Raw genomic sequence first — 55,709 nt, 5'->3', positions numbered from 1 at the left:
CGGGGGAGGGGCGGTGTCGAGGAGCGCGGCGTCGAGGTACATCTCCACCCCGTGGACGGTCACCTGGGCCAGCGCGTCGCCGGCCACGGCGATGCCGCGTTTGGCGTCGGCCGCGGTCAGGCCGGTCCAGCCCGCGAAGTCGTGCCGGGTGGTCGGTCCGCGGCCGCGGAAGTAACGCAGGGCGACGGTGCCCAGCGCCTCGTCGCGCTCTGGCCGGTGCGGGTCGGGAACCCACTCGTCGAGCAGCACGAAGCTCTGCTCGTTGCCGATGTTGGGGGCGATGCACAGCAGGCCCCGCTGGCTGGCGTACCACAGCAGGTGGTAGCCGCGCTGGCCACCGGTGTCGATGCCCTTGTCGGCCAGCACGGCCAGGCACTCCGACCGGCTCAGCCGCCCGCCGCCGGCCAGGGCCGCGCCCAGCACCTCCATGGCCGCAGCGGCGGTCTCCTCCGAGAGGCCGAGTTGTTCGCGCCGCCTCGCCGCGCCGTTCAGCACCCGGACGCCCATCAGTTCGAGCATCCAGTGGGCGTCGCGGGACGGGACGAAATGGATGGTGCCGCGCATCGGCCAGGTGCGCAGCGCCTCACGCCGCTCCAGCGCGGCGGTGACGTCGGCGGCGGTGTATCCGGGCAGTCGCGCGCCGAACGACCACAGACCGCTGGCCAGGTCTTGCGCTTGCATCGCCCCGAGCCAGGTCACGACCTCGGCCACGCTCGTCGCCCGGCCGGCATCACCGGGCGACGCTCGTAGCAGCAGGCTGGACATCCGCAGGCCGAGCACCTGTTGGGGGGTGAGTTCCACTGATTACCGCCTCCTCGCGGTCACCGTAGCCTTCGTCGCCGACAATCCCGCCGATGGATCGCCTGCTGGTGATCCGGGGTGGGCCGGGGTGGGCCGGTCGCTGCGAACTCTCCTGACAAAAGAGCTCAGCGCGCGAGGCGACGCCGGCAGGTGATCGCGACCGCGCACATCCCCGAAGCCCTCATGACTCGATCGTCAGCGCGGGGCACGGCCGAGGTAGCGGAGCAGGTCGTCGACGACCGGGGTGGAGGAAGGGTCGCCGGCAGCCTCAGCCTCAACCACGGGAGCGTAGGCGCCCCACTGGCGCAGCGGTTCGACGATTCCCCGCGCGGCGGCGAGAAGGTGGCCTGCGAGCTCGTCGTCGAGCGGGGACGGCTGGCCCGTGGCGATCGCGATGTCCCATGCGTGCACGGCGGCGTCGAGCGCGCACATCACCGCGGCGACCGGAGCCGGCAGGTCACCGTGCGGCAGCGGCGTCGGAACGGTCTCGCTGTCGTCGGACACCGTCGCCCACGCCGCGCCGGTCTGCTCGATGGCGTCTTTCACCAGCTCTGCCGCAGTGCCGTCGACAGTTCCGGAAGGCGAGAAGGGGTCGTAGGCCGGACCGTTTCCGATGCCGAGCACCATCGCGTAGGCGAGCTGGTCGGCTGCGGCGTGCTGAATCACCTGGGTGACCGTCCATTCCGAGCACGGGGTGGCGTTGTCTCCCTGGCTGTCCCGCACACCCGCGACGCTGTTCTCCAGCGCCCGGTACGAGGCGGCCAGCACCTCACGCCAGACCGGCTGCAGGGAGGTGACGGTGGCGGTGTCGGTGGCGTTCATGATCTTGCCTTTCGATCTCTTCCTTGCTTGTGACATCAACCTATGGGCCTATTAGGCTACTTTCGTGCCTAATAATTCCCGGGGGTGAGAAATCGATGGCTTCGACGACAACTCGAGTGCTGCGCCTGCTGTCCCTGCTGCAGGACCGGTCCTACACGGGCCGCGAACTCGCCGAGCGCCTCGGTGTCGCCGAACGCACACTGCGGCAAGACATTCAGCGCCTCCGCGAACTCGGCTATCCGGTGCACGCCGAGCGCGGCGCGGTGGGCGGATACCGGCTCGGACAGGGTGCGAAGATGCCCCCGCTGCTGCTCGACGACGATGAGGCGGTGGCCGTGGCACTGGCCGTCGGCCTGGCCGAAGACGGCTTCACCGGGATCGCGGACATCGACGCCAGCCTCACCCGGGCGCTCGCCAAGCTCCAGCAGATCCTTCCGAAACGCCTGCAGCGCAAAGTGACCGCCCTGCGGTCGGCCACCGCGGTCGGGCCCGCCACAGTCGGCTCCCGCGAGCCGGACGCCCCGGTGCCCGCCGCCACCCTCACTGTTGTCGCGGGCGCGATCCGCGACGGCGCGACCCTCTTCGCGACCCGCGCCGACACCGAAACCGAAACCGAGGTGGAGCCCTACCGCCTGATCAGCTGGCGCCGCCGCTGGTTCCTGGTCGCCTACGACCTCGGCGCGCACGTCTGGCGGGCGCTGCCCGTCGCCGACCTGATCCGTGTCCGGTCCGCGTCCCGCCGCTTCGCCGCCCGCTCCCTACCCGACGACGACCTCGTCGCCTTCGTCCTGCGCGAAGTCGCGCAGACCGGTTGGAAGGTCCACGCCCGCGTCACCGTCCTCGCCCCCGCCGAAACCGTGATCGCCCGCATCAACCCCGCCGTCGGCATCGTCGAAGCCGTCGACTCCCACACCAGCGTCCTCGTCACCGGTGCCGACGCCCTGGAGACCATCGCCATCTACCTCAGCATGCTGATGATGGACTTCCGCGTCGACGGCCCACCCGAGCTGGTCGCCCACATCCGCACCCTCGCCCGCCGCTACACCGAAGCCCTCGACGGGTAGGTTGGCCGGCATGGCCGCCGATGATCTTCCGGTCGAGGCCGCTCGGTGGTCGATCAGCGCACCGAATTCGCCCGAGGAGGCGGTCTGTGCGCGCATCGGCATGAGCACGCGTTCTAACGGGATGAGATGTGGGCGGGGGCGGCTTCGTCGCTCACCGGTCACCGTGGTTGAAGCCCACGAACGCACCGGCGGTAGTCTCTGAACCGAAGAGATCGGCGGAGCGACGCTCGAGCTCAGCGGCCAGTGGGTCCCCCCAGCCCAGACAGCTCTGATCGACATGATCGAAGCTGGGCCGCGAGCCGTACGGCGGCCGACGCTATGACGACCCTGTTACCCGAGGCACACCGTGAACATCTGCAGGGCTGCCGTCGCCCCGTACTTCGGGCCCGAGGCGCTCGACCCTGTTGTCTCCTCCGAGAGCGACCAGGCGAGCGAGGGGCGGACGCGTCGGCGCACAGCTCCGCACCGCCGACACTCACAATCGGTGCCCGAACCGGCACCGGCTGAACCACTCCCGACAGGAGAACGACGATGAGCACCAGTCCCTCCTACCAGGTGACCGACCCGGCGACGGGCGAGGTCGTCGAGACCTTCGAGCCGGCGACCGACGCAGACGTCGAGGCCGCGCTGACGGCCGCCGCTGCGGCGTACACGACGTGGAAGGACGTCCCGATCACCCGACGTGCCGAGATCGTCAGCAAGGTCGGAGCACTGTTCGCCGAGCGTGCGGATGAGCTCGCCGCGATCGCGGCCCAGGAGATGGGCAAGCCGGTCTCGGAGGGAGTGGAAGAGGTCGAGTTCTGCCAGGCGATCTTCGACTACTTCGCGACCGAGGGCCCGACGCTCGCCGCGGACCAGCCGATCAAGACGTTCGCCGGCGGAAAGGCGGTCGTGCAGAAACTGCCGATCGGTGTTCTGCTCGGGATCATGCCGTGGAACTTCCCGTTCTACCAGATCGCCCGTTTCGCGGCGCCCAACCTGATGCTGGGCAACACGATCATCCTCAAGCACGCCGAGTCGGTGCCGAGGTCGGCGCTCGCAGTCGAACAGATCATGAAGGACGCCGGAGTGCCGGAGGGCGCGTACGTCAACGTGTTCGCGACCCACGGGCAGATCGAGACGATCATCGCTGACCCGCGGGTGCAGGGCGTCTCGCTGACCGGATCCGAGCGGGCCGGTGCGATCGTCGCGTCGCTCGCGGGGAAGCACCTGAAGAAGTGCGTACTCGAGCTGGGAGGCTCGGACCCTTACGTGATCCTCGACAGCGACGACGTCGCGGAGGCGGCGGAGACCGCGTGGGGCACCCGCCTGTACAACATGGGCCAGGCCTGCAACTCCAACAAGCGCATGATCGTGATGGATGAGATCTTCGATGACTTCGTCTCGGAGCTCACCCGGAAGGCGCTCGCGATCGAGCCGGGGTCATTCGCCCCGATGTCATCTCGCGCGGCCGCGGAGACGCTCGCGGCCCAGGTCGAGGACGCGGTCAGCAAGGGAGCGACGCTGCATGCCGGTGGTGTGCTCAGCGACGGCCCGGCGGCGTACTACTCGCCTGCTGTCCTCACGGGGATCACCCCGGACATGCGGGCCTATCGCGAAGAGCTGTTCGGGCCGGTCGCCGTGGTCTACAAGGTCGGCAGCGACGAGGAGGCCCTGGAGCTCGCGAACGACACGCAGTACGGACTGGGTGGCGCGGTGTTCAGCACCGACGTGGAGCGAGCCACATCCATGGCCTCACAGCTCGAGACCGGGATGGCGAACGTGAACACCCCCGCCGGTGAAGGCGCGGAAGTTCCGTTCGGCGGGGTGAAGCGCTCCGGGTTCGGCCGCGAGCTCGGCCCCCTCGGCATGGACGAGTTCGTCAACAAGCGGATGTTCTTCGTCGCAGACTGACCGCGCCGCCGCGTGATGGGGCCGACGGATCCAGGAGCCGTCGGCCCCATCACGCCCCCCGCTCGCGAAACTGAGCCCTCAGCCCACTCCTTTTGGTCTCCTGGGATGCCGGTGGGCCGGCGGTGCGTGCTCGCATGTGCCGAAACGCACCGTCAGACCCGTCACGGTCCGTTATCGAATCCGGATGGGTTGTGGACGAAGCGTCACGAATCGGCAGTCCAAAGTCTTGAACGCCCGCAGTCAGCACGCGAACGATCTTGCTTCTCATCCGACGGCCGGGGGTTCGAATCCCTCGGGGCGCGCTCATTGTCGTGGCCTCTGACCTGCGATTTCTCGATCGCGAGGGGCTCCAGTGTGAGCAGCGGGTCCCGGATGGTCGCTCGTTGTTCGCTCGCGTGCGCGGACCGGGCGCACGATAGATCGTTTAGGTCCGCTTCGTCAGACCAGGCCCCGCAGGCGATCAACGGAAGACCAAGCCCCGAAGCCTCCTCGGGGGCGAGGCCGAGCGGCGGTACGTCGGCGATCAAGGATTGATCTCTGCGCATTCTGTCGGGTGACCGCATCCAGCAGCTGCGGATGGACAGTCCGCAGGCTCGCTGATCCGCACCCAAGCACGCGAGCCCGCGGGGCTGCTGCCGCCTCGCCCATGGAACGGGCCGACGCCGCCGACCGCGAAGCGTACGGCTCCGAATCGGAGATCAAGAAGGCCGGGGATTTCTGGCAGAGGATCCGCTGCGTGCCATAGACTGAATGCCATTCAGATCTCCCGGGTTGCGCGGATCGGTTGGACCTGGTTGGGGGCACACATGGCGAAGTCCGGTACGTCGGCGAGAAAGCAGGAGGCATTGCCCCGAGTGGGTGAAGACGCCGAGACGGTCATCGATCTCGACGATCCGAGGTTGCAGACCGAGGCCGCACGCGGCCTGGCGGAAGCGGCCCGCGAGCTTTTCGCGAAAAAGGGATTCTCCGCGACCAGCGTGAGCGATATCACGGAGCGCGCGGGCATGAGCGTTGGGTCGCTTTATTACCACTACGGCAGTAAGACCAACGTATACGTGGCCATCTGGCTGCAGTATCAACGCAGCCAGGAGGCGCGGGCCAGGGAAACGGTCACCGCCGTGCGGGCCGCCGGGGTCACCAACGGGCTCCGGTTGTTCCTCGCAGGGACCCGCGCCTACCTGCTCGGGGCGTGGGAGCACCGTGACGTGGTGCGACTCGTCGCGGACGGGGACACCCCGCCGGGGTTCGGGCTACGCATGCGCCGCATCAACCAGGACTGGCTCCGGCAGAATTCCACACTGCTTCGCGACAGCGCGAATGGCCCGGGACACGACGACCCACTGGCCGTCCGCGCGATCGTCGCGATCGTCACCGATGCCATGGGCGGGATATGCCGGGAGGTGGCCGCCTGCGCCACCCGCGAGGAGGCCGAGGAATTGGTGGCCCGGGCCATCGACGTCTTCGCTCGGCTGGCAAATTCGCCGATGGAGAATCAATTCCGGCCCCAGATTCAGCAGCCTTCGGCGTACGGCGTTTCGGTCCGCGACGACGCCGGCTGGTGAGGGCCACCGGACCGGTACGGCCATTTGGTTCGCCGGAATAGCCGGGGCACTCACGCCGGGACTAACCGGATAAATTGGGATAATAGACCATAAGGTCGAGAATCGGATTCGAGAGCGCCCGTCAGACCGGCACCGAGCCGATGATCCGCAGGCTTCTCACCGGCCTGGAGCGGCGCGTGGCTCAGCCGGCGACCGGCTCGCCCTTGACGGACTTGATCAGAAGCTGGGCCACGTCGACGACTTCCAGCGTCTCCTTGGCCTCGCCGCTGTTCTTCTTCTCGTTGATCGCGTCACCCAGCATCACCAGGCAGAACGGGCACGCGGTGGAGACGGTGTCGGGATCGGTGGTCAGCGCCTCGTCCACCCGCTCGGTGTTGATCCGCTTGCCGAGCCGCTCCTCCATCCACATGCGGGCGCCGCCGGCGCCGCAGCAGAAACCACGGTCCTTACACCGGTGCATCTCCTGCGCCTGGACACCCGGCACCTTCGCCATGATGTCGCGGGGCTGCGCGTACACCTTGTTGTGGCGGCCCAGGAAGCACGGGTCGTGGTAGGTGATCTTCTCCTCGATCGGCGTGATCGGGGTGAGCCTGCCCTCCTCGACCAGGTGCGCCAGAAGCTGCGTGTGGTGCACGACCTCGTAGGTGCCGCCGAGCTGCGGGTACTCGTTGGCGAGCGTGTTGAAGCAGTGCGGGCAGGTCGCCACGATCTTCTTGACGCCGGCCTCGTTCAGCGTCTCGATGTTCTGCTGGGCCAGCATGTTGAAGAGGAACTCCATGCCCAGGCGGCGGGCCGGGTCACCCGTGCACGCCTCCATCGGGCCGAGCACGCCGAACTTCACGCCCGCGATGTGCAGCAGCTCGGCGACCGCCTTGGTGGTCTTCTTCGCCCGGTCCTCAAGCGCGCCCGCGCAGCCGACCCAGAACAGGTACTCGACGTCCTCGGGCATCTTCTCGTCGATGATCGGGACCTCGAAGTGTTGTCCGTCCACGGAGGTGGCAAGCTCCTCGATCCACTCGGCCCGCTTCATCTCCGACATGCCCCACGGATTGCCCTTGTTCTCGAGGTTCTTGAGCATGACGCCCGCCTCGGACGGGAACGAGGACTCGATCATGACCTGGTAGCGGCGCATGTCGAGGATGTGATCGATGTGCTCGATGTCCACCGGGCACTGCTCGACGCAGGCGCCGCAGTTGGTGCACGACCACAGCACGTCCGGGTGGATGACGCCGTCCTCGCCGACCAGCGGCTTGTCCAGCAGCGCGAGCACGTCCTCGGGGAAGGAGTCCCTCTTGTCCTCACCCGCCAGCAGGTACGGGGCCACCTTGAAGGCGTGGTCGCGCTGGTCGATGATCAGCATCTTGGGCGACAGCGGCTTGTCGGTGTTCCACGCGGGGCACTGCGACTGGCAACGGCCGCACTCGGTGCAGGTGTAGAAGTCCAGGAAGCCCTTCCAGGTGGTGTCCTGGATCTTGCCCCGGCCGAACACGTCGACCTCGGGGTCGGCCTCCTCGAAGTCGAGCACCTTGCCGCCGCTGCGCATCTCCTGCGCGGCGCCCAGGCCGTCCGGGCGGCGGGAGAAGAGCACGTTCAGCGGCGCGGTGAAGATGTGCAGGTGCTTGGAGTTCACCACGATGATCAGGAACACCAGCATGACGCCGATGTGCAGCAGGAGGCCGATCTCCTCCAGCAGCTCGCTGGTGGGCAGGATCTTGGCGGTCAGCTCCGAGGCGAACGCGCCGGACTGGTACGGGAAGTTCCCGGTGTTCACGGCCGCGCCGCGGAACAGGAACATCGTCCAGATCACGTTGAAGATCATGAAGAGGACGAGCCACGCGCCGCCCAGGTGTGAGCCGGAGAACCGGGAACCCCGCCCGAGTTTCTTGGGCGAGTTCTTGAGCCGGATCACGGCGAAGGCGATCAGTCCGACGAGCGCGGCGACCGCGATGAAGTCCTGGAGGAAGCCGAGCACCGGCCACGTCCCGATCAGCGGGATGTGGAAATCGGGCGTGCCGGTGATCATCCCCTGGATGAGCGCGCCGTAGGCCTCAAGATAGACCGTCGCGAGGATGAAGAACGCCCACATCACGAAGAAGTGCGCGGTGCCCGACGGCGTCCACTTCAGGAGCTTCTTCTGCCCGAAGACCTCGACCAGCTGGGTCTTGATCTCCGTGCCGGCGTTCTCCTTGGCGTACGTGATCCGTTCCGGCGCGGGCTGGCCGCTGGTGGCGAGCCTGTAGAGGAACGCCACGCGGCGGCCCGCCAGGGCGAGCGCGACGCCCGTAGCGACGAGCCCGATGATCGCAACCCAGAACACGGGTCCTCCTCAGCCCGGCGTCGTGGCCGGTGAAACCGCTTGTCTGAATGTCATTCATTGCCGTCAAGAGGCAACGGTGACCCGCGTGTCGGTCCGCCACCGGTGCTCCCGCTCGGCATTGAAGAAGCTAAACACGCTGTTCGAGGGGCGGTCAACCGTCGCAGGTCGTTCGACGCCGGGTTGCGGGAATGTAACGCACACGTGTCCGTTGACGCCTTTCTTGGCCCCGTGCTAGACATCGTCCTGAATGACATTCAGTCATGTGCCGCCCCTGGAACGGCAGGGGCTTGGGAGGTGCAGTAGTGCTCGCTCTACTCCGTGACGAGCAGCAGATGCTCAAAGAGGTGGCCGCCCAGCTCGCCGGTTCCGCCGGTCCGGCGAACCCCGGCGACCTCCGTACCCTCGACCGGGACGCGGCCTGGCGGTCCCTGGCCCAATCCGGCCTGCTGGCCCTGCGTACCAGGGACGATGGGCGTCCGGCCGGGTCAGGGGTTGAGGTCGCGGTGGTGGCCGAGGCTCTGGGCGCGGGCTTGGTCCCGGTGCCCTATCTCGGCTCGGCCGTGCTGGCCACCGAACTGCTCGCCCTGGCCGGCGCGCACGACGAGGCCGAAGCCCTGGCCGAGGGCACGGCCCGCACCGGCGTCCTGCTCGACCGCGACCTGTCCGCGCTCGCGGTGCTGCCCGGTGACCAGACCGTGTACGGCTGGGACGTGGAAGGGGCCGCCGACGCGCTGGCGCTGACCGCCGTGCCCGGCGGCCACCAGGTGGTACGTGTCTCCCTGGCGACCGGGTTCACCGCCGCGAACGGAGCCGACCTCACCCGGACGCTGCTCCGCTCCGACGGCCCGATCGACGCCGCCGCGCTCACCCCCGTCGGCGGCCCGCTGTCGGACGAGCACCTACGGCGCTGGGAGGCCCTGGCGCTCACCGCGCTCAGCGCCGACACGGTCGGCGTCATGCGCTCCGCTGTGGCCAGGGCCGTCGCCTACACCAAGGAACGGGTGCAGTACGGCGTGCTCATCGGCTCCTTCCAGGCGGTTCAGCACATGTGCGCCGAGGCGTACGTCCAGGCGGAGGCGGCGGCGAGCGCCGTGAACTACGCGGCATGGGCGGTGGACGAGCTGGACCCGGATGAGGCGCTGCTGGCCGCCCGTACTGCGAAGGTGCAGTGCGCGACCGTGGCCCGCGAGGTGACCGAGACCGTCATGCAGGTGTTCGGCGGCATCGGCCAGACGTACGAGCACATCGCGCACGTCCACACCCGGCGGGCGCTGACCGACCGCCAGGTCCTCGGTGACGAGGGTGTCCATCTGCTGCGCATCGCCGACGTCCGACTGACGGGAGAGTGACCATGGACTACCGCGACACCGCGGAGGAGGCGGAGTTCCGTGCCTCCCTGCGCGAGTGGCTGAGCGCCACCATCCCGGCCGGCTGGGACAAGATCGAGGACGAGGACGAGGCCGTGCAGCTCCGCAAGGAGTGGCACCGCACCCTCTACCGGGCCGGATACATGGGTCTGAGCTGGCCGGAGGAGTACGGCGGCCGGGGGCTGAGCCCGGTCTACGACGGCATCCTCAACGAGGAGTGCGGCAACCTGAACGCCCCGCCGCTGCCCTCCGTCGGCTACATCGGCCGGGCCATCTTCATGTACGCGGGCGAGGAGCAGAAGCGGCGTTTCCTGCCGCCGTTGCTGTCCGGTGAGGTGGCCTGGTGCCAGGGCTTCAGCGAGCCGGAGGCCGGGTCGGACCTGGCGTCGTTGCGCACCACCGCCCGGCTCGACGGCGACCACTACGTGGTCAACGGGCAGAAGATGTGGACCAGCGGCGGCCAGTACGCCGACTGGTGCCTGCTGCTGGCCAGGACCGACCCGGACGCCCCCAAGCACAAGGGCATCTCGGCCTTCCTGGTGTCGATGACCGAGCCCGGCGTCACCTGCCGGCCCATCGTGATCGCCAGCGGTGAGGCGGAGACCGCCGAGGTGTTCTGGGACGACGTGCGCATCCCGGTGGACCAGCGGCTCGGCGCGCCGGGCGAGGGCTGGCGGATCGCGATGACCACGGTCACCTACGAGCGCGGCCCGGCCGACATCGGCTTCATCGCGAACTACCGGCGCACGCTGCGCGAGGTCGAGGCGCTGGCCGCCGAGCGTGGGCTGCTCGACCTGCCGGAGACCCGAAAGGCGCTGGCCCGCGCGTACGTGCGGGGTGAGGTGCTGCGGCTCAACTGCATGGAGCAGCTCTCCATGCGTGTCTCGGGACGGCCGCCGGGCCCGGAGGGCTCCGTCGCCAAGCTGCTGTGGGCCGACGCCGAGCAGTCGTTGCAGCACCTGGCGATGGACATCCTCGGTGCCGACGAGATGACCGGCGTCGCCGACGGCTGGCTCAGTTCCTACTTCACGTCCCGCCCCGTCAGCGTGTACGGCGGGTCGGCGCAGATCCAGAAGAACATCATCGCCCGCATGCTCGACATGCCCCGCTGATCCGTCCGGAGTCCCGCCCCGGCGACGTCGGCGGCCGCATCGCTGTGATCTTCCGGTGGCCGGTGACACAGGACCGGCCACCCCTGACATCCCCCAGACACGGTGCCGTTTCGCGGGCACACGTGTCCTCACCCTCCTGAACATCATTCAGTCGCATTGCTCGGCTGAGGAGGCCGCTATGAGATCACGCCACATCCGTCTTTCCGCGATTTCGCTCAGTGCGCTGCTCGCACTCACCCTGTCCGCGTGCGGTGCGTCCGGGAGCGACGGCGCGTCCGGCGACGACGCGGACAAGCCCTTCATCGTCTACTTCACCGGGGACTACTCCGGGGCGGTCTCCACCAACAACGCGAGCCTGGACGCGGGTATCAAGATCGCCGCCGAGGAGTTCAACGCCGCCGGGGGGATCAACGGCCGCAAGATCGTCGTCGAGACGGCCAACGACCAGAACGACCCGACCAAGGCGGTCAGCCTGCTCCAGCAGCGGCTCTCCTCCGGGAGCAAGCCCGACCTCGTCTATCCAGGCAGCTCCAGCGCGGTCTCGTTGTCGCTGCTGCCCATCCTGAGCAGGCAGAAGATCCTGTCCGTCGGTGGCACCGTGAGCACCCTGCTCAACGACCCGGCCAAGTTCCCCTACCACTTCGGGATCTCCTCGCCCGGTAAGGACTACGCGCCCGCGCTGATCAGCGAGGCGAAGGCCAAGGGCTACAAGAAGATCGCGATGCTGTACTCCAACGACGCCACCGGGCAGAGTTCGGCCGAGATCTACAAGGAGGCCGTCGAGGGCGCGGGCATGCAGTTCGTCGAGGCCCGCTACGAGGCCACCGCGCTCGACATGACCTCCCAGCTCAGCCAGCTCCGCGCGCAGGACCCCGACGCCCTCATTCTCAACGGGTACGGCGCAGCCGCCCTGTACGTGATGCGCAGCCGCGCCCAGATCGGCTGGGACGTCCCGTCGTACTGCGACCAGCTCGCCTCCGGCTTCCCGTACATGAAGAACCTGGACGCCGGGCAGTTGAAGAACATCAATGTGGTGGTCTCCACCGCGACCCTGGCCTCCACCGAGCCCCACCCGGGTCTCGCCGGCTTCATCGAGAAGATCAAGAAGGGCCCGGCGGCCGACGGGATCTCCAGCACCGGCGTGGGCCTGTACACCACGGGACACGACGCGCTCGCGCTCATCGTGTACGCGGCGCAGCAGGCCAAGTCCACCCAATCCGACAAGGTCAAGGCCGAACTGGAGAAGCTGCCCCAGCCCACCGGCGCCCCCCTGTGGTACTCCGGCGGACCGGCGGGACAGTACGTGCAGTACGCCTACACGGCGCAGGACCACTTCCCGACCGCGAGCGAGGAGACCTTCCAGTACGTCGCGCCCGGCGTGTTCGACGGCGACGGTTTCTACGCCTCCGGCAAGGCGTGAGGTCCCGATGACGACGGTCTGGGCCGGACTGGCGACCGGCGCGATCTACTCCCTGATCGCGATCGGGTACAACATCGTGCTGCTCGCCTCCGGGACGTTCAACTTCGCCCACGCGCAACTCCTGATGGTGGGAACGTTCCTCGCCTACACGGGGGCGGTCACCTTCGGGCTGCCCGTGCTGCCGACCGTGCTGCTGGCCGCCGCCGGGGTGGCGGTCATCGCCCTCGTGGAGGAGCGCGTCGCCATCCGGCCGCTGCTCGGCCGCACCGACAGCCACGGCACGCTGATCACCACGGTCGGAGCGGCCACCATCCTCGACGGCCTGGCCGCCGCCATCTGGGGCAGGCAGCCGCTGACCGTGCCCCCGGTCCTCCCGGACGAGCCGCTCACCCTGCTCGGCGGCACCGTACGGCCGGTGGACCTGGCGCTCATCGGGTTCACCCTGGTCGTCGGCGTCGGCCTGCACCTGTGGTCCCGGCACACGCTGACCGGCCTGGCGTCCCTGGCCTCCGCCGAGGACAGGGACGCCGCCTCGGCCCGCGGCATCAACGTGCGGCTGCTCGGCGTCGGCGCGTTCGCCGTCGCCGGGGCCGTGGCCGGCGTGTTCGGGCTGCTGGTCGGGGCACGCACGTACGCCGTCTTCGACCTCGGCCACTCCCTGGCGCTGTTCGGGTTCGTGGCCATCGCGATCGGCGGCTCCGGCAGCCAGCTCGGCGGGCTGATCGGAGGTTTCGCCACCGGACTCGTCTACGCGTTCGCCGCCAGGTACATCGGCGCGGCGTACCCGCAGATCGTGGTCTTCGGGGTGTTCCTCCTCATCCTCTTCCTGCGACCGCGCGGGCTCTTCGGTGCCGCGCTCGAACGGCGGGTGTAGCCATGAACGCACTCATCCACCGGTCCCGCCCGCTGGGCGTGCTCCTCCTGCTGGTCCTGCTGCTGATCGCGCCCACGGTCGGCCTGCTCGACGGCTACTGGTCCCGTACGGTCATGCTGATCGCGATCCTCAGCCTGCTGGTCAGCGGCCTGAACGTGGTCCTCGGCTACGCGGGGGAGCTGGCCATGGGCCAGGTCGCCCTGTACGCCGTGGGCGCCTACGTCGCCGGATACCTCGGGGTCGAGTTCGGCCTGACGAACGTGCTGATCGCCCTGCTCGCCGCCATGCTGGCCGCGGTCGTGGTCGGGCTGATCACCGGAATTCCCGGGTTGCGGCTCGGCGGCTGGTCGCTGGCCATGGTGACCTTCTTCCTGGTCACGCTGGTGCCGAACCTGGTGGACGTCTTCTCCGACGTCACCGGCGGCACGCTCGGCATGGCCACCGCCGTACCGACCCTGTTCGGCATGGAGATCGTCGGCGATCGGCTGTACTGGCTGGTCATCCTGGTCGTGATCGCCTGGTTCACGGTCGCCCGCAACCTGCTGCTGTCCCGGCACGGCAACATGTTCCTCGTCCTGCGGCAGAGCCCGATCCTCGCCTCCGTGCTCGGCGTCTCGGTGTACCGGCTCAAGCTGCTGGTCTACGTCGTCGGCGCGATCCCGGCGGCGCTGGCCGGCGCGCTGTTCTCCATGCTGGACGGGTTCATCGCGCCCGACACCTTCACCTTCGCGCTGGCGCTCAGCGTGCTCGCCGCATCCGTCGTCGGCGGCGCGACCTCCGTGTACGGCGCCATCGCGGGCGCGGCGGTCATGCAACTCGGCCAGCAGACCTTCACCCAGTTCCAGACCTGGCAGCTCGTCATCTACGGTGCCTTCCTGCTGATCGCCGGGATCGCCTTCAACCGAGGGCTGGCCGGGCTCCTCCAGGACGGGCTGGCCGCAGCGCGCCGCAGGGGATGGTTGCCCGCCCGCCCGGCCACGGCCGCCGTACCACCCGGCGGGGACGGACCGGTGGCGACCCGGCTGGAACCGCTGGACGGCGTGGTCCTGCGCACCGAGGGACTGAGCAAGTCCTTCGGCGGCAACCGGGCGCTCGACAACGTCACCGTCGAGGCCCACCCCGGCGAGGTCACCGCGCTCATCGGTCCCAACGGGTCGGGCAAGACGACCCTGCTCAACCTGATCTGCGGCCTGTACAAGCCCTCCGGCGGCCGGCTGCTGCTCGGCGACCAGCAGATCGGCGGGCAGCCGACGTACCGGATCGCCCGGCACGGCGTCGCCCGTACCTTCCAGACGCCGCTCATCCCCAAGGACATGACCACGCTCGCCTTCGTCGCGACCGGCAGGTACATGAACCACAAGGTCGGCATCCTGCCCGCGATCCTGCGGCTGCCGACGTTCCGCCGGGGGTACACGGCCGACGATGAGCGGGCCATGGCGCTGCTGCGGCTGGTCGGCATCGCCGACGTCGCGGGCAAGCAGGTGGACTCCCTGGCCCTGGGCACCCGGCGGCTGGTCGAGGTGGCCCGCTCGCTCGCCTCGGGGGCACGGGTCTTCCTCTTCGACGAGGTCGGGTCCGGCCTGGACGAGAGCGACCTCGCCGTGCTCGAACGGGCGATCGGCATGATCCGTGAGGCCGGAGGCACCGTGATCCTCGTCGAGCACAACTTTCCGCTGGTGCTCAAGCTGGCCGACCGGATCCACGTGCTCAGCCAGGGCAGGCTGCTCGCCTCCGGCACCCCGGCCGAGATCCAGGCGGACCGCAGGGTCCTCGCCGAGTACACCGGCGCGACCGACCTGCCCGAGGAGCCGGACGACGCGCACACCCCCGCGACGCCGAAGGGAGCCAACTGATGTTGTCCGTCACCGGAGTCACCGGCGGATACGGCGACCTGCGCGTTCTGTGGGACGTGGAGGTGACCGTACGGCCCGGACGGATCACCGTCGTGCTCGGCCGCAACGGCGCGGGGAAGACCTCGCTGCTGTCGGCCGTCGCGGGCCTGCTGCCCACCGTGAGCCAGGGCAGGATCGAGCTGGAGGGCCAGGACCTGGCCGCCGCCCCCGCGCACCTCAGGGTGCGGTCCGGGCTGGCCCTCGTCCAGGAGAACAAGCGGGTCTTCCGCGCCAGGACCGTCGAGGAGAACCTGCTCCTCGGCGGCTACACCCTCGGCGGGTTCGGCTTGCGTCGCGGCGCCCGCCGGGCGGCCCTGGAACAGGCGTACGAGCGCTTCCCCGTCCTGTGGGAGCGGCGGCGCGCCCTGGCGGGCAGCCTGTCCGGCGGCCAGCAGCAGATGCTCGCCATCGGCCAGGCGCTGATGCCGGGGCCCAAGCTGCTGATGCTCGACGAACCCTCCGCCGGGCTCGCCCCCTCCATCGTCAACGAGGTCCTCACGATGGTGGCCGCGCTGCGCGACCAGGAGGGGTTGTCGATCCTCCTCGTCGAACAGCGGATCGAGCACGCCTTGGAGATCGCCGACGACGTCGCGGTCATGGAGAACGGACGCATCATCACCGCCGGTCCCAAGTCCGCCTTCGACGACGGCGCGGTGATCCGTGAGGTGTATCTGGGCCGGTCCGGCGAAGAGCTGGCCCCCGGCAACCACTGAAAGGAATGAACCCCATGCGTTTGAAGGACAGGGTCGCCGTGGTGACCGGCGCCGCGCAGGGCATCGGCCGTGCCGTCGCCGAGCTGTACGCCAGGGAGGGCGCGCGGGTCGCGGTCGTGGACGTGCAGGCTGAGGCCGCGGAGAAGGTCGCCGCGGGCATCCGCGAATCCGGCGGCGACGCCGTCGCGGTCGTGTGCGACGTGTCGGACCGGGCGGCGGTGAACGAGGCCGCCGCCACGGTCAAGGAGACGTACGGCCCGATCGACATCCTGGTGAACAACGCGGGGGTGACCCGCCCGGCGATGTTGCACAAGATGACCGAGGAGCAGTGGGAGACCGTGCTGGCGGTCCACCTGCACGGCTCGTTCCACTGGTTGCAGGCCGTGGTCCACGACATGATCGAACGGGAGACCGGCTGGATCATCTTCACCTCCTCCTCCACGGCGCAGAACGGCTCGATCGGCCAGATCAACTACGCCGCCGCCAAGTCCGGCATGCTCGGCATGGTCCGTACCGCCGCCCGCGAGCTGGGCCGCTACAACATCCTGGTCAACGCGGTCGCCCCGGCCGCGGCGACCGAGATGACGCTCAAGGTGCGGACCGACCCGCGCTTCGCCGACGCGGTCAAGCGGCTGCCGCTGCGCCGCCACGCCGAACCGGAGGAGATCGCGCCGACCTTCGTCTACCTGGCCTGCGCCGAGTCCGGCTACATGACGGGCCAGGTGCTCTCGGTGGACGGCGGCGGGATGATGGTGCGTTGACGGTGACGGCGAGCCCGCGGGGTCCGCTCGACGGAGTACGGGTGGTGACCTTCGCCCCGCTCTACCAGGGGCCGCACGCGACGACACTGCTGGCCGAGCTCGGCGCGGACGTCGTCACGGTCGAACGGCCGGGCACCGGCGACGGCGCCCGCGTCCAGGGACACATGTTCGGGGCGCTCAACCGGGGCAAGCGTTCCATCACCCTGGACCTGAAGGACCCGGAGGACCGGGAGCGGGCCTGGCGGCTCGCCGGGACGGCGGACATCCTCGTCGAGGCGTTCCGGCCCGGCGCCATGGACCGGTTCGGCCTCGGCTACCCGCGGCTCAGCGCCACCAACCCCGGCCTGGTGTACGTGTCGTTGTCCGGGTTCGGCCAGGACGGCCCGTACCGGGATCGGGCCGGGCACGACCTCATGTACCAGGCGGCGGCCGGGCTGCTCGACGCGCTGGCCGACCGCCCCGGCGCGGTCCACCCGCCGCCCGACCTGGAGGCCGGGGCCATCGTCGGCGCGCTCTACACGGTCATCGGCGCGCTGGCCGGGCTGGTCGGCCGGTCCGCCCTGGGCCGGGGCACGCACGTCGACCTGTCCACCCACGAGGCGCTGCTCTCCGTGATCCCGCTGCGACTCGACCCGGTGCTCAACGGCGGCGGGGCGCCACGGAGAGGCGGCCACGATCCCGGATACGGCCTCTACCGCTGCGCCGACGGCCGGCTGATCGCGCTCGGCATCGGCTTCGAGGACCACTTCTGGACGGCGTTGTGCGGGGTGACCGGCCTGGCCGAGTACGCCACTCTGCCGCAGGCCGACCGGGTGGCCGCGTGCGACGAGATCGTCGCCCGGTTGTCCGAGGCGCTGGCCACCCGCCCGTACCCGGAGTGGCAGGCCGAGTGCGACCGGATCGGCGTGCCCGCCGGCCCGGTCAACCGGCTCACCGACATCCCGGCCGACCCGCACGTACGGGCCCGTGAGGTGATCCGCGCCACGCGCGGCCACCCGGCCCGGCAGTACGTCCGGCAGCCGCTCCGGCTGAGCGGATACCCCGAACCCGAACCGGGCCCGCCCCCCGAGCTGGGCGAGCACACCGCTTCGCTCCTTCGTGAGCTGGACGACCCGTCACCCCACCCCGAGGAGGTACAGCTATGACCCAGACCCAGGACCGGCCGGCGCTCGACCGGCTGCTCTCGCCCCGCTCGATCGCGATGGTCGGCGCGTCGAACAGCCCAACCCGCATCGGCGGCACCGTGTTCGGCAACCTGCTGCGGAACTTCCCCGGCGAGGTGTACCCGGTGCACCCCAAGGACGAGGTCGTCCAGGGCCGTACCGCCTACCGCAGCGTGCGCGATGTGCCGGAGGTTGTGGACATGGCGGTGATCGCGGTGCCCGCCCCGGCCGTCGTGGACGTCGTCGCCGAGTGCGCGGCCCTCGGCGTCGGCGGCGCGACCGTCATCACCTCCGGCTTCGCCGAGGCGGGGCCGGAGGGACGCGCGCTCCAGGACCGGCTCACCGCCGTGGCCCGCGAGACCGGCATCCGCGTCATCGGCCCCAACTGCATCGGCTACATGAACACGCACGGCGGCGTGATGGCCAACTTCATGCTCACCCCGGATCAGCCGATGCCGGAGGCGGGCCCGGTGGCGCTCGTCTCGCAGAGCGGCGGCTTCGGGTCGTACATCACCAACAAGGCCGTGCTCGCCGGGCTGCGGCTCGGCTGGTTCGTCTCCACCGGCAACGAGGCCGACGTGAACGTGGCCGCCGTGCTGCGCCATCTGGTGGAACGGCCCGAGGTCGGCGTGCTGCTCTCGTTCGTCGAGACCCTGCGTGACCCCGAGGTGTTCGTGGACACCGCCCGCCGCGCGGCGGAACTCGACAAGCCGCTGGTGCTGCTCAAGGCGGGCCGCTCGGAGGAGGCCGCGCGGGCCGCGATGAGCCACACCGCGTCCATCGTCGGCTCCGCCCAGGTGCTCGACGCGGTCTGCCGCCAGTACGGCGTATTCGTCGCCTCCACCATGGAGGAACTGCTCGACCTCGGCACGATCTTCCAGGACGGCCGCCGGGCCGGCGGTGACCGGGTGATCGTCATGACCTCCTCCGGCGGCGCGGGTGTCCTGCTCGCCGACGAGGCCGGGCAGGCCGGGCTGTCGGTACCGGAACTCCCGCAGGACGAGCAGGCCGCCCTCGCCGCCGACATGCCGATGCCGTTCTACGGCAGCACGGCCAACCCGGTGGACACCACCGCGCAGACCACGGCCATGCCCGACGCGTACCGCAAGGTGCTGAACAAGGTCGCGGCCAGCCCGTCCGCCGACATGCTGACCGCCGTCACCTGGGCGGGCCCCGGACCGGCCAACGACGCGATCGTCGAGATGTACCGGACCACCACCAAGCCGGTCGCCATCCTGTCCACCGCCTGGTCCCCGCAGTTCCAGCAGGCCGGGGTGCCGACCTTCACCGACCCGTGCCGCGCCATGATCGCCCTCGCCGCGCTGGCCAGGCAGTCGGACCGCGGCCCGCTGCCGCCCGACCCCGCCGCGTTCGCCGCCGACGCCGGCCGCGTACGACGGGTCCGCGAGCTGATCGCCGAGGCCGGGACGGAGACCACGCTGCTGGAATCCACCGGCAAGCGCATCCTCGCGATGTACGGCATCCCGGTCACCCGGGAGGAGATGGTCACCGGCGAAGACGCGGCGGTCGAGGCGGCCGAGCGGATCGGCGGCCCGGTCGCGATCAAGGTGATGTCCTACCAGCTTCCGCACAAGTCCGACGCCGGGGCGATCCGGCTCGGCCTGCGCGGCCCGGACGCCGTACGCGCCGGATACCGGGACATGCTCGACGAGGTGGCCCGCCGCGCGCCCGGCGCGGCCGTGGAGGGTGTGCTCGTCCAGCAGATGGCCCCCGCCCGGCTGGAACTCACCTGCGGCGTGCAGCGCGACCCCGTGTTCGGCCCCATGGTCGCGATCGGGCTCGGCGGCGTCCTGGTGGAGGTGCTGAGCGAGGCCGTGCTGCTGCGGCCCCCGTTCGACGTGGACACCGCGCGGGCGGCGCTCGGCCGCCTGCTCGGCGGACGGCTGCTCACCGGGCGGCGCGGTCTGGCCGAGGAGGAGCAGCGGGCCGCCGCCGAGATCATGACCGGCCTGGCGACGCTGGCCCTCGAACTGGGCGAGATCGCCGAGATCGACGTCAACCCGCTGCGGGTCGCCGACGGCGCCCTCCTCGCCGCGGACGCGCTGATCGTGGTGAACCATGACTGACCGCAGCCATCTCATCGGGCACACCTACACGCCGTACACGTTCCCGGTGGAACACGGGAAGGTGCGCGAGTTCGCCGGGGCGGTCAAGGACGACGACCCCGTCTACCGCGACGTCGAGGCGGCCAGGGCCGCCGGGTACGCGCACCTGCCCGTGCCGCCGACGTTCTCCGCCGTGACCTCGCACTGGGCCGTACGGGACACCGACGTGCTGGGGCTCGACCTGCGCCGGGTCCTCGCCGGCGGCTCGGAGTGGGAGTACCTGGGCGATGTCGTCGCCGGTGAGTGGATGACCGTGCGGTCCAGGATCGCCGACGTGCAGTACAAGACCGGCAGTCGCGGGCCGATGACGCTCGTGATCACCGAGTACGACTTCGTCAACCAGCACGAGGAGACCGTGTTGCGGCTGCGCAGCACGGTGATCGAATTGGGGGAGCAGTGAGAGAGCCGGACACCGTGCCGGCGGCCCCGGAGCGCCGGGTCGGGCCGCTGACCCGCACCGACTTCGTCAGGTACGCCGGAGCGGGCGGAGACTTCAACCCGATCCACCACGACGAGACCTTCGCCCGCGCCGCCGGATATCCGTCCGTCTTCGGGCACGGGCTGCTCACCGCCGGGATCCTCGGCGGCTACGCGGCCTCCTGGCTGGGCCGGCGCAACCTGCGCCGGTTCAACGTCCGCTACGTCGGCCAGGTCTGGCCCGGCGACACCCTCGTCTTCAGCGGCGACGTTCTGCGAACCGAGACGGGCCCGGACGGCTCGGTCGAGGTCGAGGTCGGCCTGGCCGTCCACAGCGAGGCCGACGGGCGCGAGCCCCGGCTGGTGTTGCGCGGTGGGGCCACCGCCGCCTACCCGGCCCCCGCCACAGAGGGGAGCCGGTCATGACCGGGCCCGCACCGCACCGCGAGTACACCGATCGGCTCACCGCCGGGAGCCTGCCGTACCAGAGCTGCGACGGCTGCCTGTCCGCCGTCTTCCCGCCCCGGGTGATCTGCCCGTTCTGCGGGGCCACCGACCTGGGCTGGCGGGAGAGCGCCGGACTCGGCACGGTCTACTCGACCAGCGTCATCGCGCCCCGCGACGCCGACCCCTACCCCGTCGTGCTGGTCGATCTCGATGAGAGATTCCGGATCATGAGCACCGTCGTGGACGTCCCCGCGGGGGACGTGCGGATCGGGATGCGGGTCCGCGCCGGCGTCGACCCCGGCGGGCCGACCGGCCCCCGGGTCGTCTTCACCCCCGAGGAACGGGAGACCGCGTCATGACACTGCCCGACCTGCGGGGCTCGACCGCGATCGTGGGGGTCGCCGAGTCCGATCTCGGCGAGGTGGGACCCGACAGGTACGCCATCGAACTGGCCGCCCAGGCCGCCGGGGCCGCGCTCGCTGACGCGGGACTGACCACCCGCGACGTGGACGGGCTGTTCTGCGCCATCGCCGGGCGCGGGATGGCGCCGCTCGACGTGGCCGAATACCTCGGCATCCGGCCCAGATACACCGACGGCACGATGGTCGGCGGCAGCTCCTTCATCTCCCACCTGCACCACGCCGCCCTGGCCATCACCACGGGGGCCTGCGACGTCGCCCTGATCACGTACGGCAGCACCGCCCGCTCCGACAGCGGACGCGGCAGGCTCGCCATGGGGCCGCCCGAGCTGCCGTCGTACGAGGCCGCCTACCGGCCGCGTCCGCCGATCACCGGCTACGCGCTGGCCACCGCCCGGCACATGCACCAGTACGGCACCACCCGCACCCACCTGGCCGAGGTCGCCGTCGCCGCCCGGAAGTGGGCCGCGCTCAACCCGAAGGCGTTCGTCCGCGACCCGCTGACCGTCGAGGACGTGCTGGCCGCCCGCATGGTGTCCAGCCCGCTGACCACGCTCGACTGCTGCCTGGTCACCGACGGCGGCGGCGCGGTCGTGGTCACCGGCGCCGACCGGGCCCGCGACCTGCCAAAGCCGCCGGTCTACCTGCTGGGCGCGGGTGAGGCACACTGGCACCGCGCGATCTCCCAGATGCCCGACCTGACCGTCACCGCCGCGACCGAGTCCTCCGTCCGCGCCTACACGATGGCCGGGGTCGGGCCACAGGACGTGGACGTGGTGCAGCTCTACGACGCCTTCACCATCAACACCATCCTGTTCCTCGAAGACCTCGGCTTCTGCGCGAAGGGCGAGGGCGGCGACTTCGTCTCCGGCGGCCGGATCGCGCCCGGCGGCGACCTGCCGGTCAACACCAACGGCGGCGGGCTGTCGTACTGCCATCCAGGGATGTACGGCATCTTCCCCCTCATCGAGGCGACCCGGCAGATCCGCGGCGAGGCGGGCGACCGGCAGCAGCCCGGCGTGACGATCGCGCTCGCACACGGCAACGGCGGCCAGCTGTCCAGCCAGGTCACCGCCGTCCTCGGAGGAGGGGACAGCCTGTGAGCCCCGTACTCACCGAACACGACGGCCCGGTGCTGACCGTGACGCTGAACCGGCCGCAGGTGCTCAACGCCCTGGACGCCACCACCCTGCACGCGCTCGCCGACGCCTGGCAGGAGGCGGCCGACCCCGGAGTCAGGGCCGTCGTCGTCACCGGCAGCGGCCGGGGCTTCTGCGCCGGGGCCGATCTGCGCGCCCCGGCCGACCCGTCCCCGCCCGGTGGGCTGCGTCGCGCCTATCACCCGCACGTGCTCGCGATGGCCGCGCTGGACAAACCCGTGATCGCCGCCGTGAACGGCCCAGCCGCCGGAGCCGGGCTGTCCCTCGCCGCCGCCGCCGACGTGCGGGTCGCCGCCGACACGGCCAGGTTCGTCCCGGCCTTCGCCGCGATCGGGCTGGTGCCCGATGCCGGGGGCGCGTACTTCCTGCCCCGGCTGCTCGGCTATGCCCGTACGTACGAGTGGCTGGCCACCGGTCGCCCGCTCGACGCCGAGGAGGCCCTGCGCTGGGGGCTGGTGTCCCAGGTCGTTCCGGTGGACGACCTGCTCGCCACCGCCCTCGACCTGGCCCACCGGATGGCCGCTGTGCCGGGGGCCGCGCTTGGGCTCACCAAACGGCTGCTCGACTACGGCCTGACCCACGGCCTGGCCGACCTGCTGAACGAGGAGGAACGGCTCCAGGCCCGCGCCGTGGCCGACCCCGCCAGGCAGCGGGCCCGCGCCGAGACGGTCGGCCGCCTTTCCCGCGAAAAGGAGAACCGATGAGTGACTACACGACATTGCTGGTGGACGTGGACGACGGGCTCGCCACCATCTCGCTGAACCGCCCCGACCGGCTGAACGCCATCGGCGGCGGACTGGAGCGGGAACTGGCCGAGGCACTCAGAGAGGTTGCCGCCCGCCGGGACGTGCGGGCCGTTCTGCTGCGCGGCGAGGGACGGGCGTTCTGCGTCGGCGGCGACGTCAAGGAGATGGCGGTACATGCGGAGGACGAGGAGGGACCCAGCGCAGGACAGCAGGTCTACCAGATCCTGCACGGCCGCGACATCCTGGAGACCATCCTGTCTGTGCCGCAGCCCGTCGTGGCCGCCGTCCACGGATACGCGATGGGGCTGGGCGCGACGATCGCGCTGTTCTGCGACGTCGTGATCGCCGCCGAGGACGCGCAGTTCGCCGACACCCACGTCGCGGTCGGCCTGGTCGCAGGGGACGGCGGGGCCGTCGCCTGGCCGCTGGCCATGCCGCTTGGCGCGGCCAGGTACTACCTGATGACCGGCGACCGGCTCGACGGCGCGGAGGCCGCCCGGCTCGGGCTCGCCCTGCGGGCGGTACCCGCCGGGGACCTGCCGGCCGAGGCGACCGCCGTCGCCCGCAGGCTGGCGGCCGCCGCACCGCTCGCGGTGCAGGGGACCAAGGCCACGGTCAACAAGATCGTGCGCGAGCGAATGAACCTGGTGCTCGACTTCGGGCTGGCCCTGGAGGGCGGCACGTTCGTCAGCGACGACCACAAGGAGGCCGCCGCCGCGTTCGTGGCCAAGCGCGCCCCCGTCTTCCGGGGCCGGTGACGCCGATGAACATCGTGGTCTGCGTCAAATACGTCCCCGACATGGCCGCCCAGCCCCGGTTCACCGCCGACCACCGGGTGGACCGGGCGGGCGGGCAACTCTCCGAGCTCGACGAGTACGCGGTCGAACAGGCGCTGCGCGTCGCCGACACCGTGCCGGGCACACACGTCACCCACCTGACCGTCGGCCCGCCCCCCGCCGCCGAGGCGCTGCGCCGCGCCCTGGCCATGGGCGGCGATGCCGCCGTCCACGTCAGCGACGACGCCGTCGCCGGATCCGACGCGCCCGCGACCGCGTTGATCCTGGCCGCCGCGCTGCGCCGCCTCACCCCCGACCTCGTCCTGTGCGCGATGGCCTCCACCGATGGCGGCACCTCACTGGTCCCCGCCATGCTGGCCGAGCACCTGGAGTGGCCCCAGCTCACCTTCGCCGCCGAGATGACCCTGGATGAGGGCGGCATCGTACAGATCAGGCGGGAGGCCGCAGGGGAGGTGCGGCACCTCGCGGCGGAACTGCCCGCCGTTGTGTCGGTGACCGACCGGATCGGCGACCCACGCTACCCGTCCTTCAAGGGGATCATGGCGGCCAAGAAGAAACCCTTGGACACCTTGACCCTCGCCGACCTCGGCGTGCCCGCCGACCGGGTCGGTCCGGCCGCCCGAACGGTCGTGGACGGGATCACCGCCAGGCCGCCCCGGGCCGCCGGGACGATCGTGCCCGCCGAAGGCGAAGGAGGACGGCGACTCGCCGACTTCCTGTCCACGCAGAAGTTCATCTGAGGAGGGATGGCCATGTCAGATGTTCTGGTGCTCGTCGGGCACCTCGCGGGACCGGTCGGCAAAGCGAGTCTGGAACTGCTCACCCTGGCTCGACGCTTGGGCGACCCGGTCGCCGTCTGCGCGGGTACGGTCGACGAGCGGGCCGTGGAAACCCTCGGCAGGTACGGCGCGCGGCGGGTCCACGTCATCGAATCCGATGACGTGCGGGAGTACCCGGTGGCCTGGGTACGCGCCCTGGCCGACCTCGCCGCCGACACCCGGCCGGTGGCCGTACTGACCGAATCCACCCCGGACGGCAGGGAGACGGCGGCCCGCCTTGCCGTACGGCTGGACAGCGGCGTCCTCACCGACGTTGTGGACATCCAGGACGGACCAGACGGACCGGTTGCCACCCAGTGGGCGTTCGCGGCGGGCTACACCGTCACCTCCCGGGTGGTCGGCGGCATCCCGATCATCGCGGTCAAGTCCAACGCCGCTGTGCCCGAGGAGGCCCCGGCCACTCCGGCGGTCACCCGGAGTCCGCTCGTGCTCGACGAGGCGGACCGCCGTACCAGGGTGGTGTCCCGCGAACCCCGGGAGAGCACCGGCCGGCCCCAGCTCACCGAGGCCGACATCGTCGTGTCGGGTGGCCGGGGTCTCGGTGGGGCCGAACAGTTCGAGCTGATCGAACGGCTCGCCGACGCGCTGGGCGGCGCGGTCGGCGCGTCCCGCGCGGCGGTGGACGCGGGCTGGTACTCGCACACCCACCAGGTCGGGCAGACCGGCGTCACCGTGTCCCCGCAGCTCTACATCGCCGTCGGGATCTCCGGCGCGATCCAGCACCGCGCCGGAATGCAGACCAGCAAAACCATCGTGGCCGTGAACAAGGACGCGGAGGCGCCCATCTTCGAACTCGCCGACTACGGCGTGGTCGGCGACCTGTTCGAGGTGGTGCCGCAGCTTCTGGACGAGGTCGCCAGGCGGCGGGCCTAGATGGGCGGCTTCCGGGAACTGCCGCGCGAAGTCAAGATCCTGACCGCCGTCGCGTTCACGGTGGCGGTCGGGTTCGGCATCCAGTCACCGGCCATCCCCGTGTTCGCGGGGGAGTTCGGGGTGGGCAGCGCGGCGGTCGGCGCGGTGGTCTCGGCGTTCGCGTTCATGCGCCTGGCCACCGGCCTGCCCGGCGGACGCCTGGTCAACCGGTTCGGGGAGCGGGCCGTGCTGACCACCGGTATGGCGTTGCTCGCGGTCACCAGCATCCTGGCCGGGCTCTCCTGGAACTACCCGCAACTGCTGATCTTCCGGGGTGCGTGCGGTGTGGGATCCGCGCTCTACACCGTGTCCGCGATGAACATGCTGCTGCGGGTCACCCCTGCCTCGCACCGGGGACGGGCCACCGGCTACTTCCAGGGCGGTTACTACCTCGGCACCGTGACCGGGCCCGCCCTCGGTGGCGGGCTGCTCGGCGTCTCACCCCGACTGCCGTTCTTCGTGTACGGCGTGGCGGTCGCGATCGCGGGTGCCATCGCGACCGTCGCCCTCTCCAAGGCCGTGCCGGTCACCGATGCCGTGGCCAGGACCGGGACCGCGGCGAAAACCGGGACGGGGAGTGGGGCCGGTGCCGGGGACGGCCGGCCAGGGATCACCCTGGGCCGGGCGCTTCGGCACCGGTCGTACCTGGCGGCGCTGACCACCAACTTCGGGCTCGGCTGGGCGGTCTTCGGAGTCCGTGTCTCCGTGTTGCCGCTCTATCTGCTGGTCGTGATCAAGGCCGACGCCGCCTGGATCGGCACCGGGCTCGCGGTCGGTGCGATCATGCAGGCGGTCACCCTGCCGCTCGCCGGGCGGGTGGCCGACCAGTGGGGCCGCCGCCCCTCGCTGCTGCTGGGCCAGGGACTCATCCTCGGCTGCCTTGTCATGATCATCACGTGGCAGACTCTCGTGGCGTACGTGACCGCGTTCGCGCTGATGGGACTCGGCACCGCCTTCTGCACCACGGGCGGGGCGGCCACCGTGGGCGACGTCACCCGGGGGCGCGGCGGCACCGTGGTGGCGGGCTACCAGATGACCGCCGACCTCGGCATGACCGTCGGCCCCCTGGTGGCCGGTCAGCTCGCCGCGTCGTACTCGTACGAGGTGGCCTTCCTGGCCACCGGCGCGGTCGTGCTGATCGGATGGATCATGGCCCTCGCTATGCCGTCCCGCCCCACCTGAGCGTCGTCGGCGCGGGCGACGTCGGTCCTCGCGTCACTCCGCCTCCTGTATCTGATCGCGCTCCGAGTGTTCGGCTGGCAAATCCGTCCGTCGACGTAGACTCCGACCTATGGCGGATTCTGCACTTCCCTGCCCCGTTTGCGCGAACGTGATGGAATCGGGCGTTGTTGTGGGAAGACCGCCCGGGGTCAAGTTCAAGAAGCAGATGGACGTGCTCGGCGACCTTGGCGGCGTGCTGTTGACGAGCGGTTTCGTCTATCACAGCGCCTCGGCCCTGCGATGCGGCGACTGTGGCACCGTGGTCATTCCGGGCCGCTGAACTCAATCGCACTTACCGTTGGGGGCGCCCGCGTCCTCATAGCGGAAGCTCGGGGCGTTCCATTTCACGTGCTCGGAAATGTCCGCGTTCGATGCCAAAATCGCTGACCTCAGTTGTTCGATGCCCGCCTTCAGTGGGTGCTCGAGGGCCGTTATGAAGCGGTCGACCTCGCCGGACTTGTTTTGCACCTGCCGTTCCTCCCGTACAACGCCAATGGGCGTAATGCCGAATGCAACTGTAGAGAGCAGCACTGACGATAACCAGGTCGAATGAGGGCAAACCGGACACGCCGCTCTCCGGGTCGGAGTCCGAAGCTTGGTCGAATCGTCTTTCGGGGGTGTCGTTTCGGGTTCTCCTGCGGGTCCGCGGCTTGCGGGAGGGCGGGGATTCGCGAACATGCCGGCGGTCCAGTCCAGGAGGTCGCCAGGCGTAGCGCTTTGACGCCCTCGATGGCTAGCCGCTATCTATTGGCTAACCGTTAGGGGGGTGGAGTGCAGGACGCAGTGCTGGCGATGCTCGCCAAAGAACCGTCGCACGGGTACCACCTGCGCGCTCGGCTGCAGCAGAGCCTCGGACCGCTGGGCGAGTCGATGAATCCCGGTCAGATCTATGTGACCTTGGCCAGGCTCGAGAAAGCGGGCCTCGTCGTCTGCGAGCGGGCCAACGGGCTTCCCGAGCGGCCGGATCGCAAGGTCTACGCGCTGACCCCGGCCGGGCAGGAGCGGGTGACCGCCTGGCTGACTGAGGTGGGCTGGCCGAAACCGGACTTGGCGGAGTTTCATCTCAAGCTCACCGCGGCCGCCGCGGCCCGGCTCGCCGACCCGGTGCAGCTCGTGGCGGCGCAACGCCGCGAGCTGCTGCGCCGTTTGCGTGAGGTGCAGCACGCGGCGCTGGCCGAGCCGGCGGGATCGGCCGCTGTCCTGCTGCTGGAAGGAGTCGTGCTGCGGCTGCAGGCGGACCTGCGCTGGTTGGACGCCTGCGAGCGAGCCTGGTCCAAGGTCGATGACGAATCCGAGGGTGCATGAACGTGTCGAGTGCCGTGGTTCGGGTCCACGGCCTGGTGAAGCAGCATGGTCGGGGGCAGGGCCGGGTCCGGGCGGTCGATGACGTCGACCTGGAGGTGCCCGAAGGCCAGATGCTGGCCGTGATGGGGCCAAGCGGGTGCGGGAAATCCACCCTGCTGCACCTGCTGGGTGGCCTGGAGCGGCCCAGTGACGGGGAGGTGTGGCTGGCCGGTCAGCGCATCGACACCCTGAGCGAGCGGGCTCTGGCACGGCTGCGGCGCCGGTCGGTGGGATTCGTCTTCCAGGCCTTCCATCTGGTGGAGGAGTTGTCGGCGGCCGAGAACGTGGAGCTGCCCGCGCTGCTGACCGGACGCTCGCGCCGTCAGGCCAGGCGGCGCGCGAGCCTGCTGCTGGAACGGGTCGGGCTCACCGACCGTGCCCGGCACCTGCCGTCGCAACTGTCGGGCGGTCAACGTCAGCGGGTCGCCGTCGCCCGCGCGCTGGTCAACGAGCCGCTGGTCGTCCTGGCCGACGAGCCGACCGGCAACCTCGACTCCACGGCGACGCTGGATGTGCTGAGGATCTTCGAGGAGTTACGTTCTGCGGGGCAGACCTTCGTGATCGTCACGCATGACGAGCGGGTCGCGGCCACCGCGGACCGGCTGGTCTCGATGCGCGACGGGATGTTCGTCGACGACACCCGGCTGGCAGGCACCGGAACGGGGCGGCTCGGCGACCTGATCGGGCTGGAGGACTGAACGTCATGGGCTCCATCGTGCTCATCGTCCGCCTCGTGCTGGCCGACGTCCGCCGGCACAAGGTCCAGGCCGCGATGCTCCTGCTCGCGGTGACCGTGGCCACCGCCACGATGGCCCTGGGCCTGTCCCTGCGCGGCGTGAGCGAGGCGCTGTACGAGCAGACCCGCGCGGTCACCGCCGGGCCGGACGTGGTGGCACTTTCCGGCGACGCGGGCCCCGCCGCGACCTCGGCCCTGGCCTCGCTGGCGGACGATCCCGAAGTGGTCGCCCACCATGGCCCCTATCGCGTCGTCTACGCCGACCTCACCACGCGCGATTCCACGTCGTCCTCAGTGGTGGTGCACGGCTTCGCCGAGACGCCCGGCGCGGTCAACCGGCCGCTGGTGACCTCGGGTCATTGGGTACGCCCTGGAGGCGCGGTCCTCGAACGCGGCTTCGCCACCGCGCTGGGCGTCGGCGTCGGCGACCACGTCACCATCGCCGGCCGGTCGTACCCCGTCGTCGGGATCGCTGTCACCGCGGCCACCTCCATCTACCCTTGGGCAGCGCAGATCGGCCCGGGCGGCGGCCCCAGCGACTCCAGCGGCCTGGCCTGGATGACCCGATCAGATGCCCGGACACTGGCGTCGTCCCACGATCTCCCGGTGACCTTGGCCCTGGACCTCAAGCTGCGCGACCCCGCCGCGACCGAGGCCTTCCTCGACGCCGACCGTGCCGCCACCGTGACCAACCTCCGTTCCTGGCAGTTCACGGCCGAGCAGGACACGGTCATCCTCAAGAACAGCCAGCCCATCCTGGTCGTCGGTAGCTGGCTGCTCAGCTTTCTGGCCGTCACCGGAGTGGCGGCGCTGGCCGCGGGACGTGCCGTCGAGCAGACGCGCCGGGCCGGGCTGCTCAAGGCCGTCGGCGCCACCCCGGGGCTGATCGCCACCGTCCTGCTCACCGAATACCTGGCGCTGGCGCTGGCCGGCGACGCGCTGGGGCTGCTGATCGCCCGCCTGACCGTGCCCGCCATGGCCAGTCCCACCGCCAGCCGGATCGGCGACGCGGCCGGGCCCGGCGGCGCCACCGTCGCCACGGCGACCGTCCTCGCCGTGGCGGTGGCGGTGCTGTCCACGCTGCGTCCCACGCTGCGGGCCATGCGTACGGCGACCGTCACGGCGCTGACCGCCACCACGCGCCGGCCCCGTCACCGACCCTGGCTCACCGCGCTGTCCGCGTTGCTGCCCACGCCGCTGCTGCTCGGGCTGCGGCTGACCGCCCGCCGGCCGGGCCGCGCCGTGCTGCAGGCGTGCTCCACCGCCACCACGGTGATCGCGATCGTCGCCCTGCTGACCTTCTACGCCCAGCCGGAGAAGGGCTACGGCCTGGGGGGCTCCTCCGCCCTGCCCAACCTGCGAGACGTTCACGACCGCCGACTGCTGCTTGCGGTCACCGTCCTGCTGATCGCACTCGCCGTCGTGAACACCATCACGCTCACCTGGACCACTGCCATAGAGGCCCGGGCGAACATGGCCATCGCGCGTACGCTCGGCGCCACCCCAGGGCAGATCTCCGCGGGGCTGTCCAGCGCCCATCTCCTGCCCAGCCTGCCCGGTGCCGTCATCGGCGTCCCTCTGGGCGTCGGCCTGCTCTCGCTCTTCGCCGCCGGGAATCCGGCGGAACCCCCCTCCTCCTGGCTGCTCGGCGGCGTACTCGCGACTCTCCTGGCGACGGCGGCACTCACCGCCCTGCCCGCACGCCTGGCGGCCCGCCGATCCGTGGCGCAGGCCCTCAGCGGCGAAACAGCGTAATCGGCCCCGCTCAGCAGGCGCCCGCGGTAGCTGCGTGTAACGATCCGCGACGCCCGCCGTATCGAATTGACGACGTCAGTGACGGTAGGTCCCGCAGAGACCTCAGCCGCCGCGCCGGCGTTCGCTCGACGGGCGCCGGCCCACCGGCGTCTGAACGAATCGATCTGATCGACGGAAAGGGGCCACAAAGTGGCAGCTGACGCCGCCGGCATTCGGCGATTCATGGCGGACACGGGAGAACCCCGCGGATGGGTGTCCACCAGGACCGACCTGGTGATGGCGCTGCTCGGAGTCTGGTTCGGGGTCGGACTGATGATCGACGCCTGGGCGCACAGCAACCTGGCGGAACTGGAGACGTTCTTCACTCCATGGCACGCGGTGTTCTACTCCGGCTTCGTGGTGGTCTCCGGCTGGATCATCTGGCAGGTGTGGCGCAACGTGCGCGCCGGACGGCAGGGGTTGGCGGCCGTCCCCGTCGGTTATCTCGCCGGGCTGGTGGCGATTCCCGCGTTCGCCGCCTTCGGATTCGCCGACATGATGTGGCACACCATCCTCGGCATCGAGACGACCATCAACATCTTGTTCAGCCCGTCACACCTCGGCCTCATCGTGACGATGATGCTCATCATCACGACACCGCTGCGCTCGGCGTGGAACGCCCCCGATGTCGGCGCCCGGCCCTCGCTCGGCCGCCTGCTGCCCGCGCTGCTCGGGCTCGCGTTCGCCGCCACGCTGGTGTCGCTGTTCCTGTCGTACGGCGACGCCATGCAGTACCGCTCCGAGGGCATCGTTCAGGCGTTCTCCTTGCTGAAGGACTCGGGCCCCGGGCCGCAGGCGGGCGGCCCCAGACCGGTGGGCCCAGGCGCCGACCGGGTAGCCGTCGCGATGGTCGTCACCAACGTTGTCATGCTCAGCCCGGTGCTGCTCCTGGTGCGCCGCTGGCTGCTGCCGTTCGGCTCGGTGACCGTCATGTACACGGTCATGGTGCTCATGCCGGGTGCCCAGACGGCGTTCCGCAACGTGCCGATCCTGTTGTCGTTCGTGGCCGCCGGGTTCGTGAGCGACCTGCTGATCCGCCGGCTGCGGCCGTCGGGTGAGCGGCGCGCCGCCTACTGGGCCTTCGCCGGGCTGTCGGCCTTCGCCACCTGGTCGCTGTACATCGGGGTCGCCTCGGCCACCGGGGGCGGCCTGCCCGACGTGCCCGAGCTGTGGACCGGAGCGCCGGTCGTCGCCGGGCTGATCGGGCTGGCGCTCGGGGCGCTGTTCCTGCCCAACGCGGTCACAGCCGAGCCGGTTCCGCTCAGCGCGGCCGGCGCCGAGCGGGCATGATCCGAGTTCTGTGCCTCGCCACCGCCCTCGTGCTGGCGATGGCCGCCCCCGCCGCGGCGCACAACGTCACGGCGGGAGCGGACCTGCGCATCGCCCAGACAATCGCCGGCGCCGAGGTGACCGTGGTGGTCAAAGGAACAACCCGGGTGCCGGGGCCGCTGCGGATCGGCGTCATCGCGTACCAGCCGGTGTCCGGGCTGCCCATCGGCCTCGAAGTCCGCTCGGTCGAGGACGGCCGCACGGTGACCGGCACCGTCCAGGCGGCGGCGAACCCGCAGTACACGCAGCTCCAGGTGGAGCGGACCGGGCCGCACGAGTTGAAACTGAGCGCCGGGAACGAGACCGCCGTCATCCCGTTCCGTGTCCTCGTCGCACGCGGATCGGCCGGGGACTTCCTCATCTACGGCGGCCTGTTCGTGGCCGCGCTCCTGCTGGTGGGCGGCCTGCTCAGCGGGGCGCCGGCCCGACCGGGACGGGCGATGGCGATGGCCGCGGGCGCCGCGGCCGGGGTGACGGTCGCCGCCATGGTCATCGTGTTCGAGTCGCAGATACCGGCACCCCCACCTGAGGGTGCCGCCCCCACCCCCACGACATCGACCGCGGGAGGGCGGTCGTACGTACAGGCCCGCATGGAGACGCTCCCAGCCCGGCCGGAGGCGGGAGAGGAGTTCACCCTGCGAGTCGATCTCGTCGACGGCTCCACCGGGCGGTTCGTCGACGACCTCACCGCGCACCACGAAGCGCTCGCCCACGTGGTCGTCACCAGCGAGGACGGACGCTACTTCCGCCATGTCCACCCCCTGCGCACGGCGCCCGGGCGCCTGGAGGTCAGACTGACCGCCGACCGCCCCGGCCGGTACCTGGCACACGCCGAGATCGAACGGGAGGACTCAGGCGGGCAACTCGTCGCCGCGGACTTCACCGTCGGAGGGACAGCCAAAGCATCACAAAAGGCCGACACAGTCTCGCGGTCCGGTCAAACCGGCGAACCCGCCACGCCGGCCGGTGCGACCGGCACGCCGCGGCTACAACCCGCCGTGCCCGTCGCGGGCCGTCCCACGACGATCGAGCTGGGCACCCCCGCCGGCGTCCGGACCTGGCTCGGCATGACCGGCCACCTGCTCATACGCAGTCAGGATGGCCGCTTCTTCGGCCACGTGCACGAGATGGGCGCACCGCGATCCCGGGTGCGCTTCACCTTCAGCTTCCCCGAACCGGGCCGGTACCTCGCCTGGGTCCAGTACGCCACCGCCGACCGCATCGTGACCGCACCCTTCACCGTGAACGTGACCGCATCGGAGGCCCAGTGATCAAGAGGTGGCAGGCGGTGGCCGCGGCCACGCTCGTGACCGCGGCGGTGGCGCTGTTCGTCGTGGTCAGGAGCACGGCCGCCGAACCGGTCAACCTGACCATCACGGGCACCCGCTACGCCGCCACCGTCCTCATCGCGGACCCGGCTCCCGGCCAGGTCACCGTGGAGATCAAGGTGAGCAAGGGCGACGCCGACACCGTGGCGCTGTCGGCGGTCATGGCTGAGATGGGACACTCCACACCCGAGATCTCCGCCACCAAGCGTGAGCCCGGCCGCTTCGTGGCCGTGGGCGAGCTGTTCCCGATGAGCGGCGCCTGGGAACTGTCGATTCGCCTCGACGGCCCCGCGGGTGAGGAACAACTCGCCGTAAAAACGCTGATCACAGGATAGACGGCAGCAGGACGATCGATATGAAGCAATCGCATAACCGGCAGGCGCTCGGACGATTCCACGGCGGGCTGACCACCAAGCGCGGCAGGCGGCGATGACGCCCGCCGCGTAGAACACTGAGTCGCCGCGCATGACCAGGACGCCGGTAGCGCCCGCTGCCCGCGCGGCGGTGATCGACTCGGCCATGCCATCGGATTGAATGCGATCGAGGTTGAGGAGAAACGACTCCAAGTCCGGGATTGCGTCATGGATGACGGCGTACCGCGTCAGAGCGCCCCTACGAGCCGTGATCCATGTGATTCTCAGGCTGACAACGCCGCTTCCATCTCCTTCACCATCACCCGAGCATGGGGTTCGCTAAAGTGACAATCTTCGGATAACGCAAGTTTCCGGAGCCTTTTAAGGCGAACGCCCATGATGAACCATGACCAGATGTCCGCGGGACTCCGTCTCGACGCCGCGTTGAGCCGTATGGCCGTCACCTTCCATGGCATGACGGCCCATCCTGATGAGCACAACTGTGAGTGCCACTGGGGCAGCGCGGAAGAGCTCGCGCAGCTGAAGGTACCGGACGTGGAGCTGGACCTTGATCTCCTGCATCGCGCATGGCGGCCCATCGACTGGAACGACCATGCATCCGTGTTGCGCCGTGTTCTGCCCCAGTTGTCGAGGGCGCTCGTCGGCGGCCTTGTCGAGCCGTTCTTCGATATGGAGGAGATCGGACGTTCATTCGCTCGCGGCCAGTGGCAGCAGTGGCCTGACGAGCAGGTTGCAGCGGTTTGGGAATTCCTGAACGCCTGGTGGGCCCACACTCTCATCGACCCGGATCCCGCTGTGCCCGCGCACGAAGTTCTCGCACTGTGCAGCGAAGCTTCTGCCGCACTCAGCCCCTGGCTGCACGTCTGGGAAGCGCAGACGTCCAGCGTGGCCGACCATCACCTGGCCAAAGCGGTGGCGCACTGGGAGTACGACTTACTGGGAGACCAACTCCCTTGGGGAACCTGGGAAGACGAGGATGAGATGCGTATCGAGTTGACGGCCTGGCTGATCCGCAACGCCCCGGCCCGGCTCCGTACCCGGAACGCCCCCGCAGAGTTGCTCCATCGGATACGACTGCTCGGCCTCGCCGGCCTCGCCCGTTGGGAGGACCCCCACTGGCCTGGCCACCGTTACTGAGTCAGCGACTCAAATCCCGGCATCCACTACACCGTCCACGCCGGCCGGCACTTCGGCCCGGACGTACCGGGGGAGTCGTCTCCGCAGGGCAGCGCCACGTTCGCGCCCAGACCGCGCACCTACGCTTTGTCCTTCGGCGCGGCGTCGGCGGTCACGCGCGGGCCGTCGGTCCTGGCTGGCTCGACTGTGTACCCGCCGGGCTCCACGCGGGTCAGCCCCGCCTGCTGTAGAGGCGGAGGGTGAGCGGCGCGCACACTGCGGTGATGGCGGCGGTCGCGATGAGCGACCAGGCGAGAGATCCGCCGGTGCCGCCGGCGTTGTTCATCAGACCCCTGGCCGCGGTCGCGACGTGGCTGAGCGGGTTGACCGCGACGAAGGCTTGGAGCCAGCCGGGCATGGTGCTGGGCTGGGCGAAGATGTTGCTGGCGAACGACAGTGGCATCAGCACGACGTTGGCGATGCTGATGACGACGGCCGGGTCGCGCACGAGCAGGGCGACCGCGGCCCACAGCAGGGACAGGGAGAGCCCGAAGGCGACGACCAGGGCTACTGCGGCGAGCACACCGGGTACGCCACCGTCGGGCCGATAGCCCATGATCAGTCCGAGGGCCACCACGATGGCGGAAGCGAACAGGTAGCGGGCGGCATCGCTCAACAGGCCACCGAGCACGAAGGCGCCGCGCCAGATGGACAGGGCACGGAAGCGATCGAAGGCCCCCGTGGTCACGTCCTGGGCGAGACGGGCACCGCCGTACATGGTGACGATGGCGATGCTCATGCTGAGCACACCGGGCAGGAGGAACTTGAGGTAGTCGCTGGGTGAGCCGCTGATGGCGCCGCCGAACAGGTAGGTGAACAGCACGGTGAACAGGATCGGGATGGCGACCGAGTCCACAAGCTGTTTGGGGTCGTGCTTGATCTTGAGCATCGCCCGCCGGCCGAAGGTCGCGGAGGCGGCGAGTGCCCCGGCACGGCGGCGTGACCGGCCTGCGGCGAGCAGGATGTCGATCTGGTGGGTCTGCGCCGCGGCGGGGCGCGTGACGGCGGCCGGGGCGCTCATGCGTTCACATCCTGGTGGTCGGTGGTGGCTGGGCCGGCCGTGTGGCCGGTCAGGACGAGGAAGGCCTCGTCCAGGCTGGGCTGGCCGAGAGCGACCTCGGCGACACCCACCCGGGCTTCGGCGAGCTGGATCATGGCGCGCCCGACCATCCGGCCCACGTCTGTCCCGTCAGCGGGGGTGGCGACCAGCATGGACAGGGCGAGCGGGTCAGCGGCGAGATGTACCGTCCCCTCCAGGGCGCCGGCCAGGACCTGTTGCGCTCGCGGACGCTGGTCGCCGTCGAGGAGCCGGACGTGCAGCGTGCCCGAGCCGACTCGGGATTTGAGCTGGGCGCTGGTGCCTTCGGCGACGATCCGGCCGTGGTCGATGACGGCGATCTGCTCGGCGAGCTGGTCGGCCTCCTCAAGGTACTGAGTGGTGAGCAGCACCGTGGTACCGGCCGTGGCGATCTGGCGGACCAGCTCCCACACCTGGCCACGGCTGCGCGGGTCGAGCCCGGTGGTCGGCTCGTCGAGGAACAGCAGGTCCGGGGTCACGATCAGGCTGGCCGCGATGTCCAGCCGGCGGCGCATCCCGCCGGAGTATCCGCCCACCGGGCGACCGGCCGCGCCGGTCAGCTCGAAGGCGGCGAGCAGGTCATCGGCTCGCTGTTTGCCGGCGGCGCCGGACAGGCCGTTCAGGCGGCCGAGGATGATGAGGTTCTCATACCCGGTCAGGTCCTCATCCAGGGCGGCGAACTGCCCGGTCACGGCCACCCGGGCCCGGATCGCGTCCCGCTCGCTGATCACGTCGTGACCGAGGACGCGGGCGGTGCCGCTGTCAGGCCGGGTCAAGGTGGCCAGGATGCGGATCGTGGTGGTCTTGCCCGCTCCGTTGGGGCCGAGGAACCCGAACACCTGACCGCGCCGGACCGTGAGGTCGATCCCGTCCAGTGCTCGGTTCTCGCCGTAGACCTTGACCAGGTCGTGCGCCTCGATCGCCGGGTGGTCCCCGGCCATGCTTTTCTTTGACATGCTGTAAGAGTTGATTATCTCTTACGGCTTGTCAAGGCTATGGCTGAACAGATAGCTTGGCCGGGATGGATGACTCGCCAGACACCGCCACGTCGTCCCGCCCTCGGCGGTCCGACGCCCGGCGCAGCATCGACGCCATCCTCAACGCGGCCCGCATCGTGCTCGGCGAGCGGCTCGACGCCAGCATGGGAGAGATCGCCACTGCGGCCAATGTCACCCGCCAGACCGTCTACGCGCACTTCCCCTCACGCGACGCCCTCATTGCCGCCCTCATTGAGGCCGCAGCCGCCGAATACTCCGACCTGCTCGACGCCGCCGGCCTGGAAACCGCCCCGCCCGCCGACGCGCTGGCCCAGTTCCTCGACGCGGGCTGGCAGTTCCTCCGCCGCTACCCCCTCCTACTGAGCCCCACCCTGACCGGGATCCCGCGGCCCAAGACCAACGACCCCCACGACCTCGTGCCCCCACGGCTCGAACGGCTCATCCGGCGAGGCCAGCGCACGGGCGACTTCGACCGGTCACTCCCGGCTGCCTGGCTCGTCGCCGCCGTCATCGGGCTCCAGCACGCCGCCGCGGCAGAAGTCGCTGACGGGCGCCTCACCGCCCGTGAGGCGGCGGCTCTGTGCCTGGACAGCACTCTGCGCCTCTGTGGCAGCAGCGGCCGGCCAACATGAGTTCTTCAGGCCGGGGGAGCGTGGCCGGCCCATCTTCGATGGAATAGACCTCAAGACGCGAAAGATGGCCTTCTTCGACGAAGAGCAAGACGCCGTCGTTGCGCCCGCGTACGTCGGCGGAGATCAGCACGCCGTCTCGCACCGGTGAGGTGAGTGCGCGAGGTTCTGTTCCCGCGCGGAGGTCCACTGTCGCGCATCCGCAGGCGCATCGCCCGCTGACAACTGCCGACGGAACCTGAGCCCGAAGTTCGTCCGCGCCGGGGAAATCCTGCGCGAGGAGTGCCAGGATGACGGCTTGCTCCTCGACTGACAGACGACGCTCGCCACTCGACACGGCGTCACGGTAGCGGATCGGGCGTGCAGCGGCGCCGACCCCGCGAGCCCTGACCGGCCTCAGCGCTTCATCGCGCCGTCGGCGGCAGCGTCCGCGGCTTGGGCGACAGCCATGCCGGCGGTCTGCAGCCGGCCCGCCAGCTCACGCTCCTTCAGCGCCGCGGCGCTCGGCTCGCCGGAGAGGATCCGGGCGAGCTCGTACTGGTACATCCTGCGCACCGCGCCGCCGGCCTTCTTGGCGACCAGGGCGTCCTGCACCGCGGCCGACGGCCGGGACGCCAGGTCCCGCACAGCCTTCTCCAGCGCCTCGATGCCCGCGATCACCTGGTCGAGCAGCGGGATGAACCTGACCTGGCGCGGAACCCCGTACAGGTGCGACTCCCTGACGAAGTCACGCAGTGAGTCGAGCACGTCGTCGATCGAGCGGGACAGCCTGAACAGGTCCTCGCGGTCGATCGGCGTGACCAGCGCATGTCTCAGCTCCTCGACCAGCCGTGCCCGTTCGCGGTCACCGACGTGCTCGATCGCGCGCATGCGCTCATGCGCGACCGTCCGGTCCACCTCGCCGCCGAGCATCGCCATCGCCAGCCAGGCGCCCTCCTCGGCCGCCCCGAGCTGTGCCATCAGGGCCTCGGTCAGCGCGCTGTCCATGCGTCCCGCCAGCAGGTCGCGGAGGCGGCCCAGCCGTCTCATGCCGTCGCCGTTCCGGCGACCGCGAACGCCGCCACACCGCCGAGGGCCGCCGGCCGGGGTACGCATGACGTTGCCGGGGTGCGGTTCGCCGTGGGTGACCACCCAGACCGGCACGGTGTTCTGTACGTGGTCGACCCGCCGGTCGAAGTCGGCGAGCAATCGTTGGACTTCCCCGGCATGGACGGACAGCAGCTTGCGGGCCGGCTCGGCATAAGGCCCGCCGGTCCACTCCCGATCGAGGTTCCGCAGCGCCTCCTCCAGCTTGTCCCGGCCGGGCAGCACCAGGTCAGCCCGTGACGCGGTGTCCGCCACGAGCGGGGTCGCCCGGTGCAGTTCGGCCAGCAGGTCGATCACCTCGGCGCGATTCTCGGGCCGGTGCGCGCCGAACTGCCCGGCGACACCCGCCACCATCGGAAACACCGACAGGGCGTGCCGCGAGGTCAGCCGCCAGAGCGCGGCGCCGGTCGCGGCCGGGATCGGCGCGAGGACGAAGTCGAGCCCGGCGTCCCGGTGCAGTGCCAGGGCGGCGCCGAACGACTGGCCGAGCCGGTCGAACGCGCCGTCACGACCGATGTCCTCCACGCCGAGGTCATCGACCTTGACGAACCACGCCGTCCCTCGCTGGTTCCTCACGGACCAGTGGTAACTGCCTGCGCCCACGGGGAGGTACTCGACCGAGTGGGGCTCGATGCCCCAGCCCTCGGCCAGCGCCACCGTCAGCTCGGCCTCCGCCAGATCCGCCGGTCTGTCCCTCATGCGCCGACATCCTGCCTCAATTGCCGCAGAGCCGCAGATCATTTGCGACGCGCGGTCAATCCCCGTAGCAGTGCAACATCAAATCGGGCTCGGCACGCCAGCTCATCAGTAGCTTTCGCATGGCCGCCACCAACTCACGCTGTGCGTCATCGCCGGCGACCGCCTCCAGACGATCGACATCAGCCTCAAGCCGGGGTAGGTCGTGGCGATCGAGAACGGTGTCCGACCACGGGTCGAGCTGTCCGAGAATCAGTAGCCTGCTGTTCTCGGCATTGTTCGCCAGCAGCAATAGCTTCTCCACCTCCACGTCCAGCAGCCAACCTCGCCGCTGCGCCGTTTCCCACTCCTCGGCGTCGGTACGGCGGTGCTCACGACGCTGCGCACGAGTCGCCCGACGCAGGTTCTTCTGACGAGGCTGCGGAGGACGCAACACCAACAGCAGTCCCATGCCAGTGACGGTACTGGCGCTGGTGCATGAAATTCACCGGCCGGCATCACATCCGGGGCGCCTTTCCGATTTCGTGCAAACTGGTGAACCGCCACCGTGGTCGGTACCGTACGCCGATGTTCACCATCCGTATGAACGAGGCGGCGGCATCTGCGCTTCAACCGCTGGCGCCTGCCGATCCGCCATCCGCCGTTCCCGTTGTCGGTCAGGGGCTACGTGACAAGTTCGCCCAGGGGCTCACGTACAACGAAGGTGCTCTGACATTCGCTGACCACGTCGGCCGATGGGCTGCGCAGCCTTCTGTGTCGGCAGCGATCGCCGAGATGGGTTGGCAGGATCTGACCGGCTATGAGGGCAACGTCAACGCTTTTCATCTGGAGGACTACGCGCCGGTACATGTGGCGATCCTTTCGCGGGCCGTCACCGCCTTCGTGGCGACGCGGACCCACGACTCCGACGAGGCGGTCGAGCAGGCCTGGGTCAACGCCTACCTGCGCCTGGACGTCGCTCTGGACCTGCACTGACTGACGCCTGCGTCTCTTCACGGTCAGTACCCCAGGGAGACGCTGTGGCCGATGGAGGCCGGGTCGGCCAGCGCGGCGAGGATGGCGTCGGCGAGGTCCGCGCGCGCAATTGTGATGCCGCCCCGGACGTTGCGGTCGATCGAGGTGCGGTACGGCCGGCGTCCGCCGTTGGTGAGCCGGGGCGGACGCATGATCGTCCAATCCAGGCCGCTGGCCCGCACCGCTTCGTCGGTGCGGGCGAAGTCGGCGAACCCCTCACGCAGGAAGCGCCGCAGCAGTGGCTTGACCACCAGGCGGCTGGCCGGCCCGTCGCCCTTGTCGACGATGTGGCCGCTGGCGGTGACGACGATCAGGCGGCGGGTTCCGACGGCGCGCATCGCGGTGATGATCGCACGGGCGCCGTCGGCACACACCGACCCGCCGGCCCCGGGGCGAGGTCCCAAGGCCGACACCACGGCGTCTCGATCGGTCACGCCGGCGGCGATGGCCTCGGCGTTCATCACATCGGCGACCACGGGTTCGAGCCGTAGGTGATCGGCCTGGGGTAACCGGGCCGGGTCGCGCACGACCGCGGTGACGTGATGGCCCGCGGCGAGGGCCTGATCCACGAGGTGCTGCCCGGTACCGCCGGTCGCGCCGAAGACGGTCAGCTTCATCCGTACTCCCGAGGTTAGTAAACACTCACTAACTGATTGGCCCGGAGGTTAGTGAGTGATTGCTAACCTGTCAAGCGCCATCCGGACAAGGAGAGGACGACGATGGGCACCAGGGATGTGATCCTCGACGCCGCGGCGAGGGTGATCTCCGAGCGCGGCCTGGCCAACGTGACCACACGCCAGATCGCGCAGGCGGCGGGGTTCACCGAGGCGGCCCTTTACAAGCACTTCATCAACAAGGCCGATCTGCTCGTGGCGGTGATGCGGGAGCGCTCACCCGGCTTCACGCTGCTGGCGCAGGCGCTGAACGGCAGGGCCGGCACGGGAACTCTCGTGGAGAACCTCACCGCCGTGGCGCGGGCCGCGATCACCTTCTATGGCGAGGGCTTTCCGATGCTCGCCTCGATGTTCGCCGATCCGGCCACTCTCGCCGCGCACAAGGAGGAACTGCGGCACCAGGGCGCCGGTCCGCACAAGGTCAACGAGGTCGTCGCCGCGTACCTGCGCACCGAACAGGACCTTGGACGGCTGAGGCCGGAAGCCGATGTCACCGCCGCCGCCGGACTACTCCTCGGCGCCTGCTTCCAGTACGCGTTCCTGAGCCATATGTCGCTGTCCGGCGGCCGTGACGACGACGAGGCCGCAGGCTCCTTCGCGCGCACTCTCCTCCAACAACTCGCCCCGTGAATGGTTGTCCCAGGCCCGACGTGTAGAGGGGCAGCGTTGGCGGTGCCGACTGACGGTCCGGCGGGAAACCGGGTTCGGACTTCGGACTTCCGGCCTAGGGCTAATGGGCAATATGCGGATAGATGCGACATGAGTATCGTTTCACCACATATCGCCCGGCGGTGGGTGGCCCGTACGAGGAGAGCAGATGTCGATTGACGGCCAGGCACACGTACGCATCGCACGGCCGACGAGGGACGTGGCCGCCGTGGAACGCTTCTGGGTCGGCGGCCTGGGTCTCGACGTGCTGTTCCGGAAGGAAGGAGACGGCACGCCGGGGAGCCATTCCCTTCTCATGGTCGGCTGGCCGACCGCCGGCTGGCATCTGGAACTCGTTCATGACCCGGCGCACCCGGTCGATCCGCGACCGACTCCGGAAGACCTCCTCGTCATCTACCTCGGCAAGGAGGTGCCTGCCGAACTCGTCGAGCGGCTTGAACGGCACGGAGGCACCCGGGTCGCGGCGCACAACCCGTACTGGGACGAGTGGGGCGTCACACTCCAGGACCCCGACGGCTACCGCCTGGTGCTGTCGACCCGATCGTGGAGCAACTCCTAGAGCCGACGTCACCCGGCCGGGCTCCCTGCTCCCGTGCTGGTACGGCGGACCCGCGGGCCACGAGAAGCGCGCGGGGGCATGGAGGCCGCCTCATCGCGTTCTTCGCGAGGTGACGGCCCCATCGCCGTCCTGCGGCTGGGACGAGGGCCGGCACTGTGCGGAGAGCCTCTGGCGCCAGTGCTCGGCGGCCTGGGCCATGTCGTGGCCGAGTAGGTCGAAGAACTGGCTTGCCGTGTGAAGCCGCGAGCCGGCGGGGGTCGCGGTTCCGAGAACGCCGGCTCCACGGCGGGTGGCGTCTGCCCACAGTGCCATCGATCTGGCGCTCGCCAGCCAGGCGCGGTACCACACGTCGTCAACGTCAATGATGTATCGCTCGCGTCGCCCTTCGCGCTTTCGCCCAACCAGTTCCCGCTGCTCAAGCCAGCTGATCGCCTTGGAGATCGCCGCGGGGCTGACGTTGAGCCGCTGGACCAGTTCCGCGGCGGTGAGGCTGCCGCTGTCGCTGACGAACAGCGCGGTGAACACCCGAGACGACATCGACGGCATGCCTGTTTCGATCATCATCGCCGAGAGCTGCTCCTCCAACTCCCGCATCGTATGAGTGGTGCGGCCATTGGCGTCGGGAGCGTCGGACGAGGAGTCCAGGCGGGCGATCGGCTTGCGGCGACGAGCGCGCCAGCTCGCCGCCCGCTGCGCGCGGCTCGCCTGATAGGCGTGGAGGCCGCCGTTGCGCGCGATCTCACGCATGACCGTTGAGCGGGGGCGCCCGAGACGCCGGGCGATCTCGGCGCAGGTGAGCTTGGCCGCCAGTCCTTCCGCGATGCATTGGCGGTCCTCGAAGGTCAACCGGCCTCCAGGCATTCGCCCCTCCCTCAAGTTTTCCGCGCAGGTGATTGCAACCGTGTTGCCTTTATCGCCAATGTCATTGCTCTGATTATGTGAAGCCCACCTGCGGAAATGCGACCTGACCATTGAACTTGGCGAAAGGGCAAACCTAGCGTTTCTCTGATGGTAAATGTTAGGAGGCTTCCGTGATCGAATCTCCCGTGCCCGCGCTGCCGACCGGGCGACCCGTCGCTCGGCCCTTCGATCCCCCCGACGACCTCGGGGCGTTGCGGAACGACGCACCGTTGAGCCGGATGCGCTACCCGGACGGCCACCTGGGCTGGCTGGTGACCAGCCACGCCCTGGCCCGTGAAGTACTGGCCGACGCGCGGTTCAGCGTGCGGCCCGAACTGAGGCATGTGCCCGTCGCCGGCGCCCCTGAAAGCAACCAACCCGCGCCGCCCGGCGTATTCACCGCCATGGACCCACCCCGGCACACGAGGTACCGCCATCTGCTGACCGGCCAGTTCACCGTACGGCGGATGCGCATGCTCACCGATCGGATCCAGGACATCACCGCCGAGCATCTGGACGCGATGGAACAGACCGGGCCCGGCTCCGACCTGGTGGCATCGTTCGCGCAGCCGATACCGGCGCAGGTCATCTGCGAACTGCTCGGCGTGCCGTACGCCGCCCGCGCCCGCTTCCAGGGACACGCGCTCGACCTCTTCCGGCTGGGCGCCACACCAGAGGAGATGATGGCCGCCTACACCGCGGTGCATGCCTTCATCGGCGAGCTGGTCCAGGACAAACGCGCCAACCCCGCCGACGACATGCTCAGCGGCCTGACCGAGACCGACCTCGCCGATGAAGAACTGGTCAACATCGGCTTCGTACTGTTGGGTGCCGGTCTGGACACGACCGCCAACATGCTCGCTCTCGGCGCCTACGCCCTGCTCCGTCGCCCTGGCCAGATCCCCGCACTGCACGCGGATCCCGGCAACGCGGTCGAGGAGCTGCTGCGCTACCTGAGCATCATCCCGTTCACCGTACGCACGGCCCTTGAGGACCTCACCCTCGACGGCCGGCAGATCAAGGCCGGTGAGACCGTCACCGTCTCGGTACCCGCGGCCAACCGCGACCCAGGCCACTTCGCCGACCCCGACACCCTCGACCTGCTCCGCCGGGCCGGCGGCCACATCGCATTCGGCCACGGCATCCACCAGTGCCTCGGGCAGCAGTTGGCGCGCGTGGAACTGCGGGTCGCGCTGCCCGCCCTCTTCACCCGGCTCCCGGCCCTGCGCCTGTCCGTCCCTCCGGAGGACATCGCGATGCGCAGCGACATGTTGATCTACGGAGTCCACCGGCTCCCCGTCACGTGGGGGGACCGATCATGAAAGTAGTCCTCGTTACCGGAGCATCGTCCGGCATCGGCAAGGCCACCGCGCTCGAACTCCTACGGGCCGGTCACATCGTGTACGGCGCAGCCAGGCGCGTGCAGCTGATGGACACGTTTCGCGACGCCGGTGGCCACGTTCTGCCGCTGGACGCGCGCAGGCCCGAAGACCTGGAGCGAGCCGTCCACGCCGTCATCGAAGAGCAGGGCCGGATCGACGTCCTGATCAACAATGCGGGCACCGTCCTGCACGGTGCCGCCGAGGACATCCCATTGGACCTGGCGCGTGACCTGTTCGAGGTCAACCTCTTCGCTCCGGCCTGGCTCGTCCAGCTCGCCCTCCCGTACATGCGCAAACAGAAGTCCGGCGTGATCGTCAACGTGTCGTCCATCGGCGGCGAGATCGCACTGCCGCTCGGCTGCTGGTACTACGCGTCCAAGCATGCGCTCGAGGCGTACTCCGACACGCTGCGCATGGAAGTAGAGCCGTTCGGCATCGACGTGGTGATCATTCAGCCCGGCATCATCAAAACCGAGTTCGAAGACCGCACCGCGCAGGATCTACGCGAGATTTCCGGCACCACCGCCTACGGGACGATGGCCGAGGCCATGGCACGGCGCAGCGAGACCCAACTCGGCGCCGACAGCCAGGCCTCCGATCCCGGCGTCGTCGCCGCCGCCATCCGGGAGGCCGTCGAAGCCGCCAAGCCCGAGACGCGCTACGCCGTCGGCTGGCTGGCCGACAGGCTCCTGGAGCTTGACCGTACGCTGCCGGACCGCGAGTTCGACAAGCTTGCCACGAACGCCATCAGGTAGCAGGACGAACCCCGCCCCCGAAGAGACGGGGGCGGGGTTCGTCGCGCGGAGCGCCGCATCTCCATGACGGCGGGTCAGGCGGTCACGCTCTTGGGTGTGGCCCGGCCGGCCCACAGGAAAGCGACCGCCGCGAGACCGCTCAGACAGGGAAGCGCGCCGGTGACGGTCACCGCGAGCGGGTGGGGCTGGCTGAAGTTGTAGACCAGCAGGACGCTGCCCACGACGAATGCCGCGGTCGCCGCGATCCGGAGGCTCCGCGTGCCCTTCCCGGCCTTCCGGGCCATCCACAGCCACAGGACGAATCCGGCGCCGTAGAGGGTGTACAGGTAGCCGGCGATGCTCGCCGTCGCCATGTCCAGCCAGCCCGGAGCGCGGCCCGGATAGGTGTCGTGAAGGTGGCGGGCGAGGCCCCCGCCCGACTGGTCGACCACCAGGGCGAGCACGGCTACCAGCGTGAGCGCCGCCCCCGCGTACATGGCGACGGTCGCTTTCCGCATGGGTCCTGTTGCCTGCATGGAACCTCCTTGGTCGTCCGGCGTTCCGATAGTGTGCCTTGTTGGAACTCCGAATATGGAACTTGAAACATCATGTCTCAAACGAGAGTACAACATGAGCGACCAACCACGAATGAACACAGGTCCCACCCGGCGGCGCCGCAGGCTGTCGGACGAGGAGACCGAGCGGCGTATGCTCCAGGTCGCCATGGCCGCGATCGACGACACCGGTCTGACCGTCAGCATGGAGCACATCAGCTTCGAGGACGTCATCCGCGACGCGGGCGTCTCGCGTAGTGCCGCCTACCGCCGCTGGCCGTACAAGGACCTGTTCTTCGGCGACCTGCTCAGGGAGATCGCCGGAGCGGCGACGCCCGCAGCGGTCGTGGAGGAAAGGTCGGCGAGCGAGCTGATCAGGGCCGTGGCCAGGGATCGGCTGGACTGGCTGGAATCACCCGAACGGCGCCGGGAGCTGTGCGCGGAGATGCTCCGCCAGGGGGCGCTGCACGACTTCGAGACCATCCACGGATCGACGCAGTGGCGGACCTACCTCGCCCTGCACGCGACGTTCCTGAGCCTGGACGACGGAATGCTGCGTGCCGACGTGCGCGACGCCCTCGCCAGGTCGGAACGGGCGTTCGTGGAACAGATCGCCGAGGCCTACCGGCAGATGGCCGACCTGCTCGGCTACCGCCTGCGGCCCGAACTCCACGCCACGTTCGAGACGATGGCGAGTTTGGCTCACGCCACCATGCGGGGCCTGGTCATCATGGCCATGTCCACCCCGGAGATCGCGACGCGACGCGTCGAAGCACATCCCTTCGGAGCGTCGGAGGCGGCCGAGTGGTCGTTGCCCGCTGTCGGGATCGCCGGCACCGCCTTCACCTTCCTGGAGCCCGACCCCGCGATCGAATGGAACGACGAACGGCTCCGCGAGGTCCGGCAGGCCCTCGTCCGGTGAGGCCACGGACAGGCCCGGCCGCCCCGGGCCGCACCCTCCTGGTCATGGGGGCACCAGGAGGGTGCCCGAGGCGGCGCGGCGGTCAGCCGAGCTGGTAGCCGAGGTCGGGTTCGACGGTGGCGACGTCCATCTGCGCCTTCTGTAGCCGGCCCGAGTAGTCCCAGTTCATCGCCTGCCACCGGGTGAACTGGTCGAGCACCCACTGGCCGGACTGGCGGCTGCCGTTCCCGGACTTGCCGTTGCCGCCGAAGGGCAGGTGGGCCTCGGCGCCCGAGGTGGAGTTGTTCACGCTCACCATGCCGGCGCGGATCCTGCGGCGGAACCGGAACACCTTGGCCGGGTCGACCGTGTAGATCGACGACGAGAGGCCGTACCCGGGGGCGTTCGCCAGCGCGATCGCCTCGTCGAGGCTCCGGTACGGCGTGACACCCACGAGCGGGCCGAACGTCTCGTTGTCGAACAGCGCGTCGCCCGGCCGTACGCCGGACACGATGACCGGGTGGTAGTAGAGGCCCCGCTCGGCGTCCCCGGTGAACCCGGCCCTGGGGTTGTCCGGCCCGATCCGCCCGATTCCGGATGATCCGTGGAGGGAGTGGGCGGCCCCGATCCACTCCAGGTGCTTCTCGTGCGACTGGGCGAACTTCTCGTCCAGCATGGGCCCGTACAGCACGTCGCCGGTCGGGTCGCCGATCACCGCCGCGCGGGCCGCCTCGTCGAACAGCCGGATGAAGTCCGAAACAACAGACTCGTGGACAATCGCCGTGCCAAGTGAGGTGCACCGCTGCCCGGCGGTGCCGAAGGCGGAGAAGAGCGCCCCTTCCACCGCCTGGCCGAGGTCGGCGTCCTCGGTCACCACCATGGGGTTCTTGCCGCCGAGTTCGAGGCACGGCGACTGCAGGTGGCGGCCGCACAGCTCGCCGATGCGCACGCCCACCTCACTCGATCCGGTGAAGCCGACCTTGTCCACCAGCCCCGCCTCCAGGGCGTCCGTCAACCCGGTGAAGGTCTCCCGCCCCTCGGCGTACACCACGTTGAAAACGCCGGAGGGGACGCCCGCGTGCGCGAACAGCTCGTACACCGCCTCGGCGCAGGCGGCGGCGTACTCCGCGGGCTTCCACACCACCGCGTTGCCGCACAGCAGCGCCGGCACGATGTACCAGGACGGGACGGCCACCGGGAAGTTGCCCGCGGTGATCACGGCGGCCACGCCCACCGGGTCGCGGAAGGTGAAGAGCTGCTTGTCGGGCATCTCCGACGGGACCGTCTGCCCGTAGAGGCGCCGCCCCTCACCCAGGAAGAACGCGCAGGTGTCGGCCAGCTCCTGGACCTCGCCGCGCGCCTCCTTCAGCGGCTTGCCGACCTCCTGGACGATCAACCGGGCCAGCCGTTCCGCGTTGGTGTGCACGAGCCGGCCCACGTTCGCGATGACCTCGCCGCGCACGGGGCCCGGGACGTCGGCCCAGGAGCGCTGCGCGTCCCGTGCCGTACGGCACGCGGCGACGAAGCCGCGCTCGTCGCTGAGCCGCACCTCGGCGACCAGCTCGTCGGTACGCGCCGGATTCGTGGAGCGGAACATCCGGGCGCCGTCGGACGAGCGGTCGCCCCCGACGATGGATCGGATGGTGCGGGACATGACGTCTCCTTACGCGTTCGAGCGGATGCTGTGCGAGCACCCCTGCAAGTGGTCCTCTGCGGTGCGACGGGCCAGGTCGCCGTCGCGCTCGAGAATCGCCGCGATGACCTCGCGCTGGTCCAGCACGTGCGGACTCAGGTCGGGCAGGTGGCTCAGCCGGTGGAACCAGATCCGCATGCCCAGGTTGAGGTAGGTCGTCAGCGTGCTCTCGAGGTAGGGGTTGTGGGCGGCGCGGTAGACGGCCCGATGGATCTCGGCGTCGAGAAGGACGAGGGGCAGCATGTCGGCCCCACCCGCGATCTCCCGGGTGATGTCCTCGGACAGCCGCTCCAGTGTCCGCCGCTCCTTCGCGGACGCCCTGCGGGCGGCGCGGTCGGCGGCCAGACCCTCCAGGGGCACCCGCACCTCGGTGAGCCACAGCTCGTCGTCGAGCTGTATCTCCGAGGCGAACGTGCCGCGCCGCGGGTAGACCGTGACCAGCCGCTCGACCGACAGCCGCTTGAGCGCCTCGCGCACCGGCGTACGGCCGACACCGAGCTCGCGCATCAGCTTCTCCTCATCGACCGGGCTGCCGGGTGGGATCCCCACGGTGACGATCTGGTCGCGGATGTACACGTAAGCCCGCTCGGCCATGAGCTGACTTGTGCTGGATTCGCGCACGCCCTCCGCCATCCACGCCTCCCTGTTCTGGTCGGAAGTATTGACGCGCTTTCGCTGCGAAGTCTACATTCCTGAGCACTCTGATATATCAGATGTGTGTGAGATGTGTGTGAGTTGCCGGTCAGGAGGAACTCATGGTCAGCAAGCGAGTTCTGGCGGTTGTCGTCGCCGGATGCATCCCCTTCGCCCTCAGTGCGTGCACGAAGGCGCCGGCCGACGGAGGTGAGCGCGTCGCCAACGCGGCGGTACAGCCCCCCAAGCCCTATGCCGATACGGGCGTCATCAATCTCTGCTCGGCGTTCACCAACCCACCCCGCATCTACCAGCACGACGGAGAGCGCGTCGGCGCCGAGTTCGAGCTGGGCACGGCCCTGGCCGGAGAGCTCGGCCTGAAGATCAACTGGACGCAGTACGAGTCCTCGGGCCTGTTGTCCGGCCTGATCGGCAAGCGCTGCGACATGCTCATCGACGAGTTCGCCGACCGGGCCGAGCGGCGCGACAAGGTCTGGTGGCTGCCCTCGTCGTACGCGGTCACCCAGGTCGTGGTGCCGAAGGGCAACCCGAAGCAGATCCACAGCTTCGAGGACATGCCCGGCAAGAAGGTCGGAGTGCCCGACGGCACGCTGGCGCAGGACATGGTCGTCGCCTGGAACAAGAAGATCGTCGCCGAGGGTAAGGCGCAGATCGACGTCGTCACGTTGCCCAACACCCGCGACATGTTCCAGCAGGTGGCGGCGAAGAACCTGGACGCCGCCGTGGGCACCGACTCCTCGGCCGCGTACTACGGCGCGCTCGCCAACGGCGGCATCGAGTCGGGCGGCGCCGGCTGCACCTCCGGCACGACCGACGACGACCGGGTCGGGTTCCTGATCCGCAAGGAGGAACCGGAGCTCTTCAAGGCCATGGAGAAGGCGATGGCCAACCTCCGCTCGAACGGCCGCTACCAGAGCATCTTCGAGAAGCACGGCCTCGGGTCGGTCACGCTGGACAAGTTCGGTGACGGCAAGCCGCCGCTGTGCGCCCCCGGGGTCAAGCTGTGACGTTCGACTGGCACTTCTTCTTCACCCACCTGTTCAACCTCTCGCCCGGCTATTTCGGTGCGATGCAGCGCACGATCCTCCTCGCGGTGATCGCGCAGACTCTCGGCATCGTGCTGGGGCTGTTCCTCGGCATCGCCCGCCTGTCGAAGTTCCGGCCGATCCGGTACGCCGCCGCGGTCTACGTGTGGATGCTGCGCGCCGTGCCCGAGCTGGTGATCCTCATGCTGCTCTTCACCGGGCTCGCCGCGGCGGAGATCTACCGCTTCGAGGACGCCTACCTGTTCGGCCAGATCAAGGTCTCGGCCGGCTTCCAGGCCGCCTGCGTGGGCCTGGCCATCCGCGAGGCCGGCTACATGGGCGAGATCTTCCGCAACGGCATCCAGTCGGTGGACCGGCGCCAGGTCGAGGCGGCCAAGGCCCTCGGCATGCGGCGCTCCACCATGCTGCGCCGCGTGATCATTCCGCAGGCCATGCGGGTGATCATCCCGCCGATGGGCAACCAGTTCAACGTCATGCTCAAGGTCACCTCGCTGGCCGCGGTGATCGGTGTGCCCGAGCTGTTCCAGACCACCGGGACGTACGCCGCGCAGACCTTCCGGGTGTTCGAGCTGTTCGTCGGCCTGGCCGTCAACTACGCGCTCATGACCTCGGTGTGGAGCGTGGTCCAGTCGGTGATCGAGGCCAGGCTGAGCCGGCACGAGGCCACCGCGGGCTCCCGCACGCTGCTGGGCCGGATCCGCGAGCACCTGATCGGCACCGGCGGCCGGGAAGCGGGGCAGACGACGTGACACCCGGAAACGGAGCAGACGACGTGACACCCGGAAACGGTGCGGACGGCGTGGCGACCAAAGCCGCGATCCGCGCGCAGGACGTGCACAAGTGGTACGGGCAACTGCACGTGCTCAAGGGCATCGATCTCACGGTGGCCACCGGCGAGGTGGTCTGCCTGATCGGGCCGTCCGGCTCGGGCAAGAGCACGTTCCTGCGCACGATCAACCACCTGGAGTCGATCCAGCAGGGGCGGATCTACGTCAATGACGAGCTGGTCGGCTACCGCGAGACCCCCGACGGGAAGCTGCAGCCGCTCAGCGAGAACGCCGTCGCCGACGCCCGCCGCCACATCGGGATGGTCTTCCAGGACTTCAACCTGTTCTGGCACATGACCCTGCTGGAGAACCTGATCGAGGGGCCGGTCCGGGTCCTCGGGACGCCCAAGGAGGAGGCCGTCGAGCGCGCGCACGGCCTGCTGGAGCGGGTGGGCCTGGCCGACAAGGCCGACGCGTACCCGCGAAAGCTGTCCGGAGGCCAGCAGCAGCGGGGCGCCATCGCGCGGGCGCTCGCCATGCGCCCGTCCGTGCTGCTGTTCGACGAGCCGACCAGCGCCCTCGACCCGGAGACGACCGCCGAGGTGCTGACGGTCATGGAGGAGCTGGCCCACCAGGGCATGACCATGATCGTCGCATCGCACGAGATGGGCTTCGTACGGCGGGCCGCCGACCGCATCGTGATGATGGAGCACGGCGTGATCATCGAGGACCTCCCCGCCGACCGGATCGGCACGGCCGACGGCCGGATCGGCGACTTCGTCAGGCACCTGGAGTAGCGACCATGACCCGAACCCTCTTCTACGGCGGCCGCGTCTTCGACGGCACCGGCAGCCCCATCGCCCAGGCCGACGTCGTCATCGAGGACGGCCGGATCGTCGACGTCGGCGCCGGACTCGACGGGGACGTGGGCGTCGACGCCTCCGGCCTGACGCTGCTGCCCGGCCTGTTCGACTGCCACGTCCACGTGACCGGCTCCGGGCTCGACCTGCCGACCCGGCTGGAGCAGCCGTTCTCGTACCAGTTCTACGCGGCGATGGCCAACCTCGCGGCGACGCTGGACTGCGGCATCACCACGGCCCGCGACGCCGAAGGCGCCGACCTTGGGGTCCAGCTCGCCCTCGAACGCGGACTGATCCAGGGCCCGCGGCTGCAGATCTCGATCTCGATGATCAGCCAGACCGGCGGGCACGGCGACGGCTGGCGCGCCTCCGGGAACCACTTCCTGTACGGCCTGCCGTACCCGGGACGCCCGGACGGCATCGCCGACGGCCCCGACGAGGTCCGGCGCAAGGTGCGCGAGTTGCTGCGGGCCGGGGCCGAGGTCATCAAGGTGTGTACGACCGGGGGAGTGCTGTCCCCCCGCGACGATCCCCGGCACCGCCAGTTCAGCCCCGAGGAGCTGGCGGTCATCGTGGAGGAGGCCGCCGCGCAGGGCCGCGCGGTGATGGCGCACGCGACGTCCCCCGCCGGAGTGAAGAACGCGGTGCGGGCGGGGGCGCGCTCGATCGAGCACGGCACCATCCTCGACGACGCGTCGATCGAGATGATGGTCGAGGCGGGCACGTGGCTGGTGCCCACGCTCTCGGCCGGGCACTCCCTGCTCGCCATGGCCGACCAGGGGATGCGGATCAGCCCGAACGCGCTGGCCAAGGCGCGCGAGATGACCGGCGTCCACCGCGAGTCCGTCGCCCGGGCGTACGCCGCCGGGGTGAAGATCGCGATGGGCACCGACAGCGGGGTGACGCCGCACGGCGAGAACCTGCTGGAGCTGCGGCTCATGCACGAGGCCGGGATGAAGCCGGAGGACGTGCTGGCGGCGGCCACGTCGTCGTCGGCCGGCCTGCTCGGCGTGGCGGACGACCGCGGCACGATCGCCCCGGGCAAGCGCGCCGACCTGGTCCTGGTCGACCGCGACCCGTACGACCTCGCCGATCTCAAGTCCGCCATCGTGGCGGTGTACCAGGACGGTGCGCGCGTACGTGGCTGATGACCTGCTGATCCGCGACGCCTCCATCTTCGCCGCGGACACGCCCGACCCGGCCCGTGCGCGGGCCCGGGCCGGCTGCGTGGCCGTACGCGGCGACCGCATCGTCGCCGTCGGCGACGAGGAACGGTGCCGCCGGGCGGTGCCACACGCCGAGGTGATCGACGCAGGCGGCGGCTCGCTGCTGCCCGGCCTCATCGACTGCCACGCCCACCTGCTGAATCTCGGCGAGACCCACGTCGACCTCGATCTGCGCGGGATGGCCGACATGGCCGAGATCGTGGAGCTGGTGGCCGCCCGGGCCCGGGAGCTGCCGGAGGGCACCTGGATCGTGGGGCGGGGGTGGGCGGGCGACTGGCCGGCGGTCGATCGGCTCAGCGCGGCGGTGCCCGGCCACCCCGTCCTGTTGAACCGGTTCGACGGCCACGGCGCCATCGCCAACCGCGCCGCGCTCCGCCTGGCCGGGATCGGGCGCGACACCCCGGATCCGCCGGACGGCCGCGTCCTGCGGGACGAGACCGGCGAGCCGACCGGTGTCCTTGTCGAAGGCGCCGCCCGGCCGGTGCGTGAGGCCGTACCGCCCATGGACGGCCCGCGCCGCCGTGAGCTGCTGCGGCTCGGCGCCCGCGACTGCCTCGCGCTCGGGCTGACCGGGCTGCACGACGCCATCGAGGACGTGGCCTGGCTCGACGCCTACCCGGGGCTCGACGGCCCGCGCGTCTTCGGGATGCTGAACGCCCCCGAGGAAGGCGACCTCGCCGAGCTCGCCGCCGAGCACCTGTTCGCCGGCGACGCGAGCTTCGGCGTCCGGCGGCTGCGCCTCATCTTCGACGGCGGCCTCGGCGCGCGCGGAGCGCTGCTCAGCCGCCCGTACGCGGACGACCCGTCGGGCGCGGGCTTCCAGCTCATGCCGGTCGAGCGCGTGGTCGAGGCCGGGCGCGCGGTGCGCCGCCTGGGGTTCGACCTGGTTGTCCACGCGATCGGCGACCTGGCCAACCGCCTGGTGCTCGACGCGTTCGAGACGGTCGGCGACGCCCAGGGCTTCATGATCGAACACGCGTCCGTGCTGACGGAGCGGGACCGCGACCGGCTGGCCCGGCTCGGCGTGATCGCCTCGGTGCAGCCCGTCCACGTCACGGACGACCTGGCGTGGACCGCCCACCGGCTGGGGAAGGAGCGCGCGCGGGACGCCTACGCCTTCCGCGATCTGCTCGACCGGGGCGCGCTGCTGGCCTGCGGCTCCGACTTCCCGGTCGCCTCACCCAACCCCTTCCACGGGATACACGCCGCCGAGACCCGGCGCCGGCGCGAGGGCGGCGCGGAGGTGGGGGAGGCGTTCGGCGCGGACCAGCGCGTCACCCGGGCGGAGGCGATCTACGGCTACACCCGCTGGGCGGCCCGCGCCGCCGGGCTCGACCACGAGCTGGGCTCCGTCGAGCCGGGCAAGCTCGCCGATCTCGTGCTCCTCGACCGCGACATCATGGCGGTGACCGCCTCCGAGGTGGCGGACGCGACGGTGTGTCACACCATCGTGGGAGGCCGGGTCCGCCACGAAAGGAGCCCGCGTTGCTGACCGACACCCGCCTGCTCGAGCTGTACGACAGTCAGCTCGGGAGCAGGCACCTGGACCTGGCCGCCCGGGAGTTGCGCGCCGAGGGCGCGGGCTTCTACACCATCGGGTCGGCCGGGCACGAGGGCAACGCCGCCGTGGCCGCGGCGCTGCGGCCCACCGACCCCGCGTTGCTGCACTACCGGTCGGGGGCCTTCTACCTGGAGCGCGCCCGGCAGGTGCCCGGCACGGATCCGCTGCGCGACGTGCTGCTCGGCGTGGTCGCGGCGGCCTCGGAGCCGATCGCGGGTGGGCGGCACAAGGTCTTCGGGCATCCGAAGCTCAACGTCATCCCGCAGACCTCGACCATCGCCTCGCACCTGCCGCGCGCGGTCGGCGTCGCCCTGGCCGTCGAACGGGCCGCCAAGCTCGGCGTGGAATGCGCCTGGCCCCGCGACTCGGTGGTCGTGTGCTCCTTCGGGGACGCCTCGGCCAACCACTCGACCGCCGTCGGAGCGCTCAACACCGCCGCGTACTGCCCGCACCAGGGGCTCCCACTGCCCGTGCTGTTCGTGTGCGAGGACAACGGCATCGGCATCAGCGTCCGCACCCCGAGTGGATGGATCGCGTCGTACGGCTCCCGCCTCGGCATGCGCCAGTTCACCGCCGACGGGTGCGACGTGGCCTCCGCGTACGAGGTCGCCGCCGAAGCCGCCGAATGGGTGCGCGCCACCCGGCGTCCGGCCTTCCTCCACCTGCGGACGGTGCGGCTGATGGGCCATGCCGGGTCGGACGCCGAGGTGGCCTACCGGTCGCGGGCGGAGATCGCGGCCGATGAGGAGCGCGACCCGCTGACCGCGACCGCGCGCCTGCTGGTCGCGCGGGGCGTCGTGACCGAGGACGAGGTGGCCGCCCTGGCCGAGGCCAAACGCGAGGAGGTGCGGGCGATCGCCCGCGAGGTCGCGTCGGCCGCGCGGCTGGAGACGGCACGCGCCGTGATGGCGTCGCTCGCCCCGTCGCGTCCGGCCGCCGTCGCGGGGGAGGCGGTCGCCGCCGCGCGCGCGACGGGGGCTCGCCCGGCCGAGCCGGTCACGCTGGCCCAGGCGATCAACCAGACGCTCGCCGACCTCCTCGACCACTACCCCGAGATGGTGGTCTTCGGCGAGGACGTGGCGCGTAAGGGCGGCGTGTACGG

The 55,709-nt window shown here is 70.2% G+C and carries 55 protein-coding genes (2 of these 55 running past the window's edge); 42 read left to right on the top strand and 13 right to left on the bottom strand.

Going from position 1 to position 55,709, the window contains the following annotated elements; genetic code table 11:
* Positions 1-801: the 5' portion of a winged helix DNA-binding domain-containing protein gene (locus ACQP1V_RS33950; RefSeq protein WP_433414380.1), read on the bottom strand. 312 nt of this gene lie to the left of the window's left edge; only the first 801 of its 1,113 coding nucleotides appear in the window; it begins with the start codon at positions 799-801; its stop codon lies off the left edge, out of view.
* 195 nt (positions 802-996) lie between these two features.
* Positions 997-1,623, bottom strand: a complete 627-nt coding sequence (locus ACQP1V_RS33945; RefSeq protein ID WP_433414379.1) for a TIGR03086 family metal-binding protein — start codon at positions 1,621-1,623, stop codon at positions 997-999.
* Positions 1,624-1,718: 95 nt separating this feature from the next.
* Between ACQP1V_RS33945 and ACQP1V_RS33940 the strand changes: the two genes are divergently transcribed.
* The 3 genes from ACQP1V_RS33940 (at position 1,719) to ACQP1V_RS33930 (ending at position 6,142) form a co-directional block, all read left to right on the top strand.
* Positions 1,719-2,687, top strand: coding sequence for a helix-turn-helix transcriptional regulator (locus tag ACQP1V_RS33940; protein ID WP_433414377.1), 969 nt, complete (start codon positions 1,719-1,721; stop codon positions 2,685-2,687).
* 531 nt (positions 2,688-3,218) lie between these two features.
* The gene (locus tag ACQP1V_RS33935) at positions 3,219-4,580 is read left to right on the top strand and encodes an NAD-dependent succinate-semialdehyde dehydrogenase (RefSeq protein ID WP_433414375.1); all 1,362 of its coding nucleotides are present in this window, start codon (positions 3,219-3,221) and stop codon (positions 4,578-4,580) included.
* A gap of 854 nt (positions 4,581-5,434) precedes the next feature.
* Positions 5,435-6,142 carry a TetR/AcrR family transcriptional regulator gene (locus tag ACQP1V_RS33930; RefSeq protein ID WP_433414373.1) on the top strand — a complete coding sequence of 236 codons (708 nt, stop codon included), beginning with the start codon at positions 5,435-5,437 and terminating at the stop codon, positions 6,140-6,142.
* Positions 6,143-6,323: 181 nt separating this feature from the next.
* Here the strand turns inward: ACQP1V_RS33930 and ACQP1V_RS33925 are convergent, their stop codons facing one another.
* Complete coding sequence (locus tag ACQP1V_RS33925) at positions 6,324-8,459, bottom strand: (Fe-S)-binding protein (RefSeq protein WP_433414371.1); 2,136 nt, start codon at positions 8,457-8,459, stop codon at positions 6,324-6,326.
* A 302-nt stretch (positions 8,460-8,761) separates the two neighbouring features.
* Here ACQP1V_RS33925 and ACQP1V_RS33920 point away from each other — a divergent pair, with 302 nt between their 5' ends.
* The 19 genes from ACQP1V_RS33920 to ACQP1V_RS33830 all read left to right on the top strand — a co-directional run bounded on the left by ACQP1V_RS33920 (position 8,762) and on the right by ACQP1V_RS33830 (position 27,125).
* The gene (locus ACQP1V_RS33920; RefSeq protein ID WP_433414369.1) at positions 8,762-9,808 is read left to right on the top strand and encodes an acyl-CoA dehydrogenase family protein; all 1,047 of its coding nucleotides are present in this window, start codon (positions 8,762-8,764) and stop codon (positions 9,806-9,808) included.
* Between the two features lie 2 nt (positions 9,809-9,810).
* Positions 9,811-10,938 carry an acyl-CoA dehydrogenase family protein gene (locus tag ACQP1V_RS33915; RefSeq protein ID WP_387417966.1) on the top strand — a complete coding sequence of 376 codons (1,128 nt, stop codon included), beginning with the start codon at positions 9,811-9,813 and terminating at the stop codon, positions 10,936-10,938.
* Positions 10,939-11,116: 178 nt separating this feature from the next.
* Positions 11,117-12,358 (top strand): ABC transporter substrate-binding protein, encoded by a 1,242-nt coding sequence (locus ACQP1V_RS33910; protein WP_433414367.1) that lies wholly within the window; start codon positions 11,117-11,119, stop codon positions 12,356-12,358.
* A 7-nt stretch (positions 12,359-12,365) separates the two neighbouring features.
* Positions 12,366-13,232, top strand: coding sequence for a branched-chain amino acid ABC transporter permease (locus ACQP1V_RS33905; protein WP_067141261.1), 867 nt, complete (start codon positions 12,366-12,368; stop codon positions 13,230-13,232).
* Positions 13,233-13,234: 2 nt separating this feature from the next.
* Entirely contained in the window at positions 13,235-15,085 is a 1,851-nt protein-coding gene (locus ACQP1V_RS33900) for a branched-chain amino acid ABC transporter ATP-binding protein/permease (protein WP_433414365.1), read from the top strand.
* Entirely contained in the window at positions 15,085-15,837 is a 753-nt protein-coding gene (locus tag ACQP1V_RS33895) for an ABC transporter ATP-binding protein (protein ID WP_387417969.1), read from the top strand. The genes ACQP1V_RS33900 and ACQP1V_RS33895 overlap by 1 nt, the downstream gene beginning before the upstream one ends.
* A gap of 14 nt (positions 15,838-15,851) precedes the next feature.
* Positions 15,852-16,598, top strand: a complete 747-nt coding sequence (locus ACQP1V_RS33890; protein ID WP_433414362.1) for an SDR family NAD(P)-dependent oxidoreductase — start codon at positions 15,852-15,854, stop codon at positions 16,596-16,598.
* Between the two features lie 2 nt (positions 16,599-16,600).
* Entirely contained in the window at positions 16,601-17,743 is a 1,143-nt protein-coding gene (locus tag ACQP1V_RS33885; RefSeq protein WP_433414360.1) for a CaiB/BaiF CoA transferase family protein, read from the top strand.
* Positions 17,740-19,848, top strand: coding sequence for an acetate--CoA ligase family protein (locus tag ACQP1V_RS33880; RefSeq protein ID WP_433414358.1), 2,109 nt, complete (start codon positions 17,740-17,742; stop codon positions 19,846-19,848). Before ACQP1V_RS33885 ends, ACQP1V_RS33880 begins: the two co-directional genes overlap by 4 nt.
* Positions 19,841-20,287: an FAS1-like dehydratase domain-containing protein gene (locus tag ACQP1V_RS33875; RefSeq protein ID WP_067141279.1), complete on the top strand. Its 447-nt coding sequence runs from the start codon at positions 19,841-19,843 to the stop codon at positions 20,285-20,287. Before ACQP1V_RS33880 ends, ACQP1V_RS33875 begins: the two co-directional genes overlap by 8 nt.
* Complete coding sequence (locus tag ACQP1V_RS33870; protein WP_433414356.1) at positions 20,284-20,730, top strand: MaoC/PaaZ C-terminal domain-containing protein; 447 nt, start codon at positions 20,284-20,286, stop codon at positions 20,728-20,730. Before ACQP1V_RS33875 ends, ACQP1V_RS33870 begins: the two co-directional genes overlap by 4 nt.
* Positions 20,727-21,110 carry a Zn-ribbon domain-containing OB-fold protein gene (locus ACQP1V_RS33865; protein WP_433414354.1) on the top strand — a complete coding sequence of 128 codons (384 nt, stop codon included), beginning with the start codon at positions 20,727-20,729 and terminating at the stop codon, positions 21,108-21,110. The genes ACQP1V_RS33870 and ACQP1V_RS33865 overlap by 4 nt, the downstream gene beginning before the upstream one ends.
* Positions 21,107-22,273 carry an acetyl-CoA acetyltransferase gene (locus ACQP1V_RS33860; RefSeq protein ID WP_433414352.1) on the top strand — a complete coding sequence of 389 codons (1,167 nt, stop codon included), beginning with the start codon at positions 21,107-21,109 and terminating at the stop codon, positions 22,271-22,273. Before ACQP1V_RS33865 ends, ACQP1V_RS33860 begins: the two co-directional genes overlap by 4 nt.
* Positions 22,270-23,034: an enoyl-CoA hydratase/isomerase family protein gene (locus ACQP1V_RS33855; protein ID WP_433414350.1), complete on the top strand. Its 765-nt coding sequence runs from the start codon at positions 22,270-22,272 to the stop codon at positions 23,032-23,034. Before ACQP1V_RS33860 ends, ACQP1V_RS33855 begins: the two co-directional genes overlap by 4 nt.
* On the top strand, positions 23,031-23,834 hold the full coding sequence (locus ACQP1V_RS33850) for an enoyl-CoA hydratase/isomerase family protein (protein WP_067141292.1): 804 nt from the start codon (positions 23,031-23,033) through the stop codon (positions 23,832-23,834). Before ACQP1V_RS33855 ends, ACQP1V_RS33850 begins: the two co-directional genes overlap by 4 nt.
* A 5-nt stretch (positions 23,835-23,839) precedes the next feature.
* The gene (locus ACQP1V_RS33845) at positions 23,840-24,613 is read left to right on the top strand and encodes an electron transfer flavoprotein subunit beta/FixA family protein (RefSeq protein WP_433414348.1); all 774 of its coding nucleotides are present in this window, start codon (positions 23,840-23,842) and stop codon (positions 24,611-24,613) included.
* A gap of 12 nt (positions 24,614-24,625) precedes the next feature.
* Complete coding sequence (locus ACQP1V_RS33840; protein WP_433414346.1) at positions 24,626-25,585, top strand: electron transfer flavoprotein subunit alpha/FixB family protein; 960 nt, start codon at positions 24,626-24,628, stop codon at positions 25,583-25,585.
* Complete coding sequence (locus ACQP1V_RS33835; RefSeq protein ID WP_433414344.1) at positions 25,586-26,806, top strand: MFS transporter; 1,221 nt, start codon at positions 25,586-25,588, stop codon at positions 26,804-26,806. It abuts the gene before it with no gap.
* 109 nt (positions 26,807-26,915) lie between these two features.
* Positions 26,916-27,125 (top strand): PF20097 family protein, encoded by a 210-nt coding sequence (locus tag ACQP1V_RS33830; RefSeq protein WP_433414342.1) that lies wholly within the window; start codon positions 26,916-26,918, stop codon positions 27,123-27,125.
* A 2-nt stretch (positions 27,126-27,127) separates the two neighbouring features.
* On the opposite strand, the gene ACQP1V_RS33825 is transcribed toward ACQP1V_RS33830, so the two are convergent.
* The gene (locus ACQP1V_RS33825) at positions 27,128-27,376 is read right to left on the bottom strand and encodes a hypothetical protein (protein ID WP_433414340.1); all 249 of its coding nucleotides are present in this window, start codon (positions 27,374-27,376) and stop codon (positions 27,128-27,130) included.
* Between the two features lie 240 nt (positions 27,377-27,616).
* On the opposite strand from ACQP1V_RS33825, the gene ACQP1V_RS33820 reads away from it, so the two are divergent.
* From ACQP1V_RS33820 to ACQP1V_RS33790, 7 genes are all read left to right on the top strand, one after another.
* A complete protein-coding gene (locus tag ACQP1V_RS33820; protein WP_433217474.1) occupies positions 27,617-28,150 on the top strand; it encodes a PadR family transcriptional regulator in 534 nt (177 codons plus the stop codon).
* Entirely contained in the window at positions 28,147-28,887 is a 741-nt protein-coding gene (locus ACQP1V_RS33815) for an ABC transporter ATP-binding protein (protein WP_433414339.1), read from the top strand. The genes ACQP1V_RS33820 and ACQP1V_RS33815 overlap by 4 nt, the downstream gene beginning before the upstream one ends.
* 5 nt (positions 28,888-28,892) lie before the next feature.
* The gene (locus tag ACQP1V_RS33810; RefSeq protein ID WP_433414337.1) at positions 28,893-30,680 is read left to right on the top strand and encodes an FtsX-like permease family protein; all 1,788 of its coding nucleotides are present in this window, start codon (positions 28,893-28,895) and stop codon (positions 30,678-30,680) included.
* Positions 30,681-30,932: 252 nt separating this feature from the next.
* Positions 30,933-32,009, top strand: coding sequence for a hypothetical protein (locus ACQP1V_RS33805; RefSeq protein WP_433414335.1), 1,077 nt, complete (start codon positions 30,933-30,935; stop codon positions 32,007-32,009).
* Positions 32,006-33,319, top strand: a complete 1,314-nt coding sequence (locus tag ACQP1V_RS33800; protein ID WP_433414333.1) for a hypothetical protein — start codon at positions 32,006-32,008, stop codon at positions 33,317-33,319. Before ACQP1V_RS33805 ends, ACQP1V_RS33800 begins: the two co-directional genes overlap by 4 nt.
* Positions 33,316-33,711: a hypothetical protein gene (locus tag ACQP1V_RS33795; protein ID WP_433414331.1), complete on the top strand. Its 396-nt coding sequence runs from the start codon at positions 33,316-33,318 to the stop codon at positions 33,709-33,711. Before ACQP1V_RS33800 ends, ACQP1V_RS33795 begins: the two co-directional genes overlap by 4 nt.
* A 414-nt stretch (positions 33,712-34,125) precedes the next feature.
* Positions 34,126-34,887, top strand: a complete 762-nt coding sequence (locus tag ACQP1V_RS33790; RefSeq protein WP_433414329.1) for a hypothetical protein — start codon at positions 34,126-34,128, stop codon at positions 34,885-34,887.
* A gap of 211 nt (positions 34,888-35,098) precedes the next feature.
* Here ACQP1V_RS33790 and ACQP1V_RS33785 read toward each other — a convergent pair whose 3' ends face one another.
* A complete protein-coding gene (locus tag ACQP1V_RS33785; RefSeq protein ID WP_387417988.1) occupies positions 35,099-35,947 on the bottom strand; it encodes an ABC transporter permease in 849 nt (282 codons plus the stop codon).
* A complete protein-coding gene (locus ACQP1V_RS33780; protein ID WP_433414326.1) occupies positions 35,944-36,960 on the bottom strand; it encodes an ATP-binding cassette domain-containing protein in 1,017 nt (338 codons plus the stop codon). The genes ACQP1V_RS33785 and ACQP1V_RS33780 overlap by 4 nt, the downstream gene beginning before the upstream one ends.
* A 65-nt stretch (positions 36,961-37,025) precedes the next feature.
* Between ACQP1V_RS33780 and ACQP1V_RS33775 the strand changes: the two genes are divergently transcribed.
* Positions 37,026-37,634, top strand: coding sequence for a TetR/AcrR family transcriptional regulator (locus tag ACQP1V_RS33775; RefSeq protein ID WP_433414324.1), 609 nt, complete (start codon positions 37,026-37,028; stop codon positions 37,632-37,634).
* Positions 37,635-38,027: 393 nt separating this feature from the next.
* Here ACQP1V_RS33775 and ACQP1V_RS33770 read toward each other — a convergent pair whose 3' ends face one another.
* Positions 38,028-39,416 (bottom strand): DUF47 family protein, encoded by a 1,389-nt coding sequence (locus ACQP1V_RS33770; RefSeq protein WP_433414322.1) that lies wholly within the window; start codon positions 39,414-39,416, stop codon positions 38,028-38,030.
* Between the two features lie 55 nt (positions 39,417-39,471).
* On the bottom strand, positions 39,472-39,864 hold the full coding sequence (locus tag ACQP1V_RS33765) for a hypothetical protein (protein ID WP_433414320.1): 393 nt from the start codon (positions 39,862-39,864) through the stop codon (positions 39,472-39,474).
* A gap of 116 nt (positions 39,865-39,980) precedes the next feature.
* Here ACQP1V_RS33765 and ACQP1V_RS33760 point away from each other — a divergent pair, with 116 nt between their 5' ends.
* Positions 39,981-40,388, top strand: coding sequence for a hypothetical protein (locus ACQP1V_RS33760; protein WP_433414318.1), 408 nt, complete (start codon positions 39,981-39,983; stop codon positions 40,386-40,388).
* A 23-nt stretch (positions 40,389-40,411) separates the two neighbouring features.
* Here ACQP1V_RS33760 and ACQP1V_RS33755 read toward each other — a convergent pair whose 3' ends face one another.
* Positions 40,412-41,044 (bottom strand): NAD(P)-dependent oxidoreductase, encoded by a 633-nt coding sequence (locus ACQP1V_RS33755; RefSeq protein WP_433414316.1) that lies wholly within the window; start codon positions 41,042-41,044, stop codon positions 40,412-40,414.
* A gap of 102 nt (positions 41,045-41,146) precedes the next feature.
* On the opposite strand from ACQP1V_RS33755, the gene ACQP1V_RS33750 reads away from it, so the two are divergent.
* Both ACQP1V_RS33750 and ACQP1V_RS33745 read left to right on the top strand, forming a co-directional pair.
* On the top strand, positions 41,147-41,731 hold the full coding sequence (locus tag ACQP1V_RS33750) for a TetR/AcrR family transcriptional regulator (protein ID WP_433414314.1): 585 nt from the start codon (positions 41,147-41,149) through the stop codon (positions 41,729-41,731).
* Between the two features lie 187 nt (positions 41,732-41,918).
* The gene (locus ACQP1V_RS33745) at positions 41,919-42,329 is read left to right on the top strand and encodes a VOC family protein (protein ID WP_433414312.1); all 411 of its coding nucleotides are present in this window, start codon (positions 41,919-41,921) and stop codon (positions 42,327-42,329) included.
* A gap of 90 nt (positions 42,330-42,419) precedes the next feature.
* Here ACQP1V_RS33745 and ACQP1V_RS33740 read toward each other — a convergent pair whose 3' ends face one another.
* Positions 42,420-43,190, bottom strand: a complete 771-nt coding sequence (locus tag ACQP1V_RS33740; RefSeq protein ID WP_433414310.1) for a helix-turn-helix domain-containing protein — start codon at positions 43,188-43,190, stop codon at positions 42,420-42,422.
* A 170-nt stretch (positions 43,191-43,360) separates the two neighbouring features.
* On the opposite strand from ACQP1V_RS33740, the gene ACQP1V_RS33735 reads away from it, so the two are divergent.
* Together ACQP1V_RS33735 and ACQP1V_RS33730 are read left to right on the top strand one after the other, a co-directional pair.
* Positions 43,361-44,551 (top strand): cytochrome P450, encoded by a 1,191-nt coding sequence (locus ACQP1V_RS33735; protein ID WP_433414308.1) that lies wholly within the window; start codon positions 43,361-43,363, stop codon positions 44,549-44,551.
* Complete coding sequence (locus ACQP1V_RS33730) at positions 44,548-45,366, top strand: oxidoreductase (RefSeq protein ID WP_433414306.1); 819 nt, start codon at positions 44,548-44,550, stop codon at positions 45,364-45,366. Before ACQP1V_RS33735 ends, ACQP1V_RS33730 begins: the two co-directional genes overlap by 4 nt.
* Positions 45,367-45,440: 74 nt before the next feature.
* Here ACQP1V_RS33730 and ACQP1V_RS33725 read toward each other — a convergent pair whose 3' ends face one another.
* The gene (locus ACQP1V_RS33725; RefSeq protein WP_387417678.1) at positions 45,441-45,881 is read right to left on the bottom strand and encodes a hypothetical protein; all 441 of its coding nucleotides are present in this window, start codon (positions 45,879-45,881) and stop codon (positions 45,441-45,443) included.
* A gap of 112 nt (positions 45,882-45,993) precedes the next feature.
* On the opposite strand from ACQP1V_RS33725, the gene ACQP1V_RS33720 reads away from it, so the two are divergent.
* Entirely contained in the window at positions 45,994-46,821 is an 828-nt protein-coding gene (locus ACQP1V_RS33720) for a TetR/AcrR family transcriptional regulator (RefSeq protein ID WP_433414304.1), read from the top strand.
* 82 nt (positions 46,822-46,903) lie between these two features.
* Here ACQP1V_RS33720 and ACQP1V_RS33715 read toward each other — a convergent pair whose 3' ends face one another.
* Both ACQP1V_RS33715 and ACQP1V_RS33710 read right to left on the bottom strand, forming a co-directional pair.
* The gene (locus ACQP1V_RS33715; RefSeq protein WP_433414302.1) at positions 46,904-48,454 is read right to left on the bottom strand and encodes an aldehyde dehydrogenase family protein; all 1,551 of its coding nucleotides are present in this window, start codon (positions 48,452-48,454) and stop codon (positions 46,904-46,906) included.
* A gap of 9 nt (positions 48,455-48,463) precedes the next feature.
* Complete coding sequence (locus ACQP1V_RS33710; protein WP_433414300.1) at positions 48,464-49,126, bottom strand: GntR family transcriptional regulator; 663 nt, start codon at positions 49,124-49,126, stop codon at positions 48,464-48,466.
* 122 nt (positions 49,127-49,248) lie between these two features.
* Between ACQP1V_RS33710 and ACQP1V_RS33705 the strand changes: the two genes are divergently transcribed.
* The 6 genes in view from ACQP1V_RS33705 to ACQP1V_RS33680 are tightly spaced (at most 23 nt apart) and all read left to right on the top strand, a layout consistent with a single transcriptional unit that may run on beyond the window.
* Positions 49,249-50,154 carry a transporter substrate-binding domain-containing protein gene (locus ACQP1V_RS33705; protein WP_387417682.1) on the top strand — a complete coding sequence of 302 codons (906 nt, stop codon included), beginning with the start codon at positions 49,249-49,251 and terminating at the stop codon, positions 50,152-50,154.
* Positions 50,151-50,942, top strand: a complete 792-nt coding sequence (locus ACQP1V_RS33700; RefSeq protein ID WP_067141409.1) for an amino acid ABC transporter permease — start codon at positions 50,151-50,153, stop codon at positions 50,940-50,942. The genes ACQP1V_RS33705 and ACQP1V_RS33700 overlap by 4 nt, the downstream gene beginning before the upstream one ends.
* A 23-nt stretch (positions 50,943-50,965) precedes the next feature.
* A complete protein-coding gene (locus ACQP1V_RS33695; protein ID WP_387417684.1) occupies positions 50,966-51,757 on the top strand; it encodes an amino acid ABC transporter ATP-binding protein in 792 nt (263 codons plus the stop codon).
* A 5-nt stretch (positions 51,758-51,762) separates the two neighbouring features.
* Entirely contained in the window at positions 51,763-52,968 is a 1,206-nt protein-coding gene (locus tag ACQP1V_RS33690) for an amidohydrolase family protein (protein ID WP_433414297.1), read from the top strand.
* Entirely contained in the window at positions 52,961-54,538 is a 1,578-nt protein-coding gene (locus ACQP1V_RS33685; protein WP_433414295.1) for an amidohydrolase, read from the top strand. The genes ACQP1V_RS33690 and ACQP1V_RS33685 overlap by 8 nt, the downstream gene beginning before the upstream one ends.
* Positions 54,532-55,709, top strand: the 5' portion of a protein-coding gene (locus ACQP1V_RS33680; RefSeq protein ID WP_433414293.1) for a dehydrogenase E1 component subunit alpha/beta. Its footprint extends 892 nt past the window's final position; the window shows 1,178 of its 2,070 coding nt (coding positions 1-1,178); its start codon is at positions 54,532-54,534; the stop codon falls past the right edge of the window. Before ACQP1V_RS33685 ends, ACQP1V_RS33680 begins: the two co-directional genes overlap by 7 nt.

This window comes from Microtetraspora malaysiensis, assembly GCF_050947145.1.
GTDB classification, from domain to species: Bacteria; Actinomycetota; Actinomycetes; order Streptosporangiales; family Streptosporangiaceae; genus Microtetraspora_A; species Microtetraspora_A malaysiensis.
The sequence above is the reverse complement of the archived record's forward strand: the minus strand, read 5'-3'. Positions and strand labels throughout refer to the sequence as shown.

What these genes read in the sequence shown, in the direction of transcription:
- ACQP1V_RS33945 (WP_433414379.1), bottom strand. Translation starts at nt 1,623, where the DNA reads ATGAACGCCACCGACACCGCCACCGTCACCTCCCTGCAGCCGGTCTGG.
- ACQP1V_RS33940 (WP_433414377.1), top strand. Translation starts at nt 1,719, where the DNA reads ATGGCTTCGACGACAACTCGAGTGCTGCGCCTGCTGTCCCTGCTGCAG.
- ACQP1V_RS33935 (WP_433414375.1), top strand. Translation starts at nt 3,219, where the DNA reads ATGAGCACCAGTCCCTCCTACCAGGTGACCGACCCGGCGACGGGCGAG.
- ACQP1V_RS33915 (WP_387417966.1), top strand. Translation starts at nt 9,811, where the DNA reads ATGGACTACCGCGACACCGCGGAGGAGGCGGAGTTCCGTGCCTCCCTG.
- ACQP1V_RS33910 (WP_433414367.1), top strand. Translation starts at nt 11,117, where the DNA reads ATGAGATCACGCCACATCCGTCTTTCCGCGATTTCGCTCAGTGCGCTG.
- ACQP1V_RS33905 (WP_067141261.1), top strand. Translation starts at nt 12,366, where the DNA reads ATGACGACGGTCTGGGCCGGACTGGCGACCGGCGCGATCTACTCCCTG.
- ACQP1V_RS33900 (WP_433414365.1), top strand. Translation starts at nt 13,235, where the DNA reads ATGAACGCACTCATCCACCGGTCCCGCCCGCTGGGCGTGCTCCTCCTG.
- ACQP1V_RS33895 (WP_387417969.1), top strand. Translation starts at nt 15,085, where the DNA reads ATGTTGTCCGTCACCGGAGTCACCGGCGGATACGGCGACCTGCGCGTT.
- ACQP1V_RS33890 (WP_433414362.1), top strand. Translation starts at nt 15,852, where the DNA reads ATGCGTTTGAAGGACAGGGTCGCCGTGGTGACCGGCGCCGCGCAGGGC.
- ACQP1V_RS33880 (WP_433414358.1), top strand. Translation starts at nt 17,740, where the DNA reads ATGACCCAGACCCAGGACCGGCCGGCGCTCGACCGGCTGCTCTCGCCC.
- ACQP1V_RS33875 (WP_067141279.1), top strand. Translation starts at nt 19,841, where the DNA reads ATGACTGACCGCAGCCATCTCATCGGGCACACCTACACGCCGTACACG.
- ACQP1V_RS33865 (WP_433414354.1), top strand. Translation starts at nt 20,727, where the DNA reads ATGACCGGGCCCGCACCGCACCGCGAGTACACCGATCGGCTCACCGCC.
- ACQP1V_RS33860 (WP_433414352.1), top strand. Translation starts at nt 21,107, where the DNA reads ATGACACTGCCCGACCTGCGGGGCTCGACCGCGATCGTGGGGGTCGCC.
- ACQP1V_RS33850 (WP_067141292.1), top strand. Translation starts at nt 23,031, where the DNA reads ATGAGTGACTACACGACATTGCTGGTGGACGTGGACGACGGGCTCGCC.
- ACQP1V_RS33845 (WP_433414348.1), top strand. Translation starts at nt 23,840, where the DNA reads ATGAACATCGTGGTCTGCGTCAAATACGTCCCCGACATGGCCGCCCAG.
- ACQP1V_RS33840 (WP_433414346.1), top strand. Translation starts at nt 24,626, where the DNA reads ATGTCAGATGTTCTGGTGCTCGTCGGGCACCTCGCGGGACCGGTCGGC.
- ACQP1V_RS33835 (WP_433414344.1), top strand. Translation starts at nt 25,586, where the DNA reads ATGGGCGGCTTCCGGGAACTGCCGCGCGAAGTCAAGATCCTGACCGCC.
- ACQP1V_RS33830 (WP_433414342.1), top strand. Translation starts at nt 26,916, where the DNA reads ATGGCGGATTCTGCACTTCCCTGCCCCGTTTGCGCGAACGTGATGGAA.
- ACQP1V_RS33815 (WP_433414339.1), top strand. Translation starts at nt 28,147, where the DNA reads ATGAACGTGTCGAGTGCCGTGGTTCGGGTCCACGGCCTGGTGAAGCAG.
- ACQP1V_RS33810 (WP_433414337.1), top strand. Translation starts at nt 28,893, where the DNA reads ATGGGCTCCATCGTGCTCATCGTCCGCCTCGTGCTGGCCGACGTCCGC.
- ACQP1V_RS33800 (WP_433414333.1), top strand. Translation starts at nt 32,006, where the DNA reads ATGATCCGAGTTCTGTGCCTCGCCACCGCCCTCGTGCTGGCGATGGCC.
- ACQP1V_RS33790 (WP_433414329.1), top strand. Translation starts at nt 34,126, where the DNA reads ATGATGAACCATGACCAGATGTCCGCGGGACTCCGTCTCGACGCCGCG.
- ACQP1V_RS33785 (WP_387417988.1), bottom strand. Translation starts at nt 35,947, where the DNA reads ATGAGCGCCCCGGCCGCCGTCACGCGCCCCGCCGCGGCGCAGACCCAC.
- ACQP1V_RS33780 (WP_433414326.1), bottom strand. Translation starts at nt 36,960, where the DNA reads ATGTCAAAGAAAAGCATGGCCGGGGACCACCCGGCGATCGAGGCGCAC.
- ACQP1V_RS33775 (WP_433414324.1), top strand. Translation starts at nt 37,026, where the DNA reads ATGGATGACTCGCCAGACACCGCCACGTCGTCCCGCCCTCGGCGGTCC.
- ACQP1V_RS33770 (WP_433414322.1), bottom strand. Translation starts at nt 39,416, where the DNA reads ATGAGGGACAGACCGGCGGATCTGGCGGAGGCCGAGCTGACGGTGGCG.
- ACQP1V_RS33765 (WP_433414320.1), bottom strand. Translation starts at nt 39,864, where the DNA reads ATGGGACTGCTGTTGGTGTTGCGTCCTCCGCAGCCTCGTCAGAAGAAC.
- ACQP1V_RS33760 (WP_433414318.1), top strand. Translation starts at nt 39,981, where the DNA reads ATGTTCACCATCCGTATGAACGAGGCGGCGGCATCTGCGCTTCAACCG.
- ACQP1V_RS33755 (WP_433414316.1), bottom strand. Translation starts at nt 41,044, where the DNA reads ATGAAGCTGACCGTCTTCGGCGCGACCGGCGGTACCGGGCAGCACCTC.
- ACQP1V_RS33750 (WP_433414314.1), top strand. Translation starts at nt 41,147, where the DNA reads ATGGGCACCAGGGATGTGATCCTCGACGCCGCGGCGAGGGTGATCTCC.
- ACQP1V_RS33745 (WP_433414312.1), top strand. Translation starts at nt 41,919, where the DNA reads ATGTCGATTGACGGCCAGGCACACGTACGCATCGCACGGCCGACGAGG.
- ACQP1V_RS33740 (WP_433414310.1), bottom strand. Translation starts at nt 43,190, where the DNA reads ATGCCTGGAGGCCGGTTGACCTTCGAGGACCGCCAATGCATCGCGGAA.
- ACQP1V_RS33730 (WP_433414306.1), top strand. Translation starts at nt 44,548, where the DNA reads ATGAAAGTAGTCCTCGTTACCGGAGCATCGTCCGGCATCGGCAAGGCC.
- ACQP1V_RS33725 (WP_387417678.1), bottom strand. Translation starts at nt 45,881, where the DNA reads ATGCAGGCAACAGGACCCATGCGGAAAGCGACCGTCGCCATGTACGCG.
- ACQP1V_RS33720 (WP_433414304.1), top strand. Translation starts at nt 45,994, where the DNA reads ATGAACACAGGTCCCACCCGGCGGCGCCGCAGGCTGTCGGACGAGGAG.
- ACQP1V_RS33715 (WP_433414302.1), bottom strand. Translation starts at nt 48,454, where the DNA reads ATGTCCCGCACCATCCGATCCATCGTCGGGGGCGACCGCTCGTCCGAC.
- ACQP1V_RS33710 (WP_433414300.1), bottom strand. Translation starts at nt 49,126, where the DNA reads ATGGCGGAGGGCGTGCGCGAATCCAGCACAAGTCAGCTCATGGCCGAG.
- ACQP1V_RS33705 (WP_387417682.1), top strand. Translation starts at nt 49,249, where the DNA reads ATGGTCAGCAAGCGAGTTCTGGCGGTTGTCGTCGCCGGATGCATCCCC.
- ACQP1V_RS33690 (WP_433414297.1), top strand. Translation starts at nt 51,763, where the DNA reads ATGACCCGAACCCTCTTCTACGGCGGCCGCGTCTTCGACGGCACCGGC.